This is a genomic window from Myxococcus dinghuensis (assembly GCF_024198235.1).
In the GTDB taxonomy this organism is placed as follows: Bacteria; Myxococcota; Myxococcia; order Myxococcales; family Myxococcaceae; genus Myxococcus; species Myxococcus dinghuensis.
The window spans coordinates 54,863-112,533 of sequence record NZ_JAKCFB010000020.1; the positions used below are offsets into that span (position 1 = coordinate 54,863).

Annotated in this window: 44 protein-coding genes (2 of these 44 running past the window's edge); 23 read left to right on the forward strand and 21 right to left on the reverse strand. The window is 72.4% G+C overall.

What is annotated here, in order from left to right; translation table 11 throughout:
* The 9 genes from LZ198_RS24775 to LZ198_RS24815 form a co-directional block, all read left to right on the forward strand.
* Nucleotides 1–1,224, forward strand: partial view of a PDZ domain-containing protein gene (locus LZ198_RS24775; protein WP_253974509.1) — the 3' portion only. It extends 249 nt beyond the left edge of the window; only the last 1,224 of its 1,473 coding nucleotides appear in the window; its start codon lies beyond the left edge, outside the window; its stop codon occupies nt 1,222–1,224.
* Between the two features lie 349 nt (nt 1,225–1,573).
* Nucleotides 1,574–2,275 (forward strand): hypothetical protein, encoded by a 702-nt coding sequence (locus LZ198_RS24780; RefSeq protein WP_253974510.1) that lies wholly within the window; start codon nt 1,574–1,576, stop codon nt 2,273–2,275.
* A gap of 40 nt (nt 2,276–2,315) precedes the next feature.
* Nucleotides 2,316–2,996 (forward strand): hypothetical protein, encoded by a 681-nt coding sequence (locus LZ198_RS24785; RefSeq protein WP_253974511.1) that lies wholly within the window; start codon nt 2,316–2,318, stop codon nt 2,994–2,996.
* A 166-nt stretch (nt 2,997–3,162) separates the two neighbouring features.
* On the forward strand, nt 3,163–3,633 hold the full coding sequence (locus tag LZ198_RS24790) for a MarR family winged helix-turn-helix transcriptional regulator (RefSeq protein ID WP_253974512.1): 471 nt from the start codon (nt 3,163–3,165) through the stop codon (nt 3,631–3,633).
* Nucleotides 3,630–5,663 (forward strand): FUSC family protein, encoded by a 2,034-nt coding sequence (locus tag LZ198_RS24795; RefSeq protein WP_253974513.1) that lies wholly within the window; start codon nt 3,630–3,632, stop codon nt 5,661–5,663. The genes LZ198_RS24790 and LZ198_RS24795 overlap by 4 nt, the downstream gene beginning before the upstream one ends.
* Nucleotides 5,664–5,680: 17 nt before the next feature.
* Entirely contained in the window at nt 5,681–5,857 is a 177-nt protein-coding gene (locus LZ198_RS24800) for a DUF1656 domain-containing protein (protein WP_253974514.1), read from the forward strand.
* 26 nt (nt 5,858–5,883) lie between these two features.
* Entirely contained in the window at nt 5,884–6,834 is a 951-nt protein-coding gene (locus tag LZ198_RS24805) for an efflux RND transporter periplasmic adaptor subunit (RefSeq protein ID WP_253974515.1), read from the forward strand.
* Nucleotides 6,831–8,273, forward strand: a complete 1,443-nt coding sequence (locus LZ198_RS24810) for an efflux transporter outer membrane subunit (RefSeq protein ID WP_253974516.1) — start codon at nt 6,831–6,833, stop codon at nt 8,271–8,273. Before LZ198_RS24805 ends, LZ198_RS24810 begins: the two co-directional genes overlap by 4 nt.
* A gap of 73 nt (nt 8,274–8,346) precedes the next feature.
* Nucleotides 8,347–9,177, forward strand: coding sequence for a ceramidase (locus LZ198_RS24815; RefSeq protein ID WP_253974517.1), 831 nt, complete (start codon nt 8,347–8,349; stop codon nt 9,175–9,177).
* Nucleotides 9,178–9,193: 16 nt separating this feature from the next.
* On the opposite strand, the gene LZ198_RS24820 is transcribed toward LZ198_RS24815, so the two are convergent.
* Nucleotides 9,194–9,700 carry a nuclear transport factor 2 family protein gene (locus LZ198_RS24820; protein ID WP_253974518.1) on the reverse strand — a complete coding sequence of 169 codons (507 nt, stop codon included), beginning with the start codon at nt 9,698–9,700 and terminating at the stop codon, nt 9,194–9,196.
* A gap of 100 nt (nt 9,701–9,800) precedes the next feature.
* On the opposite strand from LZ198_RS24820, the gene LZ198_RS24825 reads away from it, so the two are divergent.
* The gene (locus LZ198_RS24825; protein WP_253974604.1) at nt 9,801–10,580 is read left to right on the forward strand and encodes an alpha/beta fold hydrolase; all 780 of its coding nucleotides are present in this window, start codon (nt 9,801–9,803) and stop codon (nt 10,578–10,580) included.
* 10 nt (nt 10,581–10,590) lie between these two features.
* On the opposite strand, the gene LZ198_RS24830 is transcribed toward LZ198_RS24825, so the two are convergent.
* The 6 genes from LZ198_RS24830 to LZ198_RS24855 all read right to left on the reverse strand — a co-directional run bounded on the left by LZ198_RS24830 (nt 10,591) and on the right by LZ198_RS24855 (nt 18,551).
* Nucleotides 10,591–12,771 carry a caspase family protein gene (locus LZ198_RS24830; protein WP_253974519.1) on the reverse strand — a complete coding sequence of 727 codons (2,181 nt, stop codon included), beginning with the start codon at nt 12,769–12,771 and terminating at the stop codon, nt 10,591–10,593.
* Between the two features lie 91 nt (nt 12,772–12,862).
* Nucleotides 12,863–13,789: a hypothetical protein gene (locus LZ198_RS24835; RefSeq protein WP_253974520.1), complete on the reverse strand. Its 927-nt coding sequence runs from the start codon at nt 13,787–13,789 to the stop codon at nt 12,863–12,865.
* Between the two features lies 1 nt (nt 13,790).
* Nucleotides 13,791–16,505, reverse strand: coding sequence for a TonB-dependent receptor (locus tag LZ198_RS24840; RefSeq protein ID WP_253974521.1), 2,715 nt, complete (start codon nt 16,503–16,505; stop codon nt 13,791–13,793).
* 132 nt (nt 16,506–16,637) lie between these two features.
* Nucleotides 16,638–17,435, reverse strand: coding sequence for an energy transducer TonB (locus LZ198_RS24845; protein ID WP_253974522.1), 798 nt, complete (start codon nt 17,433–17,435; stop codon nt 16,638–16,640).
* Between the two features lie 10 nt (nt 17,436–17,445).
* On the reverse strand, nt 17,446–17,874 hold the full coding sequence (locus tag LZ198_RS24850; protein ID WP_253974523.1) for an ExbD/TolR family protein: 429 nt from the start codon (nt 17,872–17,874) through the stop codon (nt 17,446–17,448).
* 2 nt (nt 17,875–17,876) lie between these two features.
* Complete coding sequence (locus LZ198_RS24855) at nt 17,877–18,551, reverse strand: MotA/TolQ/ExbB proton channel family protein (RefSeq protein WP_253974524.1); 675 nt, start codon at nt 18,549–18,551, stop codon at nt 17,877–17,879.
* A 168-nt stretch (nt 18,552–18,719) separates the two neighbouring features.
* Here LZ198_RS24855 and LZ198_RS24860 point away from each other — a divergent pair, with 168 nt between their 5' ends.
* The gene (locus tag LZ198_RS24860) at nt 18,720–19,532 is read left to right on the forward strand and encodes an SDR family oxidoreductase (RefSeq protein WP_253974525.1); all 813 of its coding nucleotides are present in this window, start codon (nt 18,720–18,722) and stop codon (nt 19,530–19,532) included.
* A gap of 102 nt (nt 19,533–19,634) precedes the next feature.
* On the forward strand, nt 19,635–20,696 hold the full coding sequence (locus tag LZ198_RS24865) for an esterase/lipase family protein (protein ID WP_253974526.1): 1,062 nt from the start codon (nt 19,635–19,637) through the stop codon (nt 20,694–20,696).
* Nucleotides 20,697–20,956: 260 nt separating this feature from the next.
* Here LZ198_RS24865 and LZ198_RS24870 read toward each other — a convergent pair whose 3' ends face one another.
* The 4 genes from LZ198_RS24870 to LZ198_RS24885 all read right to left on the reverse strand — a co-directional run bounded on the left by LZ198_RS24870 (nt 20,957) and on the right by LZ198_RS24885 (nt 30,341).
* Complete coding sequence (locus tag LZ198_RS24870) at nt 20,957–23,512, reverse strand: hypothetical protein (RefSeq protein ID WP_253974527.1); 2,556 nt, start codon at nt 23,510–23,512, stop codon at nt 20,957–20,959.
* A gap of 45 nt (nt 23,513–23,557) precedes the next feature.
* The gene (locus LZ198_RS24875; protein ID WP_253974528.1) at nt 23,558–24,607 is read right to left on the reverse strand and encodes a trypsin-like peptidase domain-containing protein; all 1,050 of its coding nucleotides are present in this window, start codon (nt 24,605–24,607) and stop codon (nt 23,558–23,560) included.
* Nucleotides 24,608–24,822: 215 nt separating this feature from the next.
* A complete protein-coding gene (locus LZ198_RS24880; RefSeq protein ID WP_253974529.1) occupies nt 24,823–27,252 on the reverse strand; it encodes an alpha-2-macroglobulin family protein in 2,430 nt (809 codons plus the stop codon).
* Nucleotides 27,249–30,341 carry an MG2 domain-containing protein gene (locus LZ198_RS24885; RefSeq protein ID WP_253974530.1) on the reverse strand — a complete coding sequence of 1,031 codons (3,093 nt, stop codon included), beginning with the start codon at nt 30,339–30,341 and terminating at the stop codon, nt 27,249–27,251. Before LZ198_RS24885 ends, LZ198_RS24880 begins: the two co-directional genes overlap by 4 nt.
* A gap of 100 nt (nt 30,342–30,441) precedes the next feature.
* On the opposite strand from LZ198_RS24885, the gene LZ198_RS24890 reads away from it, so the two are divergent.
* Nucleotides 30,442–31,635, forward strand: a complete 1,194-nt coding sequence (locus tag LZ198_RS24890; RefSeq protein WP_253974531.1) for a hypothetical protein — start codon at nt 30,442–30,444, stop codon at nt 31,633–31,635.
* A gap of 21 nt (nt 31,636–31,656) precedes the next feature.
* Here the strand turns inward: LZ198_RS24890 and LZ198_RS24895 are convergent, their stop codons facing one another.
* Both LZ198_RS24895 and LZ198_RS24900 read right to left on the reverse strand, forming a co-directional pair.
* The gene (locus LZ198_RS24895) at nt 31,657–31,941 is read right to left on the reverse strand and encodes a hypothetical protein (protein ID WP_253974532.1); all 285 of its coding nucleotides are present in this window, start codon (nt 31,939–31,941) and stop codon (nt 31,657–31,659) included.
* A gap of 93 nt (nt 31,942–32,034) precedes the next feature.
* Complete coding sequence (locus tag LZ198_RS24900) at nt 32,035–32,238, reverse strand: hypothetical protein (protein ID WP_253974533.1); 204 nt, start codon at nt 32,236–32,238, stop codon at nt 32,035–32,037.
* A gap of 246 nt (nt 32,239–32,484) precedes the next feature.
* Here LZ198_RS24900 and LZ198_RS24905 point away from each other — a divergent pair, with 246 nt between their 5' ends.
* The gene (locus LZ198_RS24905; RefSeq protein ID WP_253974534.1) at nt 32,485–32,694 is read left to right on the forward strand and encodes a hypothetical protein; all 210 of its coding nucleotides are present in this window, start codon (nt 32,485–32,487) and stop codon (nt 32,692–32,694) included.
* 28 nt (nt 32,695–32,722) lie between these two features.
* On the opposite strand, the gene LZ198_RS24910 is transcribed toward LZ198_RS24905, so the two are convergent.
* The 3 genes from LZ198_RS24910 to LZ198_RS24920 all read right to left on the reverse strand — a co-directional run bounded on the left by LZ198_RS24910 (nt 32,723) and on the right by LZ198_RS24920 (nt 35,325).
* Nucleotides 32,723–33,379: a hypothetical protein gene (locus LZ198_RS24910; protein ID WP_253974535.1), complete on the reverse strand. Its 657-nt coding sequence runs from the start codon at nt 33,377–33,379 to the stop codon at nt 32,723–32,725.
* Nucleotides 33,380–33,469: 90 nt separating this feature from the next.
* Entirely contained in the window at nt 33,470–34,270 is an 801-nt protein-coding gene (locus tag LZ198_RS24915) for a nucleotidyltransferase family protein (protein ID WP_253974536.1), read from the reverse strand.
* 149 nt (nt 34,271–34,419) lie between these two features.
* Nucleotides 34,420–35,325: an AEC family transporter gene (locus LZ198_RS24920; protein WP_253974537.1), complete on the reverse strand. Its 906-nt coding sequence runs from the start codon at nt 35,323–35,325 to the stop codon at nt 34,420–34,422.
* Nucleotides 35,326–35,588: 263 nt separating this feature from the next.
* Between LZ198_RS24920 and LZ198_RS24925 the strand changes: the two genes are divergently transcribed.
* The 4 genes from LZ198_RS24925 to LZ198_RS24940 all read left to right on the forward strand — a co-directional run bounded on the left by LZ198_RS24925 (nt 35,589) and on the right by LZ198_RS24940 (nt 44,747).
* Nucleotides 35,589–37,412, forward strand: a complete 1,824-nt coding sequence (locus LZ198_RS24925; protein WP_253974538.1) for a sigma 54-interacting transcriptional regulator — start codon at nt 35,589–35,591, stop codon at nt 37,410–37,412.
* Entirely contained in the window at nt 37,409–41,239 is a 3,831-nt protein-coding gene (locus LZ198_RS24930) for an nSTAND1 domain-containing NTPase (protein WP_253974539.1), read from the forward strand. The genes LZ198_RS24925 and LZ198_RS24930 overlap by 4 nt, the downstream gene beginning before the upstream one ends.
* Before the next feature lie 87 nt (nt 41,240–41,326).
* Entirely contained in the window at nt 41,327–43,036 is a 1,710-nt protein-coding gene (locus LZ198_RS24935; RefSeq protein ID WP_253974540.1) for an ADYC domain-containing protein, read from the forward strand.
* A 442-nt stretch (nt 43,037–43,478) separates the two neighbouring features.
* Complete coding sequence (locus tag LZ198_RS24940) at nt 43,479–44,747, forward strand: MDR family MFS transporter (protein WP_253974541.1); 1,269 nt, start codon at nt 43,479–43,481, stop codon at nt 44,745–44,747.
* A gap of 81 nt (nt 44,748–44,828) precedes the next feature.
* On the opposite strand, the gene LZ198_RS24945 is transcribed toward LZ198_RS24940, so the two are convergent.
* Nucleotides 44,829–46,307 (reverse strand): M57 family metalloprotease, encoded by a 1,479-nt coding sequence (locus LZ198_RS24945; protein ID WP_253974542.1) that lies wholly within the window; start codon nt 46,305–46,307, stop codon nt 44,829–44,831.
* 289 nt (nt 46,308–46,596) lie between these two features.
* On the reverse strand, nt 46,597–48,414 hold the full coding sequence (gene traC, locus LZ198_RS24950) for an outer membrane exchange accessory lipoprotein TraC (protein WP_253974543.1): 1,818 nt from the start codon (nt 48,412–48,414) through the stop codon (nt 46,597–46,599).
* 267 nt (nt 48,415–48,681) lie between these two features.
* Here traC and LZ198_RS24955 point away from each other — a divergent pair, with 267 nt between their 5' ends.
* Nucleotides 48,682–48,918 (forward strand): hypothetical protein, encoded by a 237-nt coding sequence (locus tag LZ198_RS24955; RefSeq protein ID WP_253974544.1) that lies wholly within the window; start codon nt 48,682–48,684, stop codon nt 48,916–48,918.
* A gap of 161 nt (nt 48,919–49,079) precedes the next feature.
* A complete protein-coding gene (locus tag LZ198_RS24960; RefSeq protein WP_253974545.1) occupies nt 49,080–49,868 on the forward strand; it encodes an FRG domain-containing protein in 789 nt (262 codons plus the stop codon).
* Nucleotides 49,869–49,897: 29 nt separating this feature from the next.
* Here LZ198_RS24960 and LZ198_RS24965 read toward each other — a convergent pair whose 3' ends face one another.
* The 3 genes from LZ198_RS24965 to LZ198_RS43255 form a co-directional block, all read right to left on the reverse strand.
* Nucleotides 49,898–50,083, reverse strand: a complete 186-nt coding sequence (locus LZ198_RS24965) for a hypothetical protein (RefSeq protein WP_253974546.1) — start codon at nt 50,081–50,083, stop codon at nt 49,898–49,900.
* Between the two features lie 144 nt (nt 50,084–50,227).
* Nucleotides 50,228–51,358 carry an ATP-binding response regulator gene (locus LZ198_RS24970; RefSeq protein ID WP_253974547.1) on the reverse strand — a complete coding sequence of 377 codons (1,131 nt, stop codon included), beginning with the start codon at nt 51,356–51,358 and terminating at the stop codon, nt 50,228–50,230.
* A complete protein-coding gene (locus tag LZ198_RS43255) occupies nt 51,355–54,492 on the reverse strand; it encodes a GAF domain-containing protein (protein ID WP_267145484.1) in 3,138 nt (1,045 codons plus the stop codon). Before LZ198_RS43255 ends, LZ198_RS24970 begins: the two co-directional genes overlap by 4 nt.
* Nucleotides 54,493–54,835: 343 nt before the next feature.
* On the opposite strand from LZ198_RS43255, the gene LZ198_RS24985 reads away from it, so the two are divergent.
* The 3 genes in view from LZ198_RS24985 to LZ198_RS24995 are tightly spaced (at most 29 nt apart) and all read left to right on the forward strand, a layout consistent with a single transcriptional unit that may run on beyond the window.
* Nucleotides 54,836–55,663, forward strand: a complete 828-nt coding sequence (locus tag LZ198_RS24985; protein WP_253974548.1) for a TadE/TadG family type IV pilus assembly protein — start codon at nt 54,836–54,838, stop codon at nt 55,661–55,663.
* A gap of 29 nt (nt 55,664–55,692) precedes the next feature.
* Entirely contained in the window at nt 55,693–57,321 is a 1,629-nt protein-coding gene (locus tag LZ198_RS24990; protein ID WP_253974549.1) for a TadE/TadG family type IV pilus assembly protein, read from the forward strand.
* Nucleotides 57,322–57,331: 10 nt separating this feature from the next.
* Nucleotides 57,332–57,671, forward strand: the 5' portion of a protein-coding gene (locus LZ198_RS24995; protein WP_253974550.1) for a TadE/TadG family type IV pilus assembly protein. It continues 860 nt past the right edge of the window; only the first 340 of its 1,200 coding nucleotides appear in the window; it begins with the start codon at nt 57,332–57,334; its stop codon lies off the right edge, out of view.

Here is a 57,671-nt window from a genome sequence, read left to right on the forward strand (position 1 = left end):
GCCATTCGCGGCCCCGTGGGCTCCCAGCTCTTGCTTGTCTATGTCCGTGGCAACGCGCACCCCAGACAGGTCGTGATGACTCGCGCGGCGCTCGGGACGCCGCCGGGGACACAGCCACCCGAGGCGCCGCCCATGGCGCCTCGACCCCTGCCCTTCCATCCGGCGCCGCCGCAGACGCCCCTTCCCTTCCATCCGGAGCCACCCTCCGCGCGGACGACGCCTGGTGGTGTGCGACTCCTGCCCCGGACCCTCGAGGACCCCGCCGCGGGTGGCCGCACCGCGCTGCGCTTCCTCGTCCCGGAGGGATGGCAGGCCCAGGGGCACATCGCGTGGCTGCATGAGTTCAGCGTCCTGACGAACCTGCGCCTGCGCATGAACGACCCGCGCTCCGGCGTCACCCTGGAGTGGCTGCCGACCATGCACTTCGCGTTCACCGACCAGCTCCCGGGCCTCATGCTCCCGGGGCAGAACTGGATGGGCGCCCTCTTCGCTCCGCCCGAGTCCGACCCCGCGCGCTTCGTCGAGAGCTTCTGGGCACCGCAGGCCCTGCCCCACCTGCGGGGTCGCAGGCCCGTCGCACGGCAGGACTTCCCACGCCGCGCGCAGCTCGCCGTCGCCAGCGACGCGGGCTGGCAGGCCCAGGCCGTCCGGCTGCGCTACACCTACGACCAGCACGGCGAGGTCTGGGAAGAAGACGTCTCCTTCACCCTCGCCCATGCCCCCATGGCCGGAGGCATGGCCATGTGGAACGTACAGTCCGCCGCCTCCTGCCGCGCGCCGCGAGGCGAACTGGACCGTCACGCCGCCCTCATCGAAGCCGTGCTCCAGAACACGCACTTCACCCCGGAGTGGCTCGCCGCCCTCACCGTCGTCCGACAACTGTTCCGCCAGGGGCTCGCCCAGCAGATGGCCGACACCGCCGCCTTCGGCCGCGCGCTCCAGCAACACAACGCCCACATCCAGCAGCTCGGCCAGCAACTGCACGAGGAGCGCATGCGGAGCTTCGACCGCATCGCCGAGAGCCAACGCGAGTACCTCGCGGGCGTGGAGACCTTCACCAATCCCTACAACCAGCACGGCATGTACCTGCCGGCCGGCTATGCCGAGCAGTGGATGAACCCCCAGGGCGAGGTCGTCCTCTCCGCCACCCCGGGCTTCGACCCCAACGCGGGCGACACCACGCACTGGCGCAAGCTGGAGCGCCGCGACCCGATGCGCTCCTGAGGCCCTCACGCGGCATCGACCGCCTGCGCGCACGGGAATCCGCGGAGCGGTGCGGGCGCCGGGCGTGGAGCCTGGCCTCACCCTCATCCCAGACGGACTGACCTCCACCCGACACACCGGGATGGACTCACGCAACATGTCTGTCCATTCGGACCCAACGCTTGACATCCCCTGACGGCTCCCCTATCCAAGACATCCCATTCTCCATCACGTACCGGTGCTCTCCGCAGAATGGGCACGCCCGTTCGCTCCGCCTGGACCTCTCGCCGCGACCGCCGAGCGAACCCACGCGTCGCAGGTCGAACCGCCGTGCCAACCGCCCAGAGGAGCGGGCACTCGAGGAGCCCCCATGTATGTCCCGTCGAAAGTCGCGGACAAGCAGACTCCGTCCGTCCACGCAGCAGCCACCGGGAGTGTCTACACCCTCCCATGTACGAAGGCCGCTTCCGAGCTGGCCAGGATCTACACCGTCGCGCCGAGCGGAGGTGCCCTCGCCGCGTCGATGAGCACCTCCGACAAGGTCGGCAACGTCGCTGACGCCATCGGCTCGCTCGGGATGATCCTGAGCGCCATCCGGCGGCCCACCGACGAGCAGAACACCTTCGACGTCTCCGTCCAGAACGACACGGAGCACGTCGCCATCCCCTACAGCGTGCGGTGCAACAGCGACTGCTACGCCACGGCAAACCTGGACATCCTGACGCCAGGACAGAACTCGACGCTGAACTTCAACCTCAACAAGGCCTTCGACGGGAACCTCGACCTCTACCTCGACTTCATCCTCTGCGCGCGGGACGCACAGACCGTGCACGCTGGCCTCCACATCACCCGCGCGAACAACGGGGAGATCGCCCCCTACTCCTTCAACACGGACTACGGGAACGTCATCTTCGACCGGAGCGAGCAGAGCAGCTCCAAGACCACGAACACGCTGCTCTACGCCGCCGCGGTGGGCGAGGGGACCGCTCCGTCGTTCGGCGTGGCCATCATGGCGACCGCGCTGGACTCGCACAGGATGACCCTGGTCCTCACCCCGTGGCGGAAGGTCTGACGGTTTCCGGCAACTCCACCTTCAAAATGAGGAGCAAGACATGAGCGCGAAGCAGACCTCTGCCGACAGCACGCTGACCTTCTCCGAGGGCTCGGGCGCCGCGAGAAAGGCGGGCCCTCTCATCTGGAACCACCTGAACCGCCTGGACGACAGCGAGCAGGTGGCGGCGACCCTGGGGTTCGGGGTCGTCGGCGCGGTGGCCAGCCTGGTGACCGCGGGCGTGAACCTGTGGCTGGGCGGTCGGAACATGAAGCACAACTCCACCGACGACCACTCCCTGACCCTGAAGGTCAACAACTTCACCCCCTACACCCTGGTCACCCGGATGCTGGAGCGGGTGGAGAACGCGAGCCTGAAGAGCACCATCGTCGCCACGGGCAAGTCGGTCGACATCGAGCTGGGGACGCGCAACTACGCGGGTGCGGCCAACAAGGACCAGGGGCCCTCCGTCCACTTCACCCTGACGGATGGGAGCCAGGACGTCGACGTCGAGGTGCGGTTCACGGACACCACGGACAGCGGGTTCTCGGGGCAGGTCAGGATCCGCCTGGTGCGCGTGGAGCCGCTCGGATGCGAGGACCAGTCCGGCGCGAAGGCCAACACCGAGATGAAGCACCCCTTCTACACGTACGCATCCGGCAGCGGCGGCCCCAGCTTCATGCTCACCGCCTCCCCCGTGAGCAATGGCCACGCCGACATCTCCCTGACCTTCATGGCGTGAGGGCCTCCGTCCCCCGCCCTTATCGGTCCCTGTAGCCCCGGGCCGTGGACCTCTCGGGGTTCACGGCCCTCCCCCCCGCCCGGCGAGCGGCGCCCCGGGCACCCCCTTGCCACCCAGGTCCAATTTAGATAGCAAGCTACCTATTACTTCCCTACCTATGGGACCTATGTCGCCATCTGCCCAGTCGCGCGTGGACCGCCAGGAGCTCGAGGAGACCTTCATCCAGGTGCTGGGGACGACCCTGCGGCAGCTTCGACGGGTGGCGGACCGGAGCTTCGTGAAGCTGGGGTTGTCGTCGGCCATGGGGACGGCGCTGACCATCATCGCCCGGCAGGAGGGCATGGCGCAGAAGGACCTGGCGAAGGAGCTGGGCGTGGAGGGGCCCACGGTGGTGCGGTTGGTGGACCAGCTCTGCGCGCGGCAGCTCGTCTCGCGCGAGCCCACGGCGGCGGACCGGCGGGTGCGGCTGCTGCGCGCCACGCCCAAGGGGCACGAGATGACGCGCGCGCTGACGCCGCTGCGCTCGGCGCTGCATACGCAGGCGCTCGCGGACGTCTCCGACACCCGGCTCCAGGACTGCCTGCGCGTGCTGCTGGCCTGCCAGAAGGCGGCGGAGAGCGTCGAGAACGAGTCGTGAACGAGAAGCTGCTGTTCTCCTTCAAGACCTTCGTCGCGGCGGCCCTCGCCGTGACGGTGGCGTTCTATCTGGGGCTGGACCGTCCGAGCTGGGCCTTCGCGACCGTGTACCTGGTGTCGCAGCCGCTCACGGGCGCGTCGCGGTTGAAGGGCCTCTTGCGCTCCGGGGGCACGTTCCTGGGCGGCGTCGCGTCGCTGCTCCTGGCGGCGGTGTTCATCGACTCGCCGTTCGCGATGACGGTGGCCATCATCGCCTGGGCCTCGCTGTGGCTGGGCGTGTCCATGCTGGACCGGCGGCCGACCAACTACCTGTTCGTCATGATTGGCATCACGCCCATGATTGGCGCGCTGCCGGGCGCGGTGGACCCGACGCAGGTGTTCAGCACGGTGGTGGCGCGCGTGACGGAGCTGACGCTCGCGTTCCTCAGCCTCGTCGTCGTGGACAGCATCCTCTTCCCTCGCAGCGCGCGCCCGGCGCTGGGCGCCCTGATTCGCGACTGGCTCGGCGGCGCGCAGCAGTGGATGCTGGACGCGCTGTCGGACGACCCCGCGCGCCGCGCCGCCTCCATCAAGGACCGCCGCGCGCTCGCCGCCAAGGCCGCCGCGCTCAACGCCTTCGCGGTGAACATCCGCTTCGACCTGGACGAGGAGCTGCGCCGGGGTGGCAAGCTGGTCGACCTCCTGCGCGAGGAGACGCTCCGGCTCCTCCCGGTGATGGCCACCATCGAGGACCGGACCCTGGAGCTGACCCGCGACGGCGGCAAGCTGCCCCCGGCGCTCACGGGCTTCCGCGAGCGGCTGAGCGCGTGGATCGAAGCGGGCGCCCCCACGGACGGCGCCGCCGACCTCAAGCGCACGCTGCGAGGAGCCACGCCCGCGCCGGACCAGCAGGGCTGGCGCGACCTGATGCTGGCGGAACTGCTCAAGCAACTGCGCGAGCTCGTCACCCTGTGGAGCGACTGCCGCTTCATGCAGCGCCGGCTCGCGTCCGAGGAGGCCGCCGTGCCCCGCCGGCTCCGGCTCGCCGCGGACCGCACGCGCCCCTCCGAGCACAAGGACCTGGGCATGGTGCTGTGGACCGTGGCCACGGGGTGGCTCGTGTTCGCCGCGGTGGCGGGGCTCTGGTACCTGCTCGACTGGCCGCACGGCGTGGGCGGCCTGCTGCTGGCCATCATGATGGCGCTGATGTTCTCCGGCACGTCGGAGAACCCGCTGCCCGCCCTCAAGATGCTCACCAAGGTGCTCGTCCCCGCGGGCGTCCTGGGCGGCTTCTACATGTTCGCGGTGTTCCCGCACATCGACAGCATGCCCACGCTGCTGTTCGCGCTGTCGTTCCTGCTGATTCCCCTGGGGGTGCTGGCCGCCAACCCCGCGTTGGGCATGCTGGCCGCGTTCCCCGTCTTCCAGATCACCATCGACAACGGCCCCTCCACCGGCGCGTCGGCGGACTTCGCCAACTTCGTCAACGGGCAGCTCGCCTCGCTGGTGGGCGTCATCATCGCCGTGGTGGTGGTGTCCATCGTGCGCGTGGCGCGGCCGGACGTGGGCGTCCACCGCATCCTGCGCGCGGGCTGGAAGGACGTGGCGGAGCTGGCCGAGACGCCCGACGCCGCGCACCGCCGGCCGTTCCTGGGGCGCATGTTCGACCGGCTGGGCCTGCTGGTCCCGCGCCAGCTCCCCATGGACCCGGCGAACGCGCTGCTGGCGGCGGACGCGCTGACGGACCTGCGCGTCGGGCTGCACGTGCTCGACCTGGAGAACCACCAGCGTCAACTGACGCCCACCGCGTCCCAGGCGGTGGACCGGGTGCTCTCCGGGGTGTCGCTGCACTTCCGGTCGCTGGAAGAGGACCTGAAGCCGCCGCCCGCGCTGCTGCTCGAGGACATCGACGCGGCGCTGGACGCGGCCACGTCCCATGGTCGCCGGTGCGCCGTGGCGCTCGCCGGACTGCGGCGGGCGCTGTTCCCCGACGCGCCTTCCTACATCCGGGTGCCGTCCCCCCTGCTCCTGACGGCTGGACCCACGTCATGACCCACGAAGTGGATGTGATGGGAGTGTATCTCCCCTTCCCGTTCGTCGCGGCGTGCATCGCCGGGGCGGTGTTCTTCGTCCTGCGCAAGGTGCTCTCGCGCGCTGGCTTCTACCGCCACGTCTGGCACCCCGCGCTGGCGGACCTCGCCCTCTACATCCTCCTCATGTGCGCGACCGTCTTCGTGTCGCGCTGACCTCTTTCGCTCCAGGAACCCGCTCCATGGCCACGTCCCCCCGTCTGGCGAACGTCCTCGCGCTCAGTCGCAAGGTGCTCGTCACCGTCATCCTCGTCGTCCTCGCCGTGCTGGGCGGCTACGAGCTCTGGTTCTATTACGAGCGTGAGCCGCGCACGCGCGACGGCCGCGTGCGCGCCGACGTCGTGCAGGTCGCCTCCGAGGTCGCCGGCCGCGTCACCGAGGTGCTCGTCCGCGACAACCAGGGCGTCCAGCAGGGAGACGTCCTCTTCCGCGTGGACCCGGCGCGCTACACGCTCGCGGTGCAGCAGGCGGAGTCCACGCTGGCCAACGCCCGCGCGGCGCTGCGGCAGGCGGAGACGGACGCGCGGCGCTACCACGACCTGAGCGGCGTGGTCTCCGACGAGCGCCGCCAGCAGGTCGCCACCCAGGCCCAGCAGGCGCGCGCGTCCTTCGACCTGGCCACCTCCAACCTGGAGCTGGCGAAGCTCAACCTGGAGCGCTCCACCGTGTACGCGCCGGTGGATGGCACCATCACCAACCTGCTCCTGCGCCCGGGCGCCTATGTGGGCTCGGGCAGCCCCGCCATGGCGGTGGTGGACCGGCACTCCATCTACGTCGCGGGCTACTTCGAGGAGACGAAGCTCAACCGCATCCGCGTGGGCGCGCCCGTGGAGGTGCGGTTGATGGGCGAGTCCGCCGTGTTGCGCGGGCGCGTGGAGAGCATCGCCCTGGCGGTGGAGGACCGTGAGCGCAGCACGGGCTCGCAGATGTTGCCCAACGTCAACCCGACCTTCCCCTGGGTGCGCATCGCGCAGCGCGTGCCGGTGCGCATCGCGTTGGAGGAGTACCCCCGGCGCATGCGCCTCATCGCCGGCCGCACCGCGAGCGTCGAGGTCCTCCCGTGGGAGGATGACGGCGACGACCTCGAGCGCGAGACACCCCGGACGACCCGCGCCGCCAAGGAGGCCCCGTGACGCCGCGGACGCGTCGACGCGCGGGCCTGCTGCTGGCCTCGACGCTCGCCACCGGCTGCGTGACGGTGGGGCCGGACTACCAGAAGCCCGAGGCGCTCACGACGGACAAGCCCGTGGAGCTGTCGAGCGCCCACGAGGCCGTCTTCTCGAACGACGCGCCGGACGGCCCGTGGTGGAAGCTGTACCAGTCTCCCGAGCTGGATGGCTTCGTGCAGAAGGCGCTGGAGCACAACAAGGACCTCGCGGTGGCCGTGGCCAACCTGGAGCGCGCCCGGGCGGTGGTCGACGAGGTCCGGGCCCTGCGCTACCCGAGCGTCAGCGTGGAGGCGGGCGTGAGCTGGAACCAGGGCTCCGGCGCGGCCGTGGGTTCACCCGAGCCGCTGGACCCGGCGGGCCGCTTCGACGCGGGCTTCAGCGCGTCGTATCAGGTGGACCTGTTCGGGAAGATTCGCCGCACCCTCGAGGCGTCCGGCGCGGACGCGGAGGCCGCGCGCGCGGTGCGGGACACCACGCGAATCACGGTGGTGGCGGAGACGGTGCGCGCCTACGCGGACGCCTGCATCGCCGGCTACCAGCTCGACGTGGCCCAGCGCACGGTGAAGCTGTTCGAGGAGTCGTTGGACCTGACCGAGCGACAGGTGAAGGTGGGACGCCTGGGTGGCCTGGACAGCGCGCGCGCCAAGGCGCAGGTGTCGCAGGCCCGCTCCACGCTGCCGCCCTTGTTCGCGCAGCAGCGCGGCGCCCTGTTCCGGCTGGCGGTGCTGATGGGACGACAGCCGTCCGAGGCGCCGATGGAGGTGGCCGACTGCCGCACGCCCCCCAGGTTGAGCCAGGTCATCCCCACGGGGGACGGCGCGAGCTTCATCCGACGACGGCCGGACATCCGGGGCGCGGAGCGGCGGCTCGCGGCGGCGACGGCGCGCATCGGCGTGTCCGTGGCGGACCTCTATCCGAGCATCAGCCTGGGCCTGTCCGCGGGCGCCACGTCGCAGACGGCCGGGGACTTCGTCGCGGACCAGGCGCTGCGCTTCGGCATGGGCCCGCTGATTCGCTGGACGCTGCCCACGGGCGGCCCCCAGGCGCGCATCCGACAGGCGGAGGCGTCGACCCGCGCGGCGGCGGCCGACTTCGACCGCGTGCTCCTGGGCGCGCTGCGCGAAATCGAGACGGCGCTCACGAACTACGCGCGCGAGCTGGAGCGCAACGCGGAGCTGGTGGTGGCCCGGGACCAGAGCGCCGAGGCGGTCCGGCTGGCGCGCAAGCTCCAGGCCGCGGGAGCGGCGGGCTCGCTGGAGGTGGTGGACGCGGAGCGCACGCTGGCGTCGGCGGACGCGGCGCTCGCGACGTCGGACGGGCAGCTCGCGCTCCAGCAGATCTCCATCTTCCTGGCGCTGGGCGGAGGCTGGGAGGAGGACACCGCTCCCGTCGCGAGCAGGTAACCAGACGCTCGGGTTCTCCTCGTCCTGGAGAACCACCGCCCACCTGCCCCACGAGTGCTACGGTACGCGCCTCATGACCGCGACCGTCGCCACGGGCTTCTGGGGACCCAGCACCTCCACCGTGGACTGGTGCGAGACGAACTACCAGCACCTCTTCCATGTCGGTGAGCTGTTCAACTCGGCCTCCAGCCTCGTCCTGGTGCTCACGGGCGTGCTGGGCATCGTCTTCCACCGACACCTGCTGGAGCGCCGCTTCCAGCTCGCCTTCGCGCTGCTCGCCCTGGTGGGCGTGGGCAGCACCGCGTTCCACACCACGCTGCAACGCGAGCACCAGATGCTGGACGAGCTGCCCATGCTCTATCTGGCCATCGTCATCGTCTACATCCTGCTGGAGGACCGTCCCCAGCCGCGCTTCGGACGCTGGTTCCCGCTCGCGCTGTTCGGCCACGCCGTGCTCGTCACGTACCTGACGGCCTTCACCCGGGGCGCGGTGCAGTTCTTCCTCTTCCAGGTGAGCTTCGCGTCGCTGGAGTTCTACGCGCTCGGCCGGACCTACTTCCTCCAGCGCAAGAGCCCCGACGTGGGCGTGAAGCGGCTGTTCCGACTCGGCATCGCCGCCTACGCGCTCGCCATCGTCCTGTGGATTTCCGACATCCAGTTCTGCCCCACGCTCAACGAGACGCTGCCCGCGCACGGCCTCCCCAACCCGCAGTTCCACGCGTGGTGGCACGTGCTCGTGTCGTTCGGCTTCAACGCGCTGCTCCTGGTCATCGCCAGGGAGCGGCTCAGGACGCTGGGCCACGACGCCCGACTCCAGTTCGTGCTGGGCGTCATCCCACGCGTGCTGCGTCCCGCACGGCCCGCGGAGCAGGGGGCCCCCTCCCCCGCGAGCCAGCCCGGGTAGTCCCGAGGACGGCAGGCTACTTCTTCTCCTGCGCGGGAGGCGTGGCCTTCGCCGCCTCGTAGTCGTGGATGCGCTTCACGAAGTCGTCCATCACGTCGTTCGGGATGGGGATGGACAGGTTGTACTGGGCGATCTTCCAGCCCGCGCCCTCCTTCACCAACACCCCGCTGCCCCGCGCGGGCCCCATGTTGGGCGTGTCGAGCGCCTCGTCGAACCAGGCCACCTTGCCGTCCTTCGACAGGAAGATGTGCCGGGAGACGGCCTTGAAGCTCCACGCCTTGCCCTTGGAGAAGTACGGCTTCGCCCACGCGCGGAACTCGTCGCGCGTCCACCGCTCCGTGGCATCCGTTCCCAGGTAGACGGCGTCCGGCGTGAAGTAGCCGAAGTAGCGCGCCTCGTCCGCGTCGGCGGCGGCCTTGTGCCAGTCATCCAGCACCGTGGTGATGGCGGCCTTCGCGTCGGTGGCGGGGGCCTTGGCCGGAGCGGCGGCGAGCACGAACAACAACAGGGAGACAGTGGACACGCGGAGCGACCTCGTCGAAAGGAGCGTTCGGGGTATGAAGCGACACGGCCCCCGCCGGGTCAAGCCGCCCGGCGGCGGACAGACGAAAGGTGTGACGCGCGTGGTCCTCGAGAGCTTCCAGGTGGGAACGGGCGATGTGCCCACGGTGCTGCTGCACGGCTTCCTCGGCACGGGGCGCAACCTGCGCTCGCTCGCGACGGCGTGGAGCGCCGCGGACCCGAGCCGCCGCTTCCTCCTCCCGGACCTCACCGGCCACGGCGCCTCCCCCATTCCCGCACCGGGCGCCGACCTCTTCACCGTCGCCCGCGACGTGGTGGACACCGCCCGCGCCCAGGGCTTCACCGGCGCGCTCGACTGGGTGGGCCACTCGCTCGGCGGACGCGTCTCGCTCGCCGCCAGCCTGCACGTCCCCGAGGCCGTCTCCCGCGTGGCGCTGCTGGACATCGCCCCCGGCCCCGTCCCCTACGACCTCTCCGAGAGCGGCATGGTGCTGGGCATCCTCCTCCAGGCCCCGGCGCGCGCGGAGAACCGCAAGGCGATGCGCGCCACCCTCACCGACAAGGGCCTGTCGGACGGGCTGGCGGACTGGCTGCTCATGAACCTGGTCAGCGACGACCAGGGCGTGCGCTGGCGCTTCGACCGGCAGGCGCTCGCGGACCTGCACTCGCGCGTCAACGGCACCGACCTGTGGGAGGCCGTGGAGCGCCCGGGACGGCCCCCCATGCGTTGCATCCGCGGCGGCCGCTCACGCTACGTGTCGGACGCGGACGTCGCGCGGCTGGAGGCCGCGGGCTGCCCCGTGGCCACGATTCCCGGCGCGGGCCACTTCGTCCACGTGGACGGCGCCCGGCAACTGCTGGAGTGGCTGCTCGCGGCCTGATGCCCACGCGTCAGATGCGCACGCCCATCAGGAAGCCGGGCCACATGCGCGTGCCAGAAGGTCCGCGCCCCGTCTTCCACTGCGGCAGCCAGGTGACGTCGTCGTCCGGGTCCTCCTCCGGCGGGTGGTAGGCGTTGAGCGACAGGCCCCCGAAGAGCGCGAAGCGCCGCTTCAGCTCCCAGCCCACGCTGGCGCGCAGCCGGTAGAGGTTGTTCTTCGTGCCGTCGCCGAAGAGCTGGGGCTGCCAGCTGCCCATGGCGAGGTCGACGTCCAGGTAGTAGCGGTCCGCCATGCCGAAGGGCAGGTGCACGCCCACGCCCAGCATCATGAACGTGCGCCAGGACTCCTTCCACGAGTCGCCGCCGATGCTCGCCGTGACGTGCACCGTCTGACTGCCGTACTTGACGCCCACGAACAGCGGCGTGACGTCGTCCGCGCCGATCTCGAACGCGATGCGGCCCTTGCGCACCAGGCTCAACAGGCCGATGGGCACCGACACGTCGTCCGCGATGTTGATGATGCCCAGCTGCACGCCGCGGACGTTGCCCGCGACGTTGATGAGGCCCACCTGCGCGCCGGACACGCTGCCCGCGAGGTTGAAGATGCCCATCTGCATGCCGGACAGCCGCTCCACCATGTTGACGCCACCGGCGAACTGGAGGCCGTGCATGCTCGCGTCGCTGCGGTTGCCCACGCCGCTGAGCTGCAGCCCCGAGAAGTCCCGCTCCGAGTAGTTGATGATGGCGGCCAGCTGCGCCCCCGTCGCGCCGCCGAAGGCCAGGTTGCCGCCGAGCGCGAGCTGCGCGCCCAGCACCTCGCCGCCCGCCACGTTGGCGATGCCGGCCACCTGTCCGCCCTCCATCGTCCCGTCCACCCAGCCGATGCCACCCGCCGCCCCCAGGCCGCGCAGTTGGAGCGAGCGCACCGCCAACCCGCCCAGCGCCACGTGGTTCAAGCCGCTGCCGCCCCACAACGCCGACGTGGACAGCGGCGGCAATAGCGACAGGTTGAAGGCCACGGTGGGCATGTCGGCCCGCGAGGAGGAGGACTCGCGCGGTGCCAGCGGCGCGTCCGTCACGGGCGCGCCACCGCGAGCGGCCGTGCGCGTGAGCGTCACCGGGACGAAGTCCCCCACGCGCAGCTCCGCCTCGCCGCGCGGAGTCACCGTCAGCTCCGCCTCGAAGCGCTGGGACGGGCGCTCCAGGATGACGCGGTAGCGCCCCGCCTCCAGCCCCAGCGACAGCCGCCGCCCCGCGGGCTTCTGCAGCTCCGCGACGAGCTGGTTGCCCCAGTCGCGCACGAAGAGGCGGCCCTGCACCTCCTCCGCCACCAGCATCCGCGCGGGCGTGCCGCGCAGGTCCGTCATCACCAGGTCGCCGCTGCCCGCGAGCTGGATGTCATAGGCCGCGTGCTGCGGACCACCCTGGGAGCGCTCCGTGCGCGCCAGCGTCTCGTGGAAGGCGAACTGGTAGGCCTCGTGCAGCGTGACGCGGCCGTCCCCCGTGGTGTCCGCCGCGCCGCGCAGGCCGGTGACGAGGAAGTGCGTGAAGAAGGACGCGCCGATGGTGTCCGACTCCTGCGCCACCTCGTCCGCGGAGCTGGAGGCGAGGTAGGCGTGCCCGCGCACCTGCGAGGACACGTCCGTGAGGAACGAGGGTCGCCGCAGGCCACCCTTGTAGCGGGTGAGCGCGCCGGAGCCACACGAGTCGAGGATGGCGATGCGCACGTCCACCGGCACCTGGCCCAAGAGCCGGCGCAGGTCGTCGTAGGAGAGGCGCTCGCCGCGCGGCAGCAGCCCGTCCGCGTCCGAGTGGCCCGAGTAGTACAGCACCAGCTCGCGGCGCAGCCCGGGCGTCACCGCGCCCTCCGCCATCACCTTGAGCCGCTCCAGCGCGGTGAGCAGCGCGTCGCGGTCCGCCTCCAGCAACAGCACGCGGTCCGCGGGCGCGACGCCGCCCAGGTCCTCCAGGACGCGGGACATGGCCAGCGCGTCCGAGCCCGCGTAGCGCAGCCGTTCGCGGCCGGGGCCACCCTCGCTGGAGCCGACGATGAGCGCGAAGCGCCGCAAGGTGGCCTCGGGCTCCTCGGGGCGCCGCGCCGCGCGGGAGTCCGGGCCCACGAGCACCAGACCCACCACGGCCAGCATCCCCAGGACGCGTCCCCATCCGCGCGCTGTGCTCCGTTTCATCATCCGCGTCCCACCCACTCCAGCCGCCGGTCCGGCACCCGGGGCATATCTCGGATGGCCGCCCCCTTGCGAGCCATCCGCCATCCCACCGCCGCTACGGCGTCCAGCGCGCCTTGCGGATGAGCCAGGAGCTGCCTCCCCGCCCGTCGCGCACCACCGCCCAGAAGGTGACCTCCTGTGCCACCGCTCCCTTCTCCGGCGGCTCCCACTCCGTGCGGTGGCGACCGGGCTGGCCGTTGAAGTCCGCGCTGCCCGTCTCCTCCGGCGTGAACTCCCCGAGCGTCGCGTGCCAGGTGATGGTCCACGCCTCCTTGAGCGACACGGCCTCCTTGCGAAGGCCGGGCACCACGTAGGACTCCTCCAGCGCGGAGACGTCGTTGGCCCGCACCACGAAGGTGCCCTTGCCCGTCAACGTGGGCAGCGCGCCGTCGTCCCACGCCGCGCCCTCCACCGTGAGGCCCTGGAGCACCGGCTGCTGGTTGGCCTCCATCCCCGGCACCGCCGGGCAACTGAAGACCATCCGCTTCATCGCGAAGATGGCCTCGCCCCCCGCGCGCACGTTCAGCACCAGCGGCATGCGCAGCCCGCCGTAACCTTGATACGGGTCCGCCTGACGGACCTTGTCGAGCAGCAGCGAGCCGTCGGGGAGCACCGTGGCGCCCGGGCGGATGGGCAGCGCCAGCTCGCCCGCCGTCGTGGTGCCCTCCGCCAGCAGCAGCCGCTGCGACGCGTCCTCGCAAATCGTGTCCTCGGGGTCCGCGCACGCCCACAACGCGTAGTCGAGGGAGCGCCCCTCGCCGGCCGGGTCCACCAGCAACGCGCGGAACGTCACCTGCTCGGTGAAGACCTCCAGCGCCTCCGCGGTGAACTCGCACGTCGGGGCCATCAGCTCCGGGCGCTCCACGGCCATGCCCAGCACGCGCAGGTCGTGCACGTTCGAGGCCTTGTCGTCCGGGTCGACGCAGGCGACGGCGCCCAGCGCGACGAGCAGCAAGCCTCCCAGCTCGAGTCGGATGTCCATGTCAGAAGCTGCCTTTCACGCCCAGCACGGGGAGGATGGGGATGCCCGGAATCTTCACGTCGTTGCGGTAGCGGTAGTCGTTGAAGATGAACTCGACGTTCTCCGCGTTGTAGATGTTCTGCACGTCCATGTAGAGCGCGAGGGTCCAGTTGTCGAAGCGCCAGCCCTTCTCCACGCGGACGTCGAGCTGGTGGAAGCTCGAGGTGCGCGCGGAGCGGAAGGGCCCGTACGTGGGCTGGTAGTTGTTCGTGTCCGAGTCGTAGATGTCGTGCGGATGCGTCAGCGGCGTCGTGGGACGGCCCGTGGTGAGCCGGAAGCGGCCGCCGACCTCCCAGCCGTTGCCCAGGATGTAGTTGGCCACCAGCGTGAGGATGTGCGTCTGGTCCCAGGGGCTCAGGCCGTACGTCTCCTCGTCCGAACCCGGCGGGCCGTCCTGGCCCAGGGGGTTGTCGCCGCGCGGCTTGGCGCCCGCGCGACCATCCTCGGCGTGGCTGAGCGTGTACGAGAGCCAGCCGGACCACTTGTCCGTGGCGGACGCGCGCTCCTTCTTCACCATCAGCTCGACGCCGTACGCCTTGCCGATGCCCATGTTGACGAAGCGGTCCTGGACGAAGCTCCCGTTGCTCGTCGGCCGCAGGTCGCCGGGGGACACCACGTTCTCGAACCGGCGGTTGAAGAAGCCGGTGACGTCCACGTTCCACGTCTCGCCCAGCCGCTGCTCCACGCCGAGGCTCGTCTGGAAGGCGCGCTGGTAGTCCAGCAGCGGGTTGCCGTACGGGGAGAAGATGAACTGGTACGTGTCCGCCGGCTGGCTGTAGAGGCCCAGCGAGCCCTTGATGGCGGTGCGCTCGCTCATCGTGTAGCGGAGCCACAGGCGGGGGTCGAGCAGCCAGTTGCGCGTGCCGTTCACGCGCTGGAAGTTGCCGCGCAAGCCCGGCGTGACGGTGAAGGCGCCGAACTTGAAGTCCGCCTCCGCGAAGAGCGCGCCGTCGAAGCCGTTGATGACGGGCTCCTCGTGGATGAGCTCCGAGACGGGGTCGTTGCCGGGGAACGGCACGTACTCGGTGCCGCCCGGGGCGGGGGCCTGCACGTCGACCTTCACGTGCTCGAAGTACACGTCCAGGCCGGTGCGCAGGGTGAGCAGCGACGACACGTCCAGCGTCATCACCTCGCGCGCGCCCAGCGAGGAGATGACGTCGTGCTCGATGTACTGGCCGAAGGAGATGTCGAAGTAGTCCAGGCCGACGTAGGGCGTGAAGACGGAGGTGAAGTCGCCCTTGCGGTACGTCCAGTCACCCTTCACGCGGTGGAAGCGGGTGCGCGTATCGAGCGAGATGTCCCGGTCCGTCTCCTCACCTCCGGTCACCAGCTTCAGCTTGTCGTCGCTGCCGAAGGCCATGATGTAGCCGGTGTTGCGCGCGGTGCCGGGCTCGGGCGTCGTGCCCCGCTTGGCGCCGAAGTCCACGCGCAACTGGTAGTCCCAGTAGACGGGGACGATGGACAGCGTCTCGCCCTCGTTCTTCGGGAGGACGGCGGGCAGGAGGGTGTCGATGTACGAGCGCCGCGCGGACGCCGCCACGCTGATGCCGTCGGTGACGGGCGCCTCGAGGAAGAAGCCCGCGTCGAGCAGGTCCACCTTGACGGAGCCATGCACCGTGTCCGCCGCGCCCTTGCGCGTCGTCACGTCCACCACGCCGCCCACCGCGCGGCCGTACTGGCTGCCGTAGCCGCCCGGGTAGAAGTCGAGCGAGTCGATGAACTCCGCGTTCACCACCGACGGGCCACCGAGCAGGTGGAAGAGGTTGGGGATGCGCACCCCGTCCATCAACGTGGCCGTCTGGCCCGGGTTGGAGCCGCGCACCAGCAGGTCGCCGGAGATGAACGGCGCGCGCGCCACGCCGGGCAGCGCCTGGAGCACGCGGATGGGGTCGCCGAAGGTGCCCGGCGTCTTCTGCGCCTCCTCGCGCGTCACCGTGCGGCGGACGACCTCCTTCTTGGGCCGCGCGGAGCGCACGACCGTCTCGAAGGGGCTGCCGGCGGGCGCCAGGTAGAAGTTCACCTCCGTCGTCTCGTTGGCCTTCAGCGTCTCCTTCGTCTGGTAGAGCTGGAAGCCGGAGGCGATGACGCGCACGGCGCACTCGCCCGGGGGCACCTCGAGGGTGAAGCGGCCGTCCGCGTCGGACAGGGCCTCGGCGGCGTCCGCCTCGTCGCCGCAGCGCACGGTGGCGCCCGGCACGCGCGAGCGGCTGCCTCGGGAGATGAGCGTGCCGGTGAGCGTGGCCTTGGGGGCCTCGGCCTCGGCGGCGGCGGTCCCCTCCGCGGGGGGCGGGGCCTCGAGGGTGAAGTGGTAGACGTACTCCACCTGCACCGGCGCGGGCACGCCGTCCACCTCCGCGGGCGAGAAGCGGAACTGGCGCACGGCGGCGATGGCGGCCTCGTCGAAGCCGTGGCCCACCGCTTCCGTGGGCTGCACGTCGGAGACGGCGCCGTCCTCGGCGATGGTGATGATGAGGCGCACGGACGCGGTGAGCCCTTCCTTCAAGGCCTCCGGCGGGTACTGGGCCTCCACGGGCTGCACGAGCTGTGGGGGCCTGGTGATGGTCGGCTGGGCCGCGGCGGGTGGCGCGTCGGCCTGGGGGGCCTGGGCGAGCACCGGGGCCGCCACCAGCAGCGAGGCGGCGGCGAGCGCCGCGCGGGCATTCACGTTCGAGGACATGGAAGGGTCAGACCAAGGGGTGGGAAATCAGGACGTGCTCCCGCCAGCAATGGGGCGGAGTGGGGACGTGGTGGAGGCCCGGCGGACATGACGAGCCGTGGAGTGGTTGGGTGCCCGAACGGGAGCGAAACTTCAATCGAGCAAGAACGTATAGGCGTACTTCATCGTGGTGGACACGGCCTCGCCTCCCTTGATGGCGGGCTTGAAGCGGAAGCGCCTGATGGCGTCGCGCGCCGCCTCGTCGAGGCCATGGCCCGGGCCGGAGAGCACCTTCACGTCGACCACGCGCCCCTCCGGGTCGATGGTGATGGACATCGAAACCGTGCCCTCGATGCCGGCGCGGCGGGCCTCCTCCGGGTACGGAATCTTCACCTCGCTGGCGAGCTGCGGCTCGCTGTCCACCTGGTAGATGGGCGTGTACTTCGGCGCGCTGTAGGCCTTCACCTCCTGCGGCGCCTTGGCGCGGTCCGCGGTGCGGCCGTACAGGGTGTTGCCCACCGGCGCGGCGAAGGAGCCTCCGCTCGTCGTGGAGGACATGGACATGCCCACCACGAGCGGCGCGGGCTTCGCGGCCGGAGGCGGCGTCTCGTTCGGAGGCGGAGGGGCCTCCGTCGGCGGCGGAGGCGGCCGGGGCGCCTCGGCCACCTTCACCGGCGGGGGCCGCACGCGCAGCTTGGGCGGCGGAGGCGGCGCGGGCTTGGGCGCCTCCTTCACCTCGGGAGGCGGGGGCGGCGGGGGCGGCTTCTGCACCTCCACCATCACCAGCTCCACGGGGCGCTGCGGGGCGGGGCGCTCCGGCGGCCGCGTGTGCAGCACCACCAGCGCCATCCCGTGCAGCGCGAAGGAGCCGAACACGAACCCCAGCAGGAGTCCGTTGCCGCTCCGGCGGGGCACCAGCCCCGCGACATTGTCGAGCACCGTCACGCTCATGGCCGTCCCGTCAGCCCCGCGGCGCCGCGGGGGCCGCGTCCTTCTCGATGTTGAGCGCGAACTTCGCGATGCCCTGGCCCTTCACGGTGTCGATGAGCCGCATCACCTGGCCGTACGCGATGGTCTGGTCGGCGCTGATGATGGCGCGGGTGTCCTTGTCCTTGGCCACCGCCTCCGCCACCTTCCTCGACAGGTCCGCCTCGCTGACCTCCGTGCCGTCGAAGTACAGCTTGCCTTCCTTGTCGAGCACCACGTTGACCAGGCCCTGCACCGTCTCGCCGCCGTTGGCCGCGCGGGGCAGGTCCACCTCCACCGTCTCGCGGACGATGAAGTTGGCGGTCACCATGAAGATGATGAGCAGCACCAGCACGATGTCCACCAGCGGCGTGACGTTGATGCCGGTGATTTCCTCGTCGTTGTCCTGCGCGCTCCCGGCCATGACTAGCGGACCTCCGCGCGCAGCGTGCCCACCAGCGCGTGTCCCAGCGCGTTGGCGCGGCTGGTGAGCGTCTTGAGCTGGCGGTTGAAGATGTTGAAGGCCACCACCGCGGGAATCGCCACCGCGAGGCCCACGGCCGTGGCGACGAGCGCCTCGGAGATGCCGGCCATGACCGTCTGCTGGATGGCCGCGCCCTTGGCGCCCATCGAGCCCAGGTCGTGGAAGGCCTTGATGATGCCGAGCACCGTGCCGAACAGGCCGATGAACGGCGCGTTGTTGCCCAGCGTGCCCAGGAACGACAGGAAGCGCTCGTACTGGGGCCGCTCGCGCGCCATGGTGGAGGCAATCACCTGCTCCACGGTGTCGGCGCCTTGCTCGGAGGAGGCCAGGCCCTCGCGGATGATGGCGGCCTCCATGCCGCGCTTGCCCTGGATGGCCACGCGCACCGCCTCCAGCTCGCCGCGCGCCAGCCGCACCGCGAGCAGCTCCGAGTCCGGCAGCCGGTTGCGCATGAAGTACACCGTGCGCTCCAACATGATGCCGATGGAGAGGACGGACAGGCACACCAGGATCCACAAGACCCACTCGGCGGAAGTCAGGGTGACGCCGAGCAGCTTGCTGCTGAGCCACCCCAGGTTCTCGGCGGGAACCTGGGCAAGGACCGCGATGGACGACATGGTGTTGTTCCCCTCTGGAAATGCGTTGGCGGCAAGGGAACACCGCCCCCCGGGAAATGTGTCACCCGGAGGATCTGCTTCGCGCCCGGTCCCTGTGCGGCCATGTGGGCTTCACTCGGGGTAGGGACCGCGAGGGCGTCCTCGACGGGCATGGAGCCGGGGGCGAGAATGAGCGCCATGCAAGGAAAGACGGTGGTTGTCACCGGTGCCTCCATGGGCATCGGCGAGGAGCTGGCGGTGGCGCTCGCGGCGCGGGGCGCGAACCTGGTGCTGGCCGCGCGCGGTGAGGACGCGCTCCAGCGGGTGAAGCAGCGGTGCGAGGCCGCGGGTGGCAAGGCGGTGGCGGTGGCCACCGACGTGGGTGACCCGGAGTCCTGCCGGCGCATGGTGGCGCGCGCGGTGGAGGCGTTCGGCGGCGTCGACGTGCTCGTCAACAACGCGGGCGTGTCCATGGACGCGCGCTTCGAGGACATCACCGACCTGGGCCTCTTCGAGCGGCTGATGCGCATCAACTACCTGGGCTCGGTGTACTGCACGCACCACGCGCTGCCGCACCTCAAGGCCCGGCGCGGGCTGCTGGTGGCCATCTCCTCCCTCACGGGCAAGACGGGCGTGCCCACGCGCACCGGCTACGCGGCGAGCAAGCACGCGATGCACGGCTTCTTCGACTCGCTGCGCGTGGAGCTGATGGGCACCGGCGTCGACGTGACGGTGGTGTGCCCCGGCTTCGTCGCCACCAACGTGCGCGCCAACGCCCTGGGCAGCGACGGCAAGCCGCTCCAGCAGAGCAAGCACGACGAGTCCCAGGGCACCAACATGGACGTGGGCACCTGCGTGGCCATCATCCTGCGCGCCATGGAAGCGCGGGAGCGCGAGGTGGTGATGACCACCAAGGGCAAGGTGGGCCAGGTGCTCAAGCTCTTCGCCCCCCGCCTGCTCGACCGAATCACGCACAAGACGATTCAGGCCCGGCAGCGCTGAGGCCCGTGCCGCGCCCCATGCGGGCAAGCCGCCGAGCCCCCGTGGACCCGCGGATTCGACAGCCGATGACGCAACGTGTCACAATGGGGCGAGGAGGCACTCATGATGGCTTCGGAAGCGTCAGAAGGCCCTGGGTCCGAACCGGAGTCCGCGCGGCTGGAGTCCCCCTCGGCGGACTCCACCGCCGTCCCGGCGCGGGTGAAGTCACCGGGGGGTGGCGTGGACTTCGCGCTCGGGGTGCTCAACGGCGTGCTGGGGGACTCGCTGCACCGGCGGAGGAACACGCTGGCCATCCCCATGGGGTTCCACCTGGAGGGCCAGCAAGTGGTCGTGGAGCGCGAAGCCCTGCGGGCCGCGTATCCCCAGTCCACCGGGCGGCTGGCGGTCTGGGTCCATGGCCTGGCGGTCACCGAGGCCATCTGGGCGTTCCCCACCGAGCCGCTGGTGAACTACGGCGCCCTGCTGAAGCGTGACGCGGGCATCACCCCGCTGTACCTGCGCTACAACACCGGCCTGCACATCTCCGACAACGGCGAGCAGCTGGCCCATCTGCTCGAGCAGCTCGTCACGGAGTTCCCCGTCCCCGTCACCGAGCTGGTGCTCTTCGGCTACAGCATGGGCGGGCTGGTGCTGCGCGGTGCCTGTCACGTGGCGCAGGAGCGCGGCTTCTCGTGGCTGTCGCACGTGCGCCGCTCGTTCTCCATCGGCGTGCCGCACCTGGGGAGCCCGCTGGAGCGGGTGGGCAACGTCATCGCCCAGGTGCTCCGCGTCCTGCCGAGTCCGTATGCGCAGCTCATCGCGGACGTCGCCGACCTGCGCAGCGACGGCATCAAGGACCTGGGCTCCGGCCGGTGGCGCAGGCAGGACTGGGCGGCGCCACGCGACACGGGGGTGCCTCCACCCGCGCCACACCCGCCCGGCATCGTCCACCACCTCATCGTCGGGGCGCTCGGACAGGAGGAGAGCCACGCGCTGTCCGCCTTCCTCGGCGACGGCGTCGTGCCCCTGTCGAGCGCCGCGGGCCGCGCGCGACACGTGGACGCCGAGCCGCTGTTCCCCCAGGAGAACGTCAGCGTCGTCACCGGCATCGACCACGTGTCGCTCGCCCACCACCTGGATGTCTACGCGCGCATCCGCGCCTGCTTCGAGACGGAGGCCGCATGAGTCGCTGGCGAGGCTTGAAGGACCTGGTGCAGGAGGCCGTCCACGAGGGCACCCGCGCCGTGGAGCGCATCCACCTGGACACGTCCGCGTGGCCCTTCGACATCCTGGAGCGCATCCCCGTCATCCAGGCGCCGGTGCGGACCGTGCGCGCCGTGCATGACCTGTCCGTGTCCACCTCGTACAGCCTGGTCCGCTGGGTCAACCGCGCCGTCGGCGGTGTGCTGGACGTGACGCTGGACTTGATGGACGCCCGCCGCGCGTCAGGTGCCGGCCCCCGGTCGCTCCACGCGCGCCATCAACCCGGTCAGCCCGTCGAACGTGGCGTTGCCTACCTGGTGAAGGCCGAACCCCCAGAGGAACGCGGTCATCCCCGCCCCGAATCCACCCCAGGTGGGTGAGAAGACGTTCAGGAGCTGGAGTCCCAGCACCACGGCGATGACCGTGAGCAACGCCAACACGCCCAGCTCCACGACCCACATGAACCTCGGCGCCGGCAGGGGCATCCCGTCCAGCAACGCGTCCGAGTCCTCCGTCGCCGCCGCGGGCGCCTCCTCCGGCAGGGAGGGCAGACTGCCCCCCGTCGGCGCGCTCGCGACGGGTGTCCCGTCCGTCGCGTCACCCGAGGTCGCGGCCGTGGAGAAGGACTCCAGCCCGGCATGGCTCGCGGCCATGCGCGGCGGGCTCGGGTAGGCCTCGAGCAGCGCCCGCGCCGCCGCCACCTTCCGCGCGGCGTCCGTCGGAGACTCCACGGCCGACGCCACCGCCTCGTTCAGCAGCGCGTCGAGGGCCGCCAGCTCCGCGCGCGCCTCCGGCGTGGTCGCCTCCGCGCGCTTCTCCGCCACGGCCTCGCGCAGCGCGGCGACGTCGTCGTTCACCTGCCCCACCTGCGCCGCCTGGAACGCGTCCCGCGCCTCCCGGTACTTCGCCGAGGCCAGGTGCGGCGCCTCCGAGCCCAGGCTCGCCATCGCCTCGTGCAGCTTCGTGTCGACGCCGTCCAGCGCCGCCTTGCGCGCGTCCGACGTCACCTCCGCGCGGAACGCCGCGACCTCCCCGCGCAGCTCGAGGATGAGCCGGCGCACGTAGTGGGCATACGCGCCCCGGTACAGCACGAAGCCCTCGTCCACGCTCGTGTCGGCGCGGGTCCGGGCCTGCTCGAGCCGCTTCTTCACCTCCGTGGTCAGCTCCCGCCACTCGTCGAACGTGAAGCCTCGCGGCGTCCGGGGGGACGCGACGGCCACCGACAGCTCCGCGCACAGGATGTCGAAGTACGCCCGCCGGGCCTGCTCGAACTCCGCGCGCGCCGCCCCCAGCTCTCCCTTCGCGGCCCGGGCACGCACGGCCCGGACCTTCGGCAGGAGTTCGTAGCTGAGCCGGAAGCTCAGGGGGTCCTCGCCCAACTGCTGCGTCAGCGCCGTCACCTGCGTCTCCAGCTCCTGGAGCTTCACCCCCATCGCCGCCGTCGCCAGCGCCGTCACGTTTTGCGCGCGCACCGCCGTCACCAGCTCCGCCAGTCGCGTCGCCGGGGCCTCGCCCGCGCGCAGCACGTCCTCGGCCCCGGACAGCAGGGTGCGCACCGCCTCCGGCCGCAGCTCCTCGGGCAGCGCCTGGAGCTCCCGCGTCGCCGCGCCCCAGGCCGCGTAGAGCCGCAGCTCCGGTTCCACGCGCGCCAGCTCGGCGTCCCCCACGCGGATGCCTCGCACCGGCTTGCGAATCTCGAAGATGAGCGTGTCGACACGCGACACCAGCACCCGCCCCAGCTCCTGCGCCCCCGCCACCTGTCCGTTCGTCAGCACCACCGCGCGCTTGCGCAACGTCCGCGCCCGCGACAACCGCTGGGCCCGAGGCCGCAGGTTGCGCGAATACAGGCGCACGCCATACGAGCACACCGCCCCCAACGCGATGAGCAGCGCGCCCCACTGCCACGGCGTCCGCGCCCAGACGACGAAGCCCTGCTCCACCGCCGCGCCATGCGGGACGACGAGCCGCACCGTGCCCGTGTACTCCCCGGGCCCGTCCAGGCCGCGCAGGGACAACAACAGCGTCCCGCCACCATGCGGCGACACGTCGATGCTCCCGTCCCGCGCGGGCAGCTCCAGGTCCTTCCCATCCGGCCCCGCGCCCTCCAGCGCGAAGCGCGCACCCGTGAGCCGTGGCTGCACGGGCGCCGTGCCCAGGTCGGCCGTCTTCCGCTGGAGCGGCAGCAACTGGGGCACCGCCACCTTGCCCCCCACGCCCGCCGTCTCCTTGAACGCCAGCCGCACCGTGGCGTCCGCCGCGTCCCAGGAATCCCCCTGCGTCGCCAGCGCCGGCGCCGGCGCGACGAACTGCACCACCGGCACCGTCAACACCCGCGTCAGCGTGAGGGCCGTCGTCTCGCGTCCGTCCGCGTGCACCAGCACCACCTGCCCCGAGTAGTCCCCCGGGGCGGGCAGCTTCGCGGACAGCTCCAGGTGCAGCGACGCCCGCCGCGACACCGGCGCCGTGACACCGCCGTCCGCCGCCTCCACCACCTTCGCCGTCAGCGGCACCTGCGCGCCGTCACTGCCCTGCAACGGGTCCACGAGCACCGTCACGCCGCCCGCGAGCGCCTCCTCCACGCCCGCGTCCGGCGGTGGCGGAGGCGTCACCAGGTCCACGCGCAGCACGCCGTGGAACTCCTCCGCCGTCGTGCGCAGCTTCACCTCGTTGTTCGCCGTGGCCCCCGCCACGCGCAACCTCGACTCCGCACGCGCCGGGTTCCACGGCGCGACGGCGAGCAGCGCCAGCAACAGCCCGGGCACGAGGCCCCGGGCACGGGAGTCGGACGAGGAGGACATCCAGTGACGATAGCAGCCGGACTCCCCGCCTCCAGTTCGCGCCCGTCACTCCCAGCCGAGCACCTCCCGCACCTCCGGGGACAGACTCTCCCGGATGGTGTCCGTGGGGATGCCCTCGTTGTGCCCCATCTTGGACGGCATGCGCGGACCGCCGCTGTGGTGCAGCGCCACCAGCCGCAGGTCCTGGGTGAAGCACGGCGCGCCGGACGAGCCCGGGCTCGTCGACGTCCCATACGTCACCCGCGTGCGCGACGCGTTGACGCCCAGGAACTCGTCCACCGCCACGCTCATCGGCTGGCCCTCGGGGTGCTGGACGATGAGCGCCGGGGAGCCCGGGACGAAGGGCACCGGCTCGTCCGGCAGCTCCAGCCAGCCCCGGCGTTCGCCGTCCACCTTCTCCTCGCCCGGGGCGCCCTCCACCTGGAGGAAGGCATAGTCGAGCTCGTCCGGCGTGGCCTCGCGCGGGCGCGGGTGCATCAGGTCCGCGGGGCTGTACGTGCTGCGCGCGATGCAGCGCTTCACCACGTACTCCTTGCCCGGCTGGAGCAGCGTCCGGTCCGGCAACACCTTGTGGTCGAAGCGCACGCGCAGCGACTCCAGCAGCCGGTTCTCGATGACGTGGTAGTTGGTGACCACCACGTCGCGCGACACCAGGAAGCCCGTGCCCAGCGACGCGCCCACCACCGGCTCCACCCGGCAGACGCGCCGCTCGATGGCCGCCAGCCGTCGCCGCCAACCCGCCGCGCCGCCGTCGCGCCACGCCGAGCCGACGATGCGCTCCAGGCTGCGCCACGGGATGCTGCGCTGCACGGACGCCAGGTAGCCTTGGAGGAAGCGGTGCAGCCTCGGGTGGCGCGGCTGCACGTTGTGCACCCCCGTCACCAGCTCCCGCGTCCAGCCCTCCGACTCCGCCCGGTGGATGAGCTTGGAGGCCCGCTCCTTCGGGCCCCCCGTCGGCACGAGCGCTTCCAGGTCCCGATGACAGCCGGACGCCAGCACCCGGCGCAGCTCCTCCACCGAGGGGAAGGCGCCCAACAGGGCCAGCAACAGCTCGTCTCGTTCCGCGCCGTCGAGCTCCATGCCGTCGAGCTCCATGGTGTCACCCGAGGAGGACCACTGACACTGACGAAGCCAGCCCCGGCCGCAGGACGCCCGCCGGGTTGCCCGCATTACCGTCGAGGAGCCGCCACCGACGCCATGACCATGCCCTGACGTGCAGGGTCCAGACGCCATTGAGCGGACACTCGGAGCAACCCCTCGCGTTTCCCAAGACACCCTCCTCGTGCCGAAGTCCCAGGGGACCCCGCCACTCAGCGCACCGCCCAGGTAGCGGGAGGTACGTAGGAGAGCATGCTCGGCTGGCCAATGCCCCGGAGGGTCGTGGCTCCTGTCTGGAACGCACCGGACAGCGTGGGGATGACGCGGAAGTTCGCCTGGAAGGCGTTCACCTCGTTCCGGGGTGGCACCTGCACCGTCAGCACGCCGTCCTGCGAGTCCCACGAAGACGCCGTGCCCGAGGACACCAGCGCGTCGAGGCTCACCGCGTCCACCTGCACGCCCGCGGGCAGCTCGTAGCGCAGCTCCAACGGCGTCTTCCAGGGCGCGACGGCGCGCACCCCCACCTCCACCGGCTGCCCCACCCGGGCCTCCGCGGGCACCTTCACCGCGAGCTCGAGCCCGTCGCGCGACTCCTGCTTCCAGGGGACGTACGCCGCCAGGGACAACCGGAAGCCCAGGCCGGGCACGGCGGGGTCCGCGGACACCGACCACGCGTGACGGCCCGCGGAGCCCGGCACCGCCGCCTCCAGCGACAGCACCTCGCGCAGGGCCTTCGCGTCATAGGTGCCCTCGGTGACGACCTGGCCGTCGCGCCGCAGCGACACGCGGACCTGGGCCGGCAGCGGATCCTTGAAGAGGACCCGCATCGCCCGCAGCGCCACGCGGTTGGCGTAACCGTCCCCCCAGCCCGTCACCGGGTCGTATCCGGCGAGCAGCGTGGTGCCCAGGTCGGCCATCGGCGCCTGGGGGTCGCCTTCCAGGGCCAGCACCGCCAGCGCCGTCGCCTCCAGCTCCGACGGCCTGCGCCCGTTCGCCCCCTGCACGCCCGCCGCCACGGGCAGGGCCACCGCGCCGCCCTCCCGCTTCTGGAGCGCCTCCCGCACCTGGACGCGCAAGGCGTCGCGCAGCGAGCCGGTCACCACGCCGCTCTCCAGCAGCGCCGCCGCCGTGTAGCCATCCGTCACGTGCGCGCGGTTGCGCTCCACCGCGCCCAAGGCCCGCGCGGAGAAGAGGGCCACGCGGCGCTTGCCGTCGGGCAGGTCCGACACCGCCAGCACCGCGCGCGCGCAGTCCGCCGTGGCCACCAGCACCCGCTGCAGGGACCAGCCGTCGCCCCCCGTGCACGTGCCATCCGGCCGCTGCGCGTTCGCCACCTGGAGCGAGAGCCGCTCCCCCAGGCGCGCCAGCACCGGATGGGACGGGTGCGCCAGCGCGCCCTCCGCCAGCAGCGCCGCCGTGGCGGTGTCCGGCGCACGCCCCAGCCGCAGCGCGCGCTGGGTGGCCTGAGACAACGCCACGCGCAGCTTCTCCGCGTCCACCAGCGCCGGGCCCTCCGGACGCGCGGGACGCGTGCCCGACGGGGCCAGGAGGGCGGACTTCAGCTCCTCGGCGGCCTGGGCCTCGCCCAGCGAGGCCAGCAGCTCCGGCGCGCGGCCGATGAGCGACAGCGCGTAGCTCACGTCCTCCAGGTCCGTCCGCGCGCCCGCGGAGACCAGCTCCGAGCGCAGCACGCCCAGGCCCCCGGGGTACACCTGGAGCCGCGCGCGCTCACTGCCGGGCACCGCCTCCGCGGGGCCCTGGAGCTCCAGCTCGCGCACGTCCGCGAGCGTCCCGCTCACCTGGCTCACCACCGGCCTGCCGGTGGGCCACACGTCCAGGGGGCGCGCCACCGCGTCCGCGTCTCCCAGCGCGGCGCGCACCACCACCGGCCCCGGGACCCGCGCACGCGCCGTCACGTACTCCACCACGCTGCCTCGCGCCGGCACGCGCACCGTGCGCGTCCCGCCCTCCAGCAAGAGGCCCGTGGCCTCCACCTTCAGCGGCGCCTCCACGGGCGCGTCCGTCGTGTTCACCACCTGCACCGGCAGGCGCACGGTGTCCCCCGCGCGGAGGAAGGGCGGCAGCACCGGGTCCACGTACGTGGGCAACGTGCCCGCGAAGCGCGCGACCGCCCCCGCCTGCGCGCCGGAGCGCGAGTGGGCCAGCGCCAGCACGCGCCAGGACGTCAGCCGGTCCGGCACGCGCACCGGCACCGCCGCGCTGCCCGACGCGTCCGTCACCACCAGGGGCTCGAAGAGGAAGGTCTCCGGGAACCAGGCCCGGCTCGGCGCCGCCTCCGGCGCCGGCTCCTTCGGCACCTCGCCCTGCCCCCACATGTTCCGGAGGGCGCTCTTCAGGTCGCCGCCCAGACCCGCCGAGCCGAAGACGGTGCTCCCGCCGCCCTTGGCGCCACCGGGCCCGCCACCGCCCACCATGACGGGCGCCGCGGCGGGCGGCGGTTGGACGGCCTTCGCCGACACCTCGTCCGACGCCTCCTCCCGCTCCGCCTGCGCCAGTCGCGCCATCGCGCCCGCGGAGCCTCCGGAGGACGCGGGCGAGCTCTGGACGAACAGCACCAGGCTCAGCGGCAGCAGGGCCCCGGCGACGAAACACACCACCCCCACGACGACCGTGCGCTTCATGGCGCCTCCCGAGCGACCCACGCGTTCCAGTTCTCCACGTCCTCCGGCAGCCGCGTGCCGTTGAAGACCACCGCGCGGGGGTCCGTCAGCGACAGCAGGTCCTGTGGCAGCCGCGACAGCCGCAGCTTCCGTCCGAAGGCGTCCGTCACCTTCTGCCCCCGCCCCGCGCAGGCCTCGAGCGCCTGCTCCCACAGCTTCGCCATGCCCTCCGGCGTCAGCGTCTCGCCCTCCGGGGCCTTCTCCTCCCACTCGCGCACCTTCCCGTGCAGCTCGCCGAGCACCGCGTAGAAGGGCTCGGTCAGCTCCGCGTCCGGGGAGAACTCCGTGGTGGCGCTCGCCGACGTCCAGGGCTCCCCGGCCTCGTGCAGGGGCACCTCGCTCACCCGCAGCAGCGCCGCGGCCGCCGCGTTGGCGCCCCGGATGCGTCCCATGGCCAGCGCCTGTCCGTCATGCACGCCGAACGCGGGGCGGCTCACCGTGGGCGCCGGGCGCACGCCGCCCAGGGCATCCGGGCCGAGCAGCGGCGCCAGTTGCTGGAGCGTCTCGTCCACGCCGAACAGGCCCACCGCCGCCGCGCCGGGCTTGCCGTCCACCTCCGTGCGCACCAGGAGCCGCGCCAGCGCGCCGGGCGCGTACGCGGGCTGCTCCGGCGACACCTCCACGGCGAGCCGGGCCCGCGGCGGCACGAAGACGCGGGCCACCGCGCCCTCCCAGCGCGCCTCCGCCCAGCCCTCGAAGTCCGCCGGCAGCTTGAAGCGCGCCGACGTGACGCCCTTGGCCAGCTTCTCCTTCAGCGCGCGGGGGCCGGCCTGGAGCACCAGCTCCCTGGGCAGCGCCCCCGAGAAGCCCGGGCCACGCATCAGGTCGATGCGCACCTCCTCGCCCGCGTTCGCCAGCACCGGCGTCGCGCGCAGCCGGGCGGGCGGCAGCGTCGCCGGGCGCAGCGTCAGCTTCGTATCGCCCACGTCCTTCCCGTCCACCCTCGCGGACACCCGCAGCTCGTAGCCCAGGAAGGTGGTGGCCGAGGGCGCGTCGAGCGAGCGGACGCTCCGGGCGGGATGCGCCGAGAAGCGCACCAGCCCCATCGCCTCGCCCTCGGCGGCCCCGGCCGCCCTCGGCGCCTCCGCGGCGCGCAGCCGGGAGAAGCGCTCCTGGAGGCAGGGCAGCGCCGCGACGAGCGCCGCGTCACCCGACTTCGGCGTGGGGACCCACGACGTCGACAGCTCGCCCCGCGCGCTCCGCCGCCACACGAGCGTCGCGGGGAACACCCCGGTCCGCTCCAGCCTCGACGGCAGGCAGGCGCGCGCGTCCAGCGCCGCGTCGCGCAGGACCGCCGACACGTGGCGCTCCTCGCCGAAGGCCTGCGTGGTGTCGAGCGACAACCCCGGCACCTCCATCGAGTTCAGGCTCAACCCCATCCGCAGCACCCGCTCCCCCGCCGACGGGAACGTCCGGGCGCGCAGGACGCCGGCGACACACGCGCCGAGCGGCTCCTCGCGCGTCACCACGTCCACCACCGCGCCCCCCGCGCCCGCGCGCAGGGCCACCTCCACGTCCTGGGTGCTCACGTTCTCGCTGACGAAGCGCGCGCACGTCACGAGCGACGGCAGCCAGCCCTCCAGCGCGACCAGGTCCTGGGCGGACACCTCCGCGCCCTGCCCGAGCAGGTCCCTCGCCCAGGACAGGCGCACCGGCGCCGGCGGCTTCACGGGCCGCACCGGCATGGGCGGCACCACCACGTTGACCGGCGGGCCGGGGTCCAGTTGGAAGGAGGCCACGCCGTCCTCGTCCGCCACCGCGCGCACGCCCTCGTCGCGCGGGTCCCACTCGCGCTTCACCCGGACCTCCGCGCCCGGCAGCACGCGGCCGTCCGGCGTCTGCGCGCGCAGGTACACGCGGTTGTTGAAGCCCTCCACCAGCCCGTCCTCCAGCTCCGTCACCGCGGACACCGCGAGCGCGTCCTCCGCGAGCAGCAGCCGCACCGCGCCCGTCACCCGGTCCCCCGCCGCGTCCCGCGCGGACACCACCGCGGAGAGCACGTTGGTGCCGCGCAGGTCCTGGGGCACCTGGGGCAGCTTCACCTTGAAGCGCCCCGCCGCGTCCGTGCGCGCGCGCTGGGGCAGGGCCCCCGCGGTCCACTCGGGGGGCGGCGGCCATGCGCCGCCCGTGCCCCACTCGAACCCCACCTCCGCGTCCGCCACCGGAGCGCCCGAGGCGTACACCACCCGCCCCTCCACCTCCGGCGAGTCCCCCGCGCGCCAGTAGGGCTTCACGCCCACCGCCTCCACGCTGAAGCGCGGCAGGGTGAAGGGCTCCACCTGGAACGAGGCGCTCGCCTGCGCGGCGCCGCTCACCCAGGACACCGTCCAGGTCCCCGTGGGCGAGCCCCGGTCCAGCGGCAGCGCGCCGGCCACGACGCCCCACGGCCCCGCCGGGGCCCGCTCCTCCAGCACCACCTCGCCCGACGGGTCCTTCACGAACCACGTCCCGGGGCGACCGTCGAGCGGCGACAGGTCCTTCGCCGCCAGCACCACCGCCCGGAAGCGCACCTCGTTGCCGGGCTCGTAGAGCGGCCGGTCCGTCAGCACGTGCACCGCCGCCCGCGCGTAGAGCGGCAGCACCGCGTCCACCGCGTCCTCGCCCAGCGACGTGTCCACCCGGGCGCGCAGGCGGTAGTCCCCGTCCGGCACCGCCGGCAGCCTCACGCGGGTCCGGAGCGCCCCGTCGTCGTCGCGCTTCCAGGAGGACGCCTCGTCGGGGGGCAGCGGCGTCTCCTTCCCTTCCGCGTCCACCAGGGACAGCGCCGCCGAGCCGCGCACCACCTCCCCCGTCATCACCACGTCCACGCCCCGCGCGGGCGCATGGGCCGTCACCCTGACGACGACGTCACCGGCGACCCCCCGCGCCAACGCCGGCGCCTCCACCGCCACCTGCTGCCGGAACTGGCCATCCGGGCACTGGGTGATGCGCACCCCGCGCAGCACCCGGGCCGACAAGCAGAAGTCCCAGGACGCGAGGACCCAGATGCCCACCAAGGGCAGCGCCAGCAGCGCGGCCACCTTCAGGCGCCGGCGAAAACCGTCTTTCATGCATTCTCCCCTGGAGAGGACTCTACGCCGGGAATGCGCCGCGCTCCCAGCCGGGGCCTTTCGACTCCGAGGGGCCGTGCGCGCTAGCGTGCGCCGCCGCATGGCCCCGCCGATCCCCAAGCCCCGCATCCCTCCAGACGCGCTGCCCGCCCGCCTGGAGACGCTCCTCGAGTCACTCACCGACAGGCACGTGGCGGACCGCCTCGTCCGCGTGCACCGCGCGGCGGCGGTGGCCATCGACCGGTTGGGGCACCTGAGCATCGCGAAGTACGAGCCCACCACGGTGGAGCCGGACGGCGGCGCGGACCTGGCGCTGTGGGAGACGATGGCGCCCGCCATCGGCGACACGCTGGTGGGCGTCAACCAGCTCGTCACCGCCATCCACAAGGAGTTCCCGCCCCCCGCCAAGCCCGCGGGGAACGGCGGCGAGGGCTGGGCGCCGCCCCCGGCCAGCTCCGACGAGCGGCTGGCGCAGGAGGTGGAGGCCGTGCTGCACGCCAGCGCGGAGCGGCTGTCGCGGCGCGTGTCGGAGCTGGGCCAGCAGATGCGACGCCCGGAGGTGGTGAGCGACCGCTGGACGCTGATGGCGGAGCTGCAGACGTTCCGCGCCGACTTCCGCGTGCGCATCGGCGACCTCGTGTACCTCACCGCGGCGGCCTTCGAGGACGTGCGCCGCGAGGACGTGGTGCCCGGCTACGTCCACCAGGTGGGCGCGCGCGCGGCCCTGCGCGCGGCGGCGGCGGACCTGCGCCGCTCCCTCCAGGGGAGGTTGGAGCGCGCGGCGAAGGCGGAGGCCACGTCGCGCCCCGCGCTCGCGCGGCAGGTGGCGGAGAGCGTGGCCGCGTTCGTCTCGCTCCCCGCCTCCGTCGCCCTGCGCACGCCCCAGAAGCACGCGGTGCTGAGCCTGCGCGCCCGCGCACAGGAGGAGGGCACCCGCGCCGAGCTGCCCCTGGACGCGCTCCCCGGGCTCGTCGAGCCGTTCCTCGCCTTCCTCGACGAGACGACGGAGGAGGTGACGCGCGCCTGGCTCACCGTGCACGACCGCAAGGTGTGGGCCTCGTGCGGCGCCAAGCTGGAGCAGGCGGAGATGCACCTGACGCTCGACTCGCCGGGCGCCGCGCGGGTGCTCGCGGACGCGGTGGACACGGCGGCGGCGCTCTACGGACGCTCGGTCCCCTTCGACGGCTTCCTGCGCAAGGCGCGGCAGGAGGCCGCCGAGGGCCTGGACGCGTCCGGCGCGCGAGGCCTGCTGGAGCGCTTCCGCGAGAAGCTCGCGGCGCTGCCCTTCAGCTAGTCCCCGCGCGCGGGGAAGGCCCTACTTGTTGGCGGCCGTGGACTCCGGCAGCGCCGGGACCTCGGGCTTCGCCGGCAGCACGCGCAGCTCGTTGAAGCGCTCCACCAGCGTGTTGGGCGTCATCTCCTCCTGCCACTGCTTCGGGTTGGTGTTCCACCCGAAGTCCGCCGGCACCTTGCCGCCCCCCTGGCTGCCGTAGCCGATCATGTCCGGGAACTGCGTGGACCAGCGACCCGAGGGGTCCGGCTCCTTCGTGATGTGCTGCCGGTTGGGCCGATGGAGGAAGGGCTTCGTCGCGTCACTCATGGCCCGAAGACTCCCCGAAACCCGCCCGCAAGGGTAGAGGGAAGCCACGGCGGCCCCGCCTGGAGGCTCGGAGGGCCCTCCCTGCCCCGGGGCTCAGGCCGCCCGGCGCGCCTTCCCCCGGCGCGGCGCGCGCACGGGTGGAAGCACCCGGGGGCCCATCTCGAACACCGCCGCGAAGAAGCGCGCCTGCGCCTCGCTCCGGTAGCGGTAGCAGCGCACCTCCCCCTCCCCGGTGAGCACCTCCACGCCCCAACCCCCGCGCGTCTCCCGCACCTCCACCCGCTGCACGCCACCCATGCCAGTCCCCTTCCCCACGCCACGTCCGGGCCGTGGGAAATCAATCCACGTGCCAACCCGTCCACGCCTCCGCCCGGGTTGCGGTGTCCGCCGCGCGTCAATCGACGACGAGGGCGGTAAGGATTGCAGGGATGGCCCGGTCGCTCGCCTGCTCGGCTCCAGGTGAGCATGGGTGCGCCAGCGCAGGGCCCGTCTCGCACCGCGAGGTCGCCTTGTGCCGCGCTCCGGCTGCGTTAACTCAAGGGCATGACCGAATTCGAGAGCAACATCGGCGAGCGGTTCGCCGAGTTCGTCCTGCCTGACGGTTGTGTGCTCTGCGGCGGAGCCGTGACGGTGCGGGCGAGTCCCGCTGGCGCGCACAGCTACTGCCCGAAGTGCCACTGGCTGTCCAAGCCGCGCATGCGCGTGAAGGAGACCGGCGTGGAGCTGTCCTTCGGCATGTCCGCGTCCGCGTAGCCCCCCGAAGAGCGGAGCGAAGACGCCTTCACCTGCCTGGAGCCGGCGCGCCCGGTCCCTCCAGCGTGCGACCGGGGCCGGGCGTCGCGCGGGGCGGCGTGGGCGCGATGCCCTTCTCGGAGAGCACCAGCGCCACCAGCACCGCCTGCTCGGCGTCATCCAGGTCCTGCACCTGCTCCGGCAACGACAGCGTGACGTCGAGGGGCTCTCCGCCATTGGACTCCTGGCAGGTGCGCCAGCCGGTGTACTGACCGCCCGCCACCGTCATCGAATAGTCGCAGCCCCCCACCGAGCCGGTGATGCCCAGCGGCGACAGCACGAGCGCCGTCCCCCAGCTGGCCAGCTCCCCGTCGACCTGGAGCCCCTGCTCCGAGGCCATGCGCGACAGCTCCAGGTGCACGTCCTCCACGCCCACGCGTCCGGTGACGAGCCCCCGGCGCCAGCGCAGGTCCAGGTTCCCGCCGCGCACGGTGCCGGTGAGGCGGGCGCCGTCGCGCCGCAGCGCGAAGCCATCCCCCCGCACGGTGTCCGCGTCGACCGACACGGCGAGCGCCGCGTCGCCGACCCGCAGCGCGATGGGACCTCCCCGCGCGGTGGCGGCCAGTTGGGCGCTCGCGGGCGCGGCGAGCCCGAACACGAGCAGGCCTGCCCCCAGCTTCATGAAGACGCGCGATGGTGCGGACATGGGTGCCCCCGCTTCGACTCTCTCCGTCGGGGGAAAGGTAGGGCCGTGAACACGGCGCGGTCAGGTCGGGGAGGGGCGGGGGCCCGCCCGTCAGTGTGGTCCGTGCGAGTCCGGCACGCCGCCCGAGCTGAGTGACGGGTCGGGGCTGCCGCGCTCGCGGGCGTCCCACGTCTGGCCGTCCTGGTAGCCCCACTCGTCCACGTCGACGCGGTAGCTGACCGGGGAGATGAGCCGGCCGCGGCAGACGCGCTGGCTCCAGTTGCCCTGCTCCACGGAGTTCTCTGCGCGCGACAGGAGCTCCGTCATCAACCAGTCCGGGACGATGGCGCGGTCGGACGGATAGGCGAAGCGGAAGAACAGCAGGTGCGACAGGAGCACCTCCCAGTACCGGTCGAAGCGGTGCAACAGCCGCTGCCAGTCGAAGGTGGGCCCCATCTTCAGGAGCAGGTGCGTCAGCTCGTGGCCGTCGAAGCGCTCGCGCTCGAGGACGAAGGCCTTGCTCCAGAAGATCTCCTCCGCGGGCGGCACGCGGCACTCGCAGCCCAGCACCCGCGCGGGGACGGCGTGCGCGAACCAGGCCTCGTCGATGGCGGTGATGCCGTTGCCCGAACCGAAGATGAGGTCGACGAGGAAGTCCTCCCAGAAGGCCTTGTGCAGCCAGCCGTGGACGTCGTGCTCGGTGCGCCACTCGTTGCGCGACAAGAGCGAGATGGCGCGGTCCGCGTCCTCCTTGTGGAGGAAGAGGTCGAGGTCCTTGGTGTCGCGGTAGATGCCCGTGTAGTGGGCGAAGGCATAGGCCCCACCCACGAGGAACGGGATGCCCGCGTCGGACAGCAGTTGGATGGCATAGGTGCGCGCGCCCAGCTCCGCCACGGAGCGCCGGACCTCCATTCGCCTCGGGTCTCCTCCGGGCGCGCCGGAGGCCTTCGGTGGTTGCTCGGCCATGAGGGGAAGATAGGGAGCGCGGCCTGCATGACAGCGTGCCGTCCGCGCACCCGCCTGGCGAGCAGCCGGGCGACCCTCGTGCCCCCTCCCCGTCCTCAGCGCACCAGCCAGAGCATCGCGGGCGCGGTGAGGAACGACAGGGGGATGCCCACGCCCACCATGAGGACGGACAGGTCCGGGTCCAGGCGGTGCTCGGCGGCGAGGATGGCGGCGCTCACCATGGGCGCCATGGCCGCCTGGAGCAGCGTGGCCTGCACCACGACGGGAGGCACGCCCGGCAGCGCCCACAGCCCCAACGCCACCACGCCCGGCACCAGCAACAGCTTGTAGGACAGCCCCAGCGCCAACCCCGGCAGGCGCGCCTTCACGCCCGACAGCCGCAACTGCAGCCCCACGGAGAACAGCGCCAGCGGCGTCAGGAGCGCGCCCAGCCGCTCCAGCACCGCGTCCACCCACACCGGATAGCCCACCGGCCGCAGGAGCAGCGACAGCACCAGCGCGACGAACGGGGGGAACGTGGCCACCTTGCGGGCCAGCACGCTCACGGGCAGCTCCGCCTCCGCGCCCGCCTTCGCCGCCGCCAGCGTCGCCAGGGTGGAGAGCACGAGGAACGAGCCGAGCTGATCCGCCACCACCGCCACCGCCAGGCCCTCCTGCCCCAGCAGCGCCTCCGCCATGGGCAGCCCCACGAAGGCCGTGTTGCCCAGCCCGCCCGTCAGCACCAGCGCCGCCACCGACGCCTTGGACAGCCCCAGCTTCGGGCCCAGCCACCGGAAGAACGGGCCGGCCGCCAGGTAGTACAGCCACGGCACCGCGGCGGCCACCAGCAGCGACGGCACGAACTCCAGGCGGTGCATGACCCGCAACACCAGCGCCGGCAGCGCCACGTACAGCACGAACGTGTTGAAGGGCCCGGCCGACCCCTCGGGGAACTTCCCGCTGCGCCGGGCCAGCACGCCCAGCACCAGACACGTCCCCAGCAACCCGATGACCTGACTCATGACGCCCGCGACTCCCTCGCCGGGCTTGCGCGTGTCCACCCGTCCCTCGCCCACCCCGCCGCCGGCCCGGTGCGCCCACGCGACGCCCGCGACGCCCCTTCTGCCGCAGGTCCACCTGGACCACCAGCCAGATGTCGCACGGCGCCCCGGATATCTCCCCGCATCGCGCCCCGTGGGTGCTCCTCCCGCGGATGCTTTCCGGGTGAAGCCTCCCCGCGTGGCCGCAACTCCTCTCTGATATGTCAGTCTTTTCCGGGCCAGACATGTCGACCTCCGACGCCGAAGACACCCTGGATGCGCGCTCCTCCCGTCCCTCACCGGCGCAGGAAGAGCCCTCCGCCCACCTGCTGGTCATCGAAGGCAGCACCTCGTCCCTCTGCCCGTTGCCTCGCGAGGGCGAGGTCCTGATTGGCCGCGCCTCCACCGCGGACGTGCGCGTCCAGGACGCCTCGGTGAGCCGCCACCATGCGCGGGTGAGGATGTCCGCGGGGGCCGCGCGCATCTCCGACCTGGACAGCCACAACGGCGTCCGCGTCGGCGGCGTGAAGGTGGACGGCGCGCATGCGCTGCGCGACGGCGACGTGGTGACGCTCGGCGACGTCGTCCTGGTCTTCCACGGCTCGACGCCTCCCGAACGGCCGCTGCTGGACGGCGATGCCCTGCGCCGCAGGCTCAGCGAGGAGCTGGAGCGGGTGGTCGACTACGAGCGCAGCGTGGGGGTGGTCATCCTGGAGCTGGGCGCCACCCCCGTCACGGTGGAGGCCGTGCGAGAGGCCGCGAGCGGCGCGCTGCGAGGCATGGACGTGCTCGCGCGCGAGGCCCCCCACCTCTTCGTGGCCCTGCTGCCGGAGCTCTTCCGCAGCGAGCTGGAGGACGCCGCGCGGCGCCTCGTGGACGCGCTTCGCCCCCTGGCGCCGGACACCCGCGCGGGCATGGCGCTGGCGCCCCAGGATGGCCTGGACGCGGAGGCGCTCCTGTCCGCCGCCCGGACCGCCGCGCTCTGCGCGCCAGCGGGGGGGCTGCGGACGAGCGGCCCCCTCCAGTACCGCCTGGAGCTGGGCGAGCGCGCCGTGCTGGTGGCGGACGCCGCCATGGTGCGGACCTTCGAGCTGCTCCGGAAGCTGGCGGCCAGCACCGCCACCGTCCTGCTCCACGGCGAGACGGGCTCCGGGAAGGAGAACGCCGCGTGGGCGCTGCACCACTGGTCGCCCCGGGCGGACAAGCGCTTCATCGCCCTCAACTGCGCGACGCTCCAGGAGTCCCTGGCGGAGAGCACGCTGTTCGGCCATGAGCGGGGTGCGTTCTCGGGGGCCGTCACCGCTCACGCGGGCCTGTTCGAACAGGCCCACGGCGGCACCCTCTTCCTCGACGAGGTGGCGGAGCTGTCGCCGTCGGTGCAGGCCAAGCTGCTGCGCGCCGTGAGCGAGCGGAGCATCATCCGCCTGGGGGACTCGCGCGAGCGCCCCGTGGACGTGCGCATCGTCGCGGCCACGCACCGCGTCCTGCTCGACGAGGTGAAGGCCCACCGCTTCCGCGAGGACCTCTACTACCGGCTGTCCACCGCCACCGCCCAGTTGCCGCCGCTGCGCAACCGCCCCCGGGAGCTGCCGCTCCTGGCGCGCACGTTCCTCGACGAGGCGCGCGCGCGCCTGGGACGGCCTCCCGTGGAGCTCTCCGCCGCGGCCATGGCGCTGCTGCGCGCGCACCGGTGGCCGGGCAACGTGCGCGAGCTGAAGAACGCCATGGAGTTCTGCGCGGCCGTCGTGGAGGGCCCGCTCGTGGAGCCCTCGTGCCTGCCGGACGCCCTCCGCGGCCCGCGCGACGCGCCGGAGGAGGAGGCCCCGCCGTCCCTCCCCGGCCCCACGCCAACGCGGGAGGAGCCCGGCGCGCCGCCCCGCCGACGGTTCTCCCGGCTGGACGAGGAGCTGGCCGCGCTGGAGCGCCAGCGCATGCTGGAGGCCCTGGACGAGACGGGCGGCGTGCAGGCGCGGGCGGCGCGGCTCATCGGCATGCCGCTGCGCACGTTCGCGGAGAAGTACAAGAAGCACGGGCTCGCGACCCGCCGCAAGGCGGAGCCCGAGGGATGAACGCCCCGGCCTCCGCGGCGTGGCAGCCCCCCACCGACTTCGAGGAGTACCACCTCCTGGAGCCCCTGGGCCGCGGCGCCATGGGCGAGGTCTACCTGGCGAGGGACCTGCGCCTGGAGCGCCTGGTGGCGGTGAAGTTCCTCACCGGCGTGGCCCCGCACGAGCACCAGCGCGAACGGTTCTGGAACGAGGCCCGCGCCATCGCCCGCGTGCAGCACCCCAACGTGGTGGGCATCCACCGCGTGGGCGAGGTGCTGCGCCGCCCATACCTGATTTCGGAGTTCGTGCGAGGGCGGAGTCTCGACAAGCTGGCCCTGCCCCTCCCCTGGACGCGCGCGCTCACGCTGGGCATCGGGCTGGCGCGGGGCCTGGCCGCCGCGCACCGCGGCCACGTCGTCCACCGCGACCTCAAGCCCGCCAACGTCATGTTGACGGAGGACGACGACGTCAAGCTGCTCGACTTCGGCGTGGCCCGGCTCGTCGACGCGGCGAGTGTCCCCGCCGAGAGCGCACGTCCCCCCATCACCCTCGTCCCGCTCGACACAGCCGATGGAGACCTGGCGGGGACCGTGACGGTGCCTCCGACCGCTCCGGCCCCCGCGCCCGCCGACGCGCCACCGCCCGAGCCTCCGGCCGGCACCGGGTGGGTGGGCACGCCCGGCTACATGGCCCCCGAGGTGTGGCGAGGCCAGGGCGCCACGCCACGCAGCGACGTCTACGCCTTCGGCGTGCTGCTGCACGAGCTGTGCGCCGGCGCGAGGCCCTACCACGCGGCCACCGTGCCGGAGCTGCGCGAGGCCGTCCTCCGCGGTGGCCACCCGCCCCTCGCGCACGCGGTGCGGGACATCGACCCGGCCTTCGCCGCCATCATCGAACGCTGTCTGGCATTGGACCCAGCCGCGCGCTTCGCCTCCGCGGACGCCCTGAGGGAAGCGCTGGAGGCCCTGCACGAAGGCACGGACGAGGCGGCGACGCCGCACGAGCGCCCCTACCCCGGCCTGCACGCCTTCGGCGTGGAGGACCGCGCGCGGTTCGCCGGCCGGGCCACGGAGATACGCGCGGTGGTGGACCGGCTGCGCGCCCGCCCCTTCGTCCTGGTGGCCGGGGACTCCGGCGTGGGCAAGTCCTCGCTGTGTCGCGCCGGCGTGCTGCCCCGCGTGGCCCAGGGCGCGCTGGGCACGGGCCCGTGGCGGACCTGCGAGCTGGTGCCCGGGGCCCGCCCGCTGGCGGCGCTGGCGGCGGCGCTCTCGCCCGTGCTCGGCCTGGAGGAGGTCGCCGTGGCGGCGGTGCTCGACGCCATGCCCACGGAGCTGGGGCGCCTGGCGCATCCGTCGGCGGACACGGCGGGGCTGCTCGTCCTCGTCGACCAGGTGGAGGAGCTGCTCACGCTGGCGCCGAACACGGACGCGGAGCGCTTCGCCCGGGCGCTCGCCTCGCTCGCGGCGGCGGGGCCCCGGCTGCGCGTGCTCGCCACGGCGCGCGGCGACTTCCTGGCGCGGCTGGACGCGCTGCCGGGGCTGGGTGACGCGCTCGACAGCGGCGGCCTGTACCTGCTGCGGCGACCGACCCAGGCGGGGCTGCGCGAGGCGGTGGTGGCGCCCGCGCGCGCGCAGGGCGTCGCGTTCGAGTCCGAGGCCCTGGTGGAGACGCTGGTGACGGCGGGCGACGACGACGGGGCCCTGCCGCTGTTGCAGTTCGCGCTCTCCGAGCTGTGGGAGCGCCGGGACCGCGGGCGCCGCGTGATTCCCGCCGCGGCGCTGGAGACCCTGGGCGGCGTGGGCGGCGCCCTGGCCCGACATGCCGACGGCGTGCTCGCGGCGATGATGCCCGCGGAGCGGAGCGCGGCGCGGCGGCTCCTGTCCCGGCTGGTGACGGCGGAGGGCACGCGCACGCGGCGCACGCGCGAGGAGCTGCTGGCGCACGCGGGCGACGACGAGCGACCCGCCCGCGCCGCGCTCGAGGCCCTGGTCCAGGGGCGCCTGGTGATGGCGCGCGAGGCGACGGGCGACGCGCCGGAGGCGGGCACGTACGAGCTGGCGCACGAGGCCCTGTTGACGGGCTGGGACACGCTGCGCGGATGGTTGGCGGGGGACGAGGGCCTGCGCGCCCTGCACCAGAGACTGGAGCGCGCCACGGTGGAGTGGCGACGGCTGGGCCACGCCCGGGAGGCGCTGTGGTCCGACCGGCACCTCGCGGAGGCCGAGCGACTCCCCCACGACCTGGTGAGCGCGGAGGAGCGCGCCTTCCTCCTGGCCTCGCGCCAGCGCGCCCGGGGCCGCCGACTCGGCCGCCTCGGCGCGGTGCTCGCGCTCCCGCTCGTCGCGGCGGCCGTGTACGGCGGGCTCCAGCTCCAGGCCCTGCGCGAGAAGACGCGCGACCTGGCCCTCGCGTTGACGTCGGCCCAGGCCGCCATGGACACCGCGCGGGCGGCGGGCACGCGACAGGAGACCCTGCGCCGCGAGGCCTTCGCCGCGTTCGACGCGGGCCAGAAGGCCCGGGGTGAGAGCGCCTGGCGCCAGTCGCTCGAGGAGGCAGAGCGCGCCGAGGCCGGCTTGCGCGAGGCGGGCAACACGCTCGAGGCCGCGCTCCAGCGCGACGCGCGACACGCCCCGACACGGCGGCTGCTCGCGGAGGTGCTCCACGAGCGCATCCTCCTCGCCGAGCGCCTGCGCAGGCCCGCGCTGCGCGCGGAGTTCCTCCAGCGCCTCGCGCTCGTCGACGACACGCGGGAGTTCCTGCGGCGGCTGGAGGCGCCCGCGCGGCTGGAGCTGGAGACGGAGCCCCCCGGGGCCCGGGTGCGCGTCGAGCGCGCCATCGACACGGACGGGCGGCTGAGCTGGTCCGCGCCGGTGCCGCTCGGCGTGACGCCCTTGAAGGACGCGTCGCTGCCGCCCGGCTCGTACCGGCTCACCTTCTCCCGCCCGGACCGGCCCGCCGTCCTCCATCCCGTGCTGCTGGAGCGCGGCGAGCACCTCGCGACGCGGCTGGTGCTCCCCGCCTCCGTCCCCAGGGGCTTCGTCTACGTCCCGCCAGGGCGCTTCCTCTACGGCAGCCCCGACGACGAGGTCATCCGCCGCAACGCGATGCGCGCCCAGCCGCTGCACGCGCTCACCACCCAGGGCTTCCTCGTGGGGCGCACGGAGGTCACCCACGGCGAGTACCTCGAGTTCCTGCGCGCGCTGCCGCCCCGCGAGCGCGCCGAGCGCCGGCCCCACGGAAGCAACTACTTCGGCGACATCTCCGTCGTGGAGGTGGCCGAGGGCCAGTGGGAGTTCCGGTTGACGCGCAAGGGCCACGTCTACCGCGCGCGCGAGGGCGAGAAGCTGACGTACCTGGAGCGCGAGCACCGCGCCGTGCAGGACTGGCTGCGCCTGCCCGTGTCCGGCATCTCCTGGGAGGACGCCCTGGCCTACCTCACCTGGCTGGACGCCACCGGCCGGGTGCCCGGCGCGCGCCTGTGCGACGAGCACGAGTGGGAGCGCGCCGCGCGAGGCGCGGACGGACGCAGCTATCCCCACGGTGAGCGGCTGGAGCCGGACGACGCCAACTTCGACGCCACCTACGGGCGCAAGTCCCTGGCCTTCGGACCGGACGAGGTGGGCTCCCACCCCGCGTCCGACAGCCCCTTCGGCCTGGCGGACTTCACCGGCAACGTGTGGGAGTGGATGCGCTCGGTGACGACGCCCGACATGCCCACCTACGGCGGCGGCTGCTTCTACCAGGACATGTTCACCGCCCGCAGCCTCAACCACGGCGACGGCGAGCCCCGCTTCCGCATCCCCTTCATCGGGCTGCGGGTGTGCGCCTCTCCGACGTTGCAGCCCTGAGCGTCGCGAAGCCGTTGGCAGGCTTCCTGCTATCTCCTCCCGACGCAGCGCACGAACGCCACACGGGAGCAGACAGCGATGCGACGGATGAGCGGCCCCTGCCTGGGGGCTTGGATGTTGTTCATGGGGGGGCTCCACGCGACGGGTGCCTGGGCGGATGAGCCCGCGCAGGGCGGGCAGGGGACGCGCACCCACGGGATCAAGGACTTCGACACCTACCACGTCGCCGCGGTGCTCTCGGTGGCGGACCCGCTGACCCACTGCACCCACATCTCCCTGGAGGGCGGTGGCTTCCGCGGCCAGAAGCCGGAGCCGGCCACGGGGCCGTGCGAGCCTCAGGACTTCGTGGGCCACGAGTTCTTCGTGGGAGGCGAGCCGGACCTGCGCTACCGCATCGCCGCGGTACGCCCCCACCGCAGCATCTACGAGACGTGCCGCCAGGACGACCCTCCCCCCCAGCCCGCCACGATGGGAACGACCTGGGAGTACGAGGTCCTGAGCGTCTCGGCCGGCGGGCAGTCGGAGCCGCTCTGCCCGGGGAAGAACGTCGCCCTCGCCGTGCCGCTGGCCTGGGTCCAGGCGGCGCCGGAGTCCCCCTGGGAGCTGCACTACTCGCAGGACTCCTTCTCCTTCGCGTGTGTCCCCCAGCAGGTCTCCGGCTGCGACTTCGAGGGTGGCGGCGTCATCGCCAAGTGCGTCGACTGGGGCTATGCCCCGTGGCCCAACCCCGCGCCGACGATGACGGACAGCGTGCTCACCCAGGGGACGACGCTCGCGGGCGAGCCCCTGACCGACAGCCTCGAGCAGGCCCTGAGCTTCCACCAGACCTGCTTGAGGATGGCCACGGCGGACTACTGCGGCGTGGGCATCAGCAACACGCTCGACGGCACCCCCATCGGGTTCCACGACACGAAGTACGTGCCCCTGACGCCCGAGCAGCGCGTCGTCCCCAGGCACCCCAAGGAGGGGGCGAGGGACCTCTTCTTCGAGGCGGCGTGGGTGGACTGCTCCCGGGTTCCTCCCGGGGTGGAGCCGCCGCCGGCGTGCGTGACCACCACGCCGCGCGTCGCCCCTCCCTTCGCCGCGCTGTGCCTGAGCAAGCTGCGCTGGGCCAGCCTGCCCGTGGCGGGCAGTTGCTTCGACCGCGACTCCAGCACGGACCCGTTCCGCTGGGACTTCACCCCCCGCTATTGCGAGGACTACACGGAGGCGGAGCTGGAGGCGCTCGGCGCCCGCTTCTTCACCTTCTCGCGCTACCTCGACACCGGCCTCTACCGGTTCACGCGGAACGGGGCGCCCGAACAGGCCCTGTCGACCACCGCCTACGTCCACGAGAGGCGGACGGCCACCAGCCACCCCAACGCGGTGCTTCTGGACTACTCCTTCCTGGGCCTCGACGACGCGGAGCGGTACACGGTGGCGCGCCTGGAAGGCGCCCTCATCAGCAGGTCCATCTCGGAGGCGCTGCGCACCCGCTTCCACCTCGCGGGGCTCTACCGCTGCGCCCGGACGGACACGTCGAAACAGAAGCACTTCCGCCACGTCGCCCTCCCCGGCGACGTGGATCCCCAGTTCCCGGACCTGATCTGCGCGGAGTTCCCCGGCGGTTGGCGCCTGGACCGCGAGCAGAGCGCCCTCGAGGGCTACGTCTCCCCCACCCCCCAGGGCATCGCCCACGTCCCGCTGTACTCGTGGGACGACGGGCTGGGGCACTTCATGACCGCCACCCGCGCTCCCGGCGCGAAGTGGCAGACCGACCTCACCCGGCCGCTCGGGTACATCCCCGGCAACCCGTGACGCGTCTCCCCCCCACCGCGCCCCACGCCCCCCCGTCTCTCCGGCCCCCGCCCGGACGAGACGGGGGGCGTCGTCGTTCCGACCCCGTCCACGCCAGTCCACCCGACGGGCGCCCACGCACGGCCCCCGCCGCGTCGTGCAGGGGTGGCACGGCAGGACCTGCCAGGTGTCGTGCAACGCCTGCAGGGTGCGCCCGTCCGGAGCAGCACCGGACACGCCCCGCTCGGCACGCGAGGGCCCGCGCACGCACACGACTCCAGGCCGTCGTGGCGCCGATGTTCGGCCCACAAAGCAGCACGAGGGCTCACGGGCCTTGGCGGACACACCCGCGCACGACTTGGAGCGCGCGCGGCGCTGACGCATGCTGCGCGGCAGCCATGGCCTCTCCCACCGTCGCCTCGTGTCGCGTGTCCTGCTTCGCGGTCTGGATGGGAGGGCGGCCATGACGGGCGCGCTGGGGCGGGGCCTGCGGAAGATGGCCGGCGGGCTGCCGCGCACGTACTGGGTGCTGTGGGTGGGCACGCTGGTCAACCGGCTGGGCAGCTTCGTGGTGCCGTTCCTCGCGCTCTATCTCACGCGCGAGCGGGGCTTCTCCGTGGAGAAGGCGGGCCTCACCGTGTCGCTCTACGGGCTGGGCGCGGTCATCGCCGCGCCGCTCGGGGGCACGCTCGCGGACCGCGTCGGCCGGCGGCTCACGCTCGCGGGGGGCCTGTGGCTGGGCTCGGTGGGGATGGTCTGCCTGGGCTTCGCGCGCGAGCCGACCACCATCGCCGTGGCGGCCTTCTCGCTCGGGGTGATGGGTGAAATCTACCGGCCCGCGGTGTCCGCCGCCGTGGCGGACGTGGTGCCGCCCGCGGACCGGCCGCGCGCGTTCGGCCTGCTCTACTGGGTCATCAACGTGGGCTTCGCGGTGGCCCTGCCGCTCGCGGGCTTCATGGTCCGCTATGGCTACCTGACGCTCTTCATCGCGGACGCCATCACCACCTTCACCTATGGCTGCTGCATCTGGCTGCTGTTGCCGGAGACGCGGCCCGCGCGGACGGAGGCGGAGGGGGCGAGCGCGAGCGACCGGCTGGGGGCCGTGAGCGCCGCGCTGACGCCGTTCCGCGACCCGGTGTTCCTCGCGTTCGCGCTGCCCATCTTCGGCGTGCTGCTCATCTTCTACCAGAGCCAGGTGGCGCTCCCGCTGGACCTGGGCTCGCGGGGGCTCACGGAGGCGCAGTTCGGCACCGTGCTGTCCATCAACGGCCTGCTCATCGTCGCGCTCCAGCCCTTCACCAGCCAGATGATTCGCGGCATGCGCCGCTCGCACGCGCTGGCGCTGGCCGCGGCCCTCACCGGCCTGGGCTTCGGCATGCACGCCCTGTCGGATGCCGTGCCGCTGGCGATGCTGGCGGTGGCGGTGTGGACGCTGGGGGAGATGGCGCAGGCGCCGGTGGCGCCCTCCGTCGTCACGGACCTGGCGCCGGTGCGGCTGCGCGGCAGCTACCAGGGCGCGTACCACATGCTCTGGGGCCTGGCCTCCACCGTGGCGCCCGCGCTGGGCGGCTGGGTGCTGGGGCGCGCGGGCACGGGGGTGCTGTGGATGGGCTGCCTGGCGCTGGGGCTCGTCTGCGCCGGCCGGCAGCTGGCCATCGCCGGGAACCGACGCCGCAGCCTGGACGCGCGGCGCGCGACGAACCCGGCCGACCTGAGCACGCTGGCGGACTGAACGCCGCGCCCCACGAAAGGCGACGGGCGGCCTCCCACCGAGGGAGACCGCCCGCGCGTCACACCGGAGTCGGGGCCGCGACTACGGCTTGGTGTAGTTGATGGCCAGGTTGTAGGTGGACGCCGCGAAGCCGTACACCATGACGTACGCGGTCGTCGTGCCCGCGGGGACCGTCAGGTCGCACGTCTCCGTCGCGCCCGTCTGGTACGGACGGCAGGTGTACGAGGACGACGTCGGCTGCGTGCCCCAGCGCACGTACAGGTCCGGGTCACCCGAGCCCGTCATCGCCACCTTGAACTGCGTGCCGGCCACCACGGTGTACGGCGCGAAGTGCAGCGTCTGGCCCTTGGTCAGCGAACCGGACTTGCTGTCCGTCGCGGGCGTGCCCGTGCTGCCGCCGCTCGGCTTGGTGTACTTGATGGTCAGGCTGTACGAACCCGCCGCGTAGCCGCGCACGCTGATGTACGCCGTGGTGGTGCCGGTGGGGACGGTCAGGTCGCAGGACTCGGCCGCGCCGCTCAGGTACGGACGGCAGTCGTAGGCGCTCGTCGTGGGCGTCGCGCCGAAGCGCACGTACAGGTCCGGGTCACCCGAGCCCGTCATCGTCACGGTGAACTGCGTGCCAGCCACCACGTTGAACGGACCGAAGTTGGTGACGCTGCCCGTGGTCACCGTGCCCGACTTCGTCTCCGTCGTCGGCGTGCCCGTGCCCGGCTCCGGGTCCGGCGGGTTGGGGTTGTTGCCCGGCGCGCCGTAGAGCGCCTGCGCGCCCTGGATGTCCAGCGCCGTCAGGACCAGGTCGCCCGTCTGGGTGCCGTTGCACTGCGGATAGTGCATGACGGACTTGGAGTCGTACGCCGTCAGCTGGCGCCAGTTGCTGTCCTCGAAGCAGGTGCCGGACTCGGGGCGGGTGTGCTCGTGGCGGAAGCCGAGCGTGTGGCCCAGTTCGTGGCGCAGGATGCCCGTCAGCGTCCACGGCGAGACGTTGCCGAACGAGGACGTGTCGATGAGCACGTTGCGGTTGGCGCGGACGTCATCCGGGAAGAACGCACGCGCCAGGTACTGGCCACCCGAGTTCACCGGACGCACGTCGAACACCACGTTGCCGTTGCTCGCGGTGCAGGTGGCGTCCTGGCCGCTGACGTAGACGAAGTCCACGTTGGCCGCCGCCTCCCACGCCGCCGCCGCGTTCGCCATGGCCGTCACGGCCGCGTTGTAGTTGGTGCCGAAGGACGTGTTCACGCAGTAGGTGATGTTCTTCTTCTGCGTGTCGTTCCACTTCGCGTCCGCGCCGCCGGAGCGGTGGACGATGAGCTGGCCGTTCTTGACGTTGTTGTCGTAGAACTCGCGCAGCTTCTTCTCGTTCGAGAACATCGTGTCGCCGTCGGCGATGAAGACGCCGGACTCGGGCTCCTGGTAGACCACCGACAGGAACTGCTCCCACGACATCCCCTGGCCGACAGCCTCGGCCTCGGGAGCGGGCATGGAACCGTCACCGCCACCACAGCCAGCGAGCAGCGCCAGACCCGTGAGGGCCCCGATGAACTTGGATTGGGACATGGACTTCCTTCTTCGCAGAGGGGAGGGACACCCGAGCGCTCAACCGCCCGGGGAACCGCTCGCAAAGCAGCTCCCATGCCAATCACGTAACTAGCGGTTTTCCCTTAAGTCTCCAGGACATGGCCCGCTATACAAGGAGCACCAGGACTCCTTGTTTTGACCCAAAACTGTCAATGCTCTTAACAAACTGAAATCTATCTCCTTCGATTTCAAAGGGTTGGGCGGACGGACGACGGGTGTCCTGGAAGAAGACAGGCGGGGTGGAACGCTGTCCTGGGTCGGAACAGCCCTACAAGCCGAGCAGGGCCTCGGGGCGGGTGAGGCCGCGGGCCTGGCCGAGCGGCTGGAGGACGTCCGCCGGGGGCGCGTCCGCGGTGAGCAGCAGGGCGCGCACGGCGGTCTCCACCACGTCCTCGGCGCCGGGGCGCACCATGCCGCGGCGGGCGTCCTCCACGCGCTTGCCTCGATAGGTATCGAAGCGCTCCTTCACGCGGCGGGCCATGTCGGCCACGGCCTTGTCACCCACCTCCACGCGCAGCTCCAGCTCGTTGCGCAGTTGCACCGGGTCGGCCAGCACGCCGTAGCGGTCGTAGCCCTTGTGCGCCATGTCCTCGTGGACGGTGGCGTAGTCCTCCGTGAGGGGGGCGGGGACCTGCTCCTTGAGCAGGTCGCGCATCACCGCGGTGACGGAGGCCGTGACGGTGAGCCGGTGCAGCTGCACGTCGTAGACGAACTCGGAGTACATCGGCTCCTCGACGGTGACGGGCTCGCGGAAGACGGTGTCGCGGTTGCGCTGCACCTCGGTGCGCTGCCCCTCGGACTTGTCCAGCGCCACCTCCAGGAGCTTCTCGCGCTCCTTCACGGCGATGACCTTCTGCGCGAAGAGCTGCTCCTCCTTGGCGCACAGCCCGCTGGCGCAGCGTGACGGGTTGCACTCGCCAGGCACCTGGCCGGGCTTCTCCGCGTCGCGCGCGGCCTCGCCGCACTCCTGGAGCGCCTCCAGGCACTCGCGCCGCTCGCGGTCCCTGCAGCGCTCGGCGCCCTCGCGCAGCGTGGTCAGCTCTCCCTGGAGGCGCAGGTACTCGCGCAGGACGGCGGCCTGCTTGCGCTCCACCTCCTCCAGCGTGCGCTCCGCGTGGAGCAGCTTCGTCTCGAAGCCGGCGCGCCGGGGGTTGGGCACGGACGTCTTGCCCGCGAGGTAGCGCTGCGTCTTCTGCTGGTCCTCCACCACCTTGAGGGGCAGCACCCGCTCCAGGGACAGGTCCAGCTTCACGCCCTCGCGGCCCGCGGGCGCCTCCGTCACCACGCGCAGCGGGAGCTGGGTGGGGAGCATGGCCGCCAGCCGGCCCGCCGTCAGCCGCTGCGCCACGTCCGGCGCTCCGGCGTGGTCCTCCACGGGCGTGGCCACGACGAGGAAGGCCACCTCGTCGCGCAGCTTCTGGCGCACCGCCTCCGCGCGCTCGCGCGCCGCGGTGGCGCCCACGCGCTCCTGGTCCGCGCGCACGTAGGCCACCAGCGCGTTGCCCAGCTTGCCGGCCTTCTCCAGGCCGTCCCCCGTGCCGAACCAGCGCCTGGCCCACGCCACCTGCGTGGCGTCCACGCCCTTCTTCGCGCCCGCGTGCTCGGGCGACACCGACAGCACCGCGTCGAACTCCGCGCGGGCGTCCTGGAGCCGGTCCTCCTTCAGCGCCACGTGCCCCTTGGCCACCCGCTCGTCCAGCGTGACGGTCAACAGCTCCCGCGCCGCCACGTTGTCCGCGTCCAGCTCCAGCGCGCGCACCAGCCGCTTCATCGCGCCGTCCAGGTCCCCCGCGTCGTGGACACCCCGGGCCTCCTCCAGCACCACCTGGCTCCACGCGCGGCGCACCTCGCGCAGCTTCACCGTGACCTCGGACGCCTCCGGGTCGGCCGCCAGCGCCCGCAGGTAGGCCGCCTCCGCCTCCGCCCACTTCTGCTGCTGGCTGGCGGTGTCGCCCTCCTTCACCGCGCGGGAGAAGGCCGAACAGGCCGTGAGGACGAGCAACGAGGCCAGCGCGAGCGCGCCGAGCGCGCGACGGGAGCCGAGGGAGGTCGGACGGAGGGGGCGAGGGGGGGACACGCCCCACATCTTCCGGGAAAGCCGGCACCGGGTGAAGTCTCCGGATGTACGCCCGGCCGCCCTCCCCCGTGGGCAACCCCTCCCCCACCCTCACGGGTGGCCCGCCGCCCCCGTCCGCCCACCGGCCGGACGGCCGGCGCCGTTGGCAACCGCCGCTGCTGGTCCTTATCAGGAAGGCCCTGGTCCCACGGCCCGCCCGTCCCCACTCCGGGAATGACGCGACGCAACAGCCGGTAGTGGACTCATCGCACCCACGAGGGGGGCAAGAGAGTCATCATGTCCTGTCCACAACCGCGTCCCACCGAGTTCCGCCTGCCCCTGCGCGCGGAGTCCTTCTCCGTCGAGGAGCACCGCAACGTGCACTGCCGCTTCTACGGCGGCTGCATCGACGTGGCGGTGCGGGAGGACTGGGACAGCTTCACCTGCGCCAAGTGCCCCCTGTTCCAGCAGGACGGCGCGCCGGGCGCGGACCAGTACGCCTTCAACCAGCCCGCCGACTCCGGCCGGCCGTAGCACCCCACGCCGGGCCCGCCGCCCCGGGGTCCGGCGAGCTTGCGGAGGCGGACGCGCCCGGCCCCCACGAGGGGCCCACGGGCCACGCTTCCGGAGCCGCCCTTTGCGGCCCATCTTCCGCGGGACGCCGGGCGGCGCGTCCGCCCCCCGCGTCCCACGGCATGCACGAGTCCCGCGTCAAGACCTGGCTCCAGTTGCAGGACGCGCTGTTCTCCGGCTCCTGGAACGAGACGCTCCGGCGCCACCGCTCCAGCTCCGTCTTCCGTGGGATGCCCCACACGGGCCACGACCTGTCCACCGCGCTCAACCGCCAGGGCATGTTCGTGCGCCAGGAGCGCGACCTGCTGCGCGCCTTCCGCAAGTACGCCCGGGGCACGCCACGCGAGCCGCTGGACTCGCTCTGGGACTGGCTCGCGCTGGCGCAGCACCACGGCCTGCCCACGCGCATGCTGGACTGGACCTTCAGCCCCTACGTGGCGCTGCACTTCCTCACCGAGGACCCGGACCTGGCCGACGAGGACGGCGTGGTGTGGTGCGTGGACTACCGGGAGACGAACCGGCTGCTCCCCCGCCCCCTCAAGGCCCAGTTGAAGAAGGAGGGCGCGGACGTCTTCACCGGGGACATGCTGGCCGCCGCCGCCCGCTCGCTCGACGCGTTCGACGCGCTGGCCCACCACCCCTTCGTGCTCTTCTTCGAGCCGCCGTCCCTGGACGCGCGCATCGTCAACCAGTTCGCGCTCTTCTCCGTGATGAACGGGCCCGAGCTGCGCCTGGACACGTTCCTCGGCCGCCAGGCGCGGGGCGTGCGCAGGCTGGTCATCCCCGCCGCCCTCAAGTGGGAGGTGCGCGACAAGCTGGACCAGGCCAACGTCACCGAGCGCGTGCTGTTCCCCGGCCTGGATGGCCTGTGCCGCTGGCTCCGGCGCTACTACAGCCCCCGCCCCCACTAGGGCGGCGGGAGGCCCCCGGGCGCCGCGCCTCAGGCGTGGACGGGGTGGTCGTCGTCGACGTCATCCGAGGCGTGCGGGCCCTTCTCGCGCTCGCGCCGCGCCTGCTCGGCCACCTCCTGCTCCCACTTGTTGGCGGCGGCGCCGAAGAGGGCGACGGCGCCCAGGATGATGGCGAAGAGGAGGACACCGAAGAAGGCCGTGCCGAGGATGGTCATGCGGGGACCTCGAGGAGTGGGGCCCCCGCGCGGAGCGGCGGCCAGGAGGGATGCACTCCCCAAGGGTGCGTCCGCGCCTCGTGCGCCGCGACGCGCCCGGCCGCGCCTGCCCGCTGCCCTGAGGGGCGGGGGCCGGCAGGGGGCTCAGTCGCCCGGGTACTGCCGCGGCAGGTACACCCAGAAGAGCGTCCCGTCCTGCTCCGTGGAGGTCACCCCCAGCGTGCCGCCGTGGGCGCGCACGATTTCGTGGGTGATGTAGAGCCCCAGGCCCAGGCCGTTGCGCTTGACGCCGCGCTGCTCCTGGGCGCGCATGAACGGGTCGAAGATGGTGGTGAGCCGCTCCGAGGGGATGGGCAGGCCCCGGTTGTGGACCTCCAGGCGCACCCCCACTTCCGCGTCCGCCATCGTCACGCGCACCACGGAGTCCTCCGGCGAGTACTGCACGGCGTTGCCCACCAGGTTCGACGCCGCCTGGGCGATGCGGTCCGCGTCCCAGTCCCCCCAGCCGTTGCCCGTCAGGCGCAGCTCGAACTGGCGCTCGGCGTGGGCCACCTCCAGCTCCTCCACCACCTGGCGCAGCACCTCGTGCAGGTTCATCCGCGCGCGCTCCAGCACGTACCCCGCGCCCAGGCGCGTGCGGGTGAAGTCCAACAGGTCGTTGATCATCCGCGCCATGCGGTCGGCGGAGATGGAGATGCGGTTGATGGCCTTGCGCTGCGGCTCGCTCAGCCCCGCGTGGCGCAGGAGCAGCGCCGCGTTGCCGGAGATGGCCTGCAGGGGGTTGCGCAGGTCGTGGCCGAGGATGCCCAGGAACTGCTCGCGGAAGGCCGCCGTGCGCCGCGCGGCCTCCTCGCGCTTGAGCCCCTCCTCCACCCGCTTGCGCTCGATGGCGTAGCGCAGCGCGCGCACCAGCAGCGGCCCCGACACCTGGCCCTTCACCAGGTAGTCCTGCGCGCCCTCGTGCACCGCGCGCACCGCGAGCCGCTCGTCGTCCGTGCCGGTGAGCACCACCAGCGGCACCGCCGGCGCCGCCTGCAGCAGGGGCGGGATGTTCCCCAGCCCGTGGCCGTCCGGCAGCGACAGGTCCAGCAGCACCGCGTCCACCGCCGCGCCCTGCACCACGCGCACCGCCTCCGACAGGCGCGTGACGTGGGTGACCTCGCAGCGCACGGAGGGCATGTCGCGCAGCTCCTCCTGGAGCAGCCTCGCGTCGCCCGGGTTGTCCTCCACCAGCAGGAGCCGCAGGGGGCGCGCGTCCGTGCCGATCTCGCTCATGGCGCCTCCGCCGTCGTGGCCCGCGAGGACGCGGCGGGCAGCGTGAACCAGAAGGTGCTCCCGTCCCCGGGCTCCGACTCCACGCCGATGCGGCCCCCCAGCCGCTCGACGATCTTCTTGCAGATGGCCAGGCCGATGCCCGTCCCGGAGAACGCCCCGTCGCCGTGCAGGCGCTGGAAGAGGACGAAGATGCGCTCGAAGTCCCGCGCGTGGATGCCGATGCCGTGGTCCCTCACCACGAAGCGGACCTCCGCCCCCTCCGGACGGGCCTCCACCTCCACGCGCGGGGGCCCGTCGCCGTGGAACTTGAGCGCGTTGCCGATGAGGTTCTGGAACAGCTGGGTGAGCTGCGTCTCGTCCGCGAGCACCTCCGGCAGCGGGCCCACCTCCAGCCGGGCCCCCGACTCCTGGATGGCCGCCTGGAGGTTGGCCACCGCGCGCCCGGCGGCCCGCGACGCGTCCACCGGGCGGGGCTCGCGGCCCTGCGTGCCCACCCGCGAGTACGCGAGCAGGTCCTGGATGAGCCGCTGCATGCGGGTGACGCCGTCCACCGCGAAGTGGATGAACGTGTCCGCGTCCGCGTCGAGCCGGCCCTGGTAGCGGCGGGCGAGCAGCTGCGTGTAGCTGGCCACCATGCGCAGCGGCTCCTGCAGGTCGTGGGACGCCACGTAGGCGAACTGCTGGAGCTCCTCGTTGGAGCGGGCCAGCTCCCGCGCGCGCTGCCGGAGCGCCTCCTCCGCGCGGCGCCGCTCCAGGCCCTGCGCGATGGCGTCCGCCACCGTGGCCAGCACCGCCACCGCCTCCTCGCCCAGCAGGTTGCGGCTGTAGAGCCCCATCACCCCCACCAGCTGCCCCCGCACCAGCAGGGGGATGCCCGCGAACGAGCGCAGGCCCTCCTCGCGCACCCACTGCGGGTCCAGCGCGCGCGGCTCCTCCTCCATCCGGCTCACCCAGACCTGCTCGCGCGTGCGCGCCACCTCCGCCACCAGGCTCGGCCCGTGGACGAGGACGCTGGCCCACCGCTTCGCCCGGGGCGCCGAGGGCCCCGCGTCCCCCACCAGCTCCAGCGCGGCGGCGCCCCGCGTGTACGTCCACAGCCTCGCCACGCGCGCCTCCAGGTGCCGCGCCAGCGCCTCCGCGCAGCCCTGGAGGATGTCCTGCACGGAGCCCTCGCGGGCCAGCGCGCCGCTCACCTCCGCGCGCAGGGCCTCCATGCGCCGCGCGGCCTGCTCGCGGTCCAGCCGGCGCTGGCCCTCCTCGACGCGGCGCTGGGCCGTCATGTCCGTGTTGGTGCCCACCCACTCGCGCACCGTCCCGTCCGGGTTGCGCACGGGCACCGCGCGCGCCAGCGTGGGCGAGTAGTGGCCGTCCGGCCGGCGCAGGCGGTACTCCACCTCGTAGACGCACCGGTCCGTCACCGCCGCGCGCCACGTGCGCTCGGCCGCGGCCCGGTCCTCGGGGTGGACGGCGTCCAGCCAGCCCCAGCCCCGCCACTGCTCGTAGGTCTGCCCCGTGAAGTCGCGCCAGGACCGGCTGTCCTCGACGATGACGCCGTCCGGGTCGGTCATCCACACGGCCTGGGCGGAGGCGGTGACGAGCGAGCGGAAGCGCTCCTCCGCGCGCAGCGCCTCCTGGAGCAGCCGCGCGTTGTCCAGGGCCACGGCCGCCTGGGAGGCCACGGCCTCCACCCGGTGCGCGTGCTCCTCGCGGAAGCGGCCCGGCTCCGGGTGGCCGAAGAGCAGCCCCCCGAGCACCTCGCCGGAGCGGCTCTTCACCGGCACCGCCAGGTAGCTGCGCACGGGCAGGTGCCCTGGCGGCATGCCGTGGTACGGCGCGCTCTTGCCGTAGTCCGGGTGGCGCGTCACGTCGTCGATGAGCCGCACGCCCTCGCCCCGGAACGTGGGGGCGAAGATGGCGGTGTTGTGGGGCGCGGGCAGGTGCGCGAAGGCGTCCCTCGGCGCGCCGGAGAGCGTGTAGAGCTTGTACGTCTCGCCCCGGGCGTCCACCCGGTTCTCGAAGAAGGCGCCGAAGGCCGCGCCGGTGAGCGCCACCGTCTCGTCGGTGATGCGCTGCACGAGCACCGTCGCGTCCCGCTCCGACGACAGCGACGCGCCGATGCGCTGGAGCGTCAGGGCGGCGCGGCGCTCGTCCTCGGTGCGCGCCAGCGCCCGCTGCGACTCGCGGTACAGGCGCGCGGTGTCCACCGCCAGCGCGGCCTGCGACGCGAGCTGCTCGCCCGTCGACACATCCGCGGGCGTGAAGCGCCGGCCCTCGCCCGAGTGCACCAGGGAGAGCACGCCCAGCGTCCTGCCCCGCGCGATGAGGGGCAGCCGCAGCACCGAGTGCAGCCCCAGCTCCCGCAGGTGGCGCAGGTGCTCGTCGTCCCGCGCGTACTGGGTCAGCACCTCCTCCGACAGGCCCTCCATCAGCACGGGGCTGCCGGTGCGAATCACCGCCAGCACGCCGCGCGGGTCGTCCGGTCGCGGCGGGTAGCGCTCACGAAGCTGCCGCGCCAGTCGCACGCGGGACGGGTCCACGTGGGCCACCGCCACCTGCCGCGGATGCCCGTCCTCCTCCACCAGCTCGATGGAGCACCAGTCCGCCAGGCGGGGCACGGCCAGCCGCGTCAGCGCGCAGAGCGTGTCGTCCAGGCTCAGCGACGAGGTCGACAGGAGCGTCCCCGCCTCCGCCAGGAAGCGCATGGCCTCCTCGGCGCGCTTCTGGTCGTCGATGTCCGTGCAGGTGCCGAACCACTGGAGCACCCGGCCCCGTGCGTCGCACAGCGGCCTCGCGCGTCCCAGGAACCAGCGCCACGCCCCGTCGTGGCGGCGGCAGCGGTACTCCATCTCGTAGGGCTCCCCGGTGCGCAGCGCCTGGGCCCAGCGCCTGTCCGCCTCCGCCTGGTCGTCCGGGTGGAGCACCCGCCGCCAGCCCTCGCCGAACGACGCCTCGGCCGTGAGCCCGGTGTACTCGTACCAACGGCGGTTGTAGTACGCGAGATAGCCATCCGCGTGGGCCATCCAGACGAGCTGCGGAAGGCTCTCCAGCACCTGCTGGGAGACGTCACCCGGCGACAGGACCGGCGGAGCGCCGGGACCCTCGGCCGCCTCGGGACGAGATGGAGGTCGGGACATGGAGGCCACCTGACTCTAACAACCCGCTTTCGTGACTCCCCCTTCGCGGGAGCGAGCTTTCCTCTTTCTGACAATTGCCCCGCGGTACGGCTCCGTCAGCCGTGGGGAGCCGGGAACCCGAGCCAGCGGCTCCTCGCCAGAGCGCGCCATGAGAGGGAATTCGCCCCATCTCACACTCGCGTCACGAAGTTGCAGGAGCCACGCATTGGCATGCGGATAGGTTTTGTGCGACTTTCGGGTAGGGGGCGCATTTCCCCTATCGCAGACTTGTCTATATAGTCATTGGATTCACGGTCGTTGGGGAGGGGCCGGGGGTGCAGCGAAGTCGTGCCCGAGGAGGGCCATGCACTCGACGAACGAACCGGGACGTATCCGAGGCAGACAGGCCGGACAGGCCGCGGTGGAGACCGCCATCATCGTCCCGATGATGGTGTTCATCATCCTGGGCATCATCCAGCTGGGCATGGTGCACAACGCGCGGCTGATGACGGAGTACGCCGTCTATCGGGCGGTGCGCTCGGGCATCGTCAACAATGGAGACTGCGCCTTGATGAGGCGCGCCGCGCTCGCGGGGCTGCTGCCCACGCTGGCGCCCCTGCCCAACCGGGGCGCCGAAAGCTACACCCTGCCGCTGGCGGTAGGCCTCTACAACGCCTACTCGGACGAGCTGCGCAAGCGCGAGTCGTTCTACTCCTCCGTGGGACTCCCCTTGATGCGCGTCGAGGTGGTCAACCCCAAGAAGAGCGAGTTGGACGGCCTGTTCTCCACCTATGGCGCGCACCTGGACCAGTTGGAGCTCGACTACGACGACGTCAGGGATGACCGCATCGTCGAAGCCAACCTGCTGTCCGTGAGGTTGACCTACTTCTACGAGCTGCGCATCCCCTTCGCGAACTGGCAGCTCCACAGCTTCTACATGGGCCGCGAGTTCCTGGACCAGCTCAAGGGCCACCAGTTCGAGAGCCAGCGCGTCGGGGGCAAATCCGCCACCCAGTACCTGCTCGACCGCGGCGCAGCTCGGGACTCGGACCACGGGAAGATCGCCAAGCTCGCGAGGTCGTCCAAGGGCCGCTACCTCATCCCCCTGGTCGCCACCTGGTCCATGCGGATGCAGTCCAACCTCCTCAACAACTCACGGTACGGCCCCGGCTCCTGCGCGGTCGACAACTGAGGCATCCACCCTCTCGCGGAAGGAATTCCATGTTCGCGCTCCTTCGCAGGTTGCGCCGGGATGAACGCGGCCAGGCCATGGTCATCGGCGTCGTCGCCATGCTGGTGCTCGCCGTCAGCGTGATGGTCTCCGTCAGCATCGGTCACGGCGTCTACGAGAAGATCAAGCTCCAGGACGCCGCGGATGCCCAGTCCTACAGCCTCGCGGTGAAGGAGGCCCGGGCCTACAACTTCCTGGCCTATACCAACCGGGCCATGGTCGTTCACTACTCGGCCATGCTCACGGTGATGTCCTACGTGAGCCACGCCGTCTACCTGGACAAGACCATCGGGACGCTCGCGGAGTACGCCCAGTACATCCCGGTGATTGGCGGCATCTTCACGGTCGTCAAACAGGCCATCGACCTCTGGAAACAAGTGGTGGAGCGAGTCGCCCAGGTCCTCATCCCTCTTCTGACCGCGCTCAACGTCGCGCTCTGGCTCGCCCAGGAAGCCATGATGCTCGGCACGGTGAAGGACCTGGCCACGCGCTCGGACGACCCCGTCATCAAACAGACGGACGCCAAGGCCCGCGTCGGGAACATGGGAGGGAGCGGGTCCGAGCTGCTCGACAAGACCCTCAACTACTTCAACATGAAGAACTTCGTCCATGTCGTCGACGACGGGCCACACAGCGGCAAGGGCGCGGTGCTCAGCCTGCTGGACCCCACGGGCCTGACGAAACGCGCCGGGCTCCTCAAAGCCAACAAACTCTCCGACCCTGACATGGCCAAATACCGTCTGTTGATGGGAAACCTCGCCAACGGCGTGCGCCGTCAATGGACCGCCGTCGGAAAAGGCCCCGTCCTCATCGGGCGCAAGTGGAGCCTGCGGGTCTGCGCCGTCATCGCCGAGCTGCGCATCCAGAAGACCGCCGACAGCCAGATCAAGAGCTTCGACGAGGGCTACGAGGACAACCGCAAGGACCAGCTCTACGCTTCCGACGACGTCGTCATCCGCATCCGGCCCGCCTGCCTCTTCGGGAAATGGCACGACCTCTTCACGCTGCGCTTCCGCGCCGCGGCCGACAACCAGGGCGGATACCACCAGGAATACGGGCAGCGGAAGACGGATGACCACCACAAGTGGATGGGCATCACGCCCTTCCTCACGGCGGACCCCAGCTTCATCCGCCCCTGGGAACTCCACTTCGGCTACCCGTGCAACATGAGCGCGTTGTCGAAGGCCATGGACTCCTCGAGGGAGGACAACGCGCCCTCGCCATTCCACCTCGAGCACATGCGGCATCGAGACCGGAGCGGCGCTCAGGGGGCGAATCAGGGCGCAGGCTTCATGTCCGGGAACGGCTCCGGGAAGTTCGACAAAGAGGGGCAGGGAATCAAGGCTGGCTTCCTCGACATCTCCTGGAGCGCGGTGGGTGGGCTCAGCAGCGAGACCGAGCGGTTCCGGCAGCGTACCGGCGGGATGGTTGCCGCCGCAGTCGGCCGCGCCGTCTACCACCGCCCGGGGGACTGGAAGGAAGAACCCAACTTCTTCAACCCGCTCTGGACCGCGCGACTCGCGCCCATCGCCACCCATTGGGAGAAGGAGATCATGGAAGAGCTGGTCCCTGGCCTCCCAGCCGCTCAGCGCCAGTTCCAGAACGCCGTCAACTATTGAAGGAGGCGCCATGGCTGCTCACATGTCCCCGCCACGCGGCAACCGACGTCCCAGGGCCAGGGCGCAACGAGGTGCGGCGACAACGGAGTTCGCCCTCCTCGCCCCCATCCTCCTGGGGCTCATGGTCTGGGCGAACTACTTCTGGGAGGTGCAGCACGTACGACTCAAAGCCGCGGAGGTCGCGCGGTTCGTCTCGTTCGAGCGCACGGTGCGCCCGGACCTGAACCGCATCACCGCCGAGGCCATGGAGCGCTATCAGGACCTCGACGGCGCCACGAAGACCGGTGAACTCCCCAAGGGGTTGGGCTTCCAGAACCGGCTCACCTTGAGCATCAAGGCGGAGGAGGCCG

Coding starts and splice junctions, on each gene's coding strand:
- LZ198_RS24780 (WP_253974510.1), top strand. CDS start 1,574: ATGTATGTCCCGTCGAAAGTCGCGGACAAGCAGACTCCGTCCGTCCAC.
- LZ198_RS24785 (WP_253974511.1), top strand. CDS start 2,316: ATGAGCGCGAAGCAGACCTCTGCCGACAGCACGCTGACCTTCTCCGAG.
- LZ198_RS24790 (WP_253974512.1), top strand. CDS start 3,163: ATGTCGCCATCTGCCCAGTCGCGCGTGGACCGCCAGGAGCTCGAGGAG.
- LZ198_RS24800 (WP_253974514.1), top strand. CDS start 5,681: ATGGGAGTGTATCTCCCCTTCCCGTTCGTCGCGGCGTGCATCGCCGGG.
- LZ198_RS24805 (WP_253974515.1), top strand. CDS start 5,884: ATGGCCACGTCCCCCCGTCTGGCGAACGTCCTCGCGCTCAGTCGCAAG.
- LZ198_RS24815 (WP_253974517.1), top strand. CDS start 8,347: ATGACCGCGACCGTCGCCACGGGCTTCTGGGGACCCAGCACCTCCACC.
- LZ198_RS24830 (WP_253974519.1), bottom strand. CDS start 12,771: ATGATGAAACGGAGCACAGCGCGCGGATGGGGACGCGTCCTGGGGATG.
- LZ198_RS24835 (WP_253974520.1), bottom strand. CDS start 13,789: ATGGACATCCGACTCGAGCTGGGAGGCTTGCTGCTCGTCGCGCTGGGC.
- LZ198_RS24840 (WP_253974521.1), bottom strand. CDS start 16,505: ATGTCCTCGAACGTGAATGCCCGCGCGGCGCTCGCCGCCGCCTCGCTG.
- LZ198_RS24845 (WP_253974522.1), bottom strand. CDS start 17,435: ATGAGCGTGACGGTGCTCGACAATGTCGCGGGGCTGGTGCCCCGCCGG.
- LZ198_RS24850 (WP_253974523.1), bottom strand. CDS start 17,874: ATGGCCGGGAGCGCGCAGGACAACGACGAGGAAATCACCGGCATCAAC.
- LZ198_RS24855 (WP_253974524.1), bottom strand. CDS start 18,551: ATGTCGTCCATCGCGGTCCTTGCCCAGGTTCCCGCCGAGAACCTGGGG.
- LZ198_RS24860 (WP_253974525.1), top strand. CDS start 18,720: ATGAGCGCCATGCAAGGAAAGACGGTGGTTGTCACCGGTGCCTCCATG.
- LZ198_RS24865 (WP_253974526.1), top strand. CDS start 19,635: ATGATGGCTTCGGAAGCGTCAGAAGGCCCTGGGTCCGAACCGGAGTCC.
- LZ198_RS24870 (WP_253974527.1), bottom strand. CDS start 23,512: ATGTCCTCCTCGTCCGACTCCCGTGCCCGGGGCCTCGTGCCCGGGCTG.
- LZ198_RS24875 (WP_253974528.1), bottom strand. CDS start 24,607: ATGGAGCTCGACGGCATGGAGCTCGACGGCGCGGAACGAGACGAGCTG.
- LZ198_RS24880 (WP_253974529.1), bottom strand. CDS start 27,252: ATGAAGCGCACGGTCGTCGTGGGGGTGGTGTGTTTCGTCGCCGGGGCC.
- LZ198_RS24885 (WP_253974530.1), bottom strand. CDS start 30,341: ATGAAAGACGGTTTTCGCCGGCGCCTGAAGGTGGCCGCGCTGCTGGCG.
- LZ198_RS24890 (WP_253974531.1), top strand. CDS start 30,442: ATGGCCCCGCCGATCCCCAAGCCCCGCATCCCTCCAGACGCGCTGCCC.
- LZ198_RS24895 (WP_253974532.1), bottom strand. CDS start 31,941: ATGAGTGACGCGACGAAGCCCTTCCTCCATCGGCCCAACCGGCAGCAC.
- LZ198_RS24900 (WP_253974533.1), bottom strand. CDS start 32,238: ATGGGTGGCGTGCAGCGGGTGGAGGTGCGGGAGACGCGCGGGGGTTGG.
- LZ198_RS24905 (WP_253974534.1), top strand. CDS start 32,485: ATGACCGAATTCGAGAGCAACATCGGCGAGCGGTTCGCCGAGTTCGTC.
- LZ198_RS24910 (WP_253974535.1), bottom strand. CDS start 33,379: ATGTCCGCACCATCGCGCGTCTTCATGAAGCTGGGGGCAGGCCTGCTC.
- LZ198_RS24915 (WP_253974536.1), bottom strand. CDS start 34,270: ATGGAGGTCCGGCGCTCCGTGGCGGAGCTGGGCGCGCGCACCTATGCC.
- LZ198_RS24920 (WP_253974537.1), bottom strand. CDS start 35,325: ATGAGTCAGGTCATCGGGTTGCTGGGGACGTGTCTGGTGCTGGGCGTG.
- LZ198_RS24925 (WP_253974538.1), top strand. CDS start 35,589: ATGTCGACCTCCGACGCCGAAGACACCCTGGATGCGCGCTCCTCCCGT.
- LZ198_RS24930 (WP_253974539.1), top strand. CDS start 37,409: ATGAACGCCCCGGCCTCCGCGGCGTGGCAGCCCCCCACCGACTTCGAG.
- LZ198_RS24935 (WP_253974540.1), top strand. CDS start 41,327: ATGAGCGGCCCCTGCCTGGGGGCTTGGATGTTGTTCATGGGGGGGCTC.
- LZ198_RS24940 (WP_253974541.1), top strand. CDS start 43,479: ATGACGGGCGCGCTGGGGCGGGGCCTGCGGAAGATGGCCGGCGGGCTG.
- LZ198_RS24945 (WP_253974542.1), bottom strand. CDS start 46,307: ATGTCCCAATCCAAGTTCATCGGGGCCCTCACGGGTCTGGCGCTGCTC.
- traC (WP_253974543.1), bottom strand. CDS start 48,414: ATGTGGGGCGTGTCCCCCCCTCGCCCCCTCCGTCCGACCTCCCTCGGC.
- LZ198_RS24955 (WP_253974544.1), top strand. CDS start 48,682: ATGTCCTGTCCACAACCGCGTCCCACCGAGTTCCGCCTGCCCCTGCGC.
- LZ198_RS24960 (WP_253974545.1), top strand. CDS start 49,080: ATGCACGAGTCCCGCGTCAAGACCTGGCTCCAGTTGCAGGACGCGCTG.
- LZ198_RS24965 (WP_253974546.1), bottom strand. CDS start 50,083: ATGACCATCCTCGGCACGGCCTTCTTCGGTGTCCTCCTCTTCGCCATC.
- LZ198_RS24970 (WP_253974547.1), bottom strand. CDS start 51,358: ATGAGCGAGATCGGCACGGACGCGCGCCCCCTGCGGCTCCTGCTGGTG.
- LZ198_RS43255 (WP_267145484.1), bottom strand. CDS start 54,492: ATGTCCCGACCTCCATCTCGTCCCGAGGCGGCCGAGGGTCCCGGCGCT.
- LZ198_RS24985 (WP_253974548.1), top strand. CDS start 54,836: ATGCACTCGACGAACGAACCGGGACGTATCCGAGGCAGACAGGCCGGA.
- LZ198_RS24990 (WP_253974549.1), top strand. CDS start 55,693: ATGTTCGCGCTCCTTCGCAGGTTGCGCCGGGATGAACGCGGCCAGGCC.